The sequence below is a fragment of the Streptomyces sp. SID14515 genome, assembly GCF_010548505.1.
In the GTDB taxonomy this organism is placed as follows: Bacteria; Actinomycetota; Actinomycetes; order Streptomycetales; family Streptomycetaceae; genus Streptomyces; species Streptomyces caviscabies.
In genome coordinates this window covers 1-57354 of the sequence record NZ_JAAGMH010000143.1, presented here as the reverse complement: position 1 = coordinate 57354, position 57354 = coordinate 1, and the positions used below count along the sequence as shown (strand labels likewise).

The window sequence follows — 57354 nt, the reverse complement described above, 5'->3', positions numbered from 1 at the left end:
GGGCCAGCGGGCCCGCGCCCAGCTCGGCCAGCAGCTGGCGTTCGATCTGGCGGGCGGAGTAGCCGAGCCGGGAGGCGAGCCCGGGCACGCCCTCTCGGTCGACGACCCCGTCCCGGATCAGGCGCATGGCGCGGGCGACCGAGTCGGCGCGGGCGTTCCACTCGGGGGAACCGGGACTGGTGTCGGGGCGGCACCGCTTGCAGGCCCGGAAGCCCGCCTGCTGGCAGGCCGCGGCGCTCGGGTAGAAGGTCATGTTGGCGACCTTGGGCGGCACGACGGGGCAGCTGGGGCGACAGTAGATCCGGGTGGTCAGGACCGCGGTGAAGAACCAGCCGTCGAAGCGGGCGTCCTTGGACTGGACGGCCCGCACGCAGCGCTCGGTGTCGGTGTGCATGGTTCCAGGATGGGTCACCGGTCAGGGGCCTGGCTGGCGGAAATCCGACATGGGCCTCGCGACGCCGGAGCCGCCCCCGGGAACCACCCCGGGAGCCCGCTCAGCCGCGCATCGCGAGGACTTCCTCGAACTCCACGTACGCGTGCGCGTCGAAGAGCACGAAGCGCACCTCCTCGACCGGCTCCACGGTCTCCGCCAGCACCGTGCGCACCGCGATCCGGGCCCCGTCGTCCATCGGCCAGCCGTAGATACCGGTGGAGATCGCCGGGAACGCGATGGACTTGGCCCCCAACTCCGCTGCCAGGCGCAGGGATTCGCGGTAGCAGGAGGCGAGCAGGGCGGAGCGGTCCTGGGCGCCGGAGAAGACCGGGCCGACCGTGTGCACGATCCACTGCGCGTCGAGGCGTCCGGCGGTCGTGGCGACGGCCTGCCCGGTGGGCAGCCCCTTCCCGTAGTGCGAGGCGCGCAGTTCACGGCAGGCGGCGAGGATGTCGGGTCCGCCGCGCCGGTGGATGGCGCCGTCGACCCCGCCGCCGCCGAGGAGCGAGGAGTTCGCCGCGTTGACGATGACGTCCACGGACTGGTCGGTGATGTCGCCGCGGACCAGACGTACGGCGGGAGAGACAGAGGTGCTCATGCGGACATCATGCCGCGCGCCGGGGGCCTTCGCCGCCCGGTCCGGCGGACCGGCCCGCGCGAACCGCACCGGGTCGCCGCCGTGCGGTGACGCGCGGCGTTCCGCTGCCGCCCGGCCGACCGCCCAAGGGGCAGAATGTCCCGGTACATCACCACATCACCGTTCTCCGCGCTGTCGGCTCTCCGCGCTGTCGGCGGTGGCTACTCAGGGGAGGGGCGCACCCGTGTCCTCAGACGACGCGTCCGGCACCACGTTCCTGGCCAGACGGCGGGCGCGGCGCGAGCAGCTGGCCCGGTTGCGGGACAACGAGTCGACGCTGCTGGACCGGCTGTACGGAACGGAGTTCGAGGGGTACGCCTTCCCCGAACCGCACGACGTGGACGAGCGCACCGCCGTCGCCTGTATGCGGTTCGCGCTCCGCCACGGGCGGGAGTTGTTCCTCGCGGGGGCGGAGACCCGGGCCATCGAGTCGTCGATCGTCGCGGTCACCGCGCACTGGGGCATGGACCATATGACGGTCGACGTCACCGCACGGACCGTTCAGGCCCAGTACGCGCCGCCCGGAGCCCGGCCGCTGACGATGATGATGGAGACGGGTTCGGAGGACAGCCGCGATCTGCGCCAGCTGGACGATCTGAGCGCGCTGACCCACCGGGTGCTGGACGAGGACCTGAGGCCGCTGGACGCCGAGCGCGAACTGACCCGCATCATCTCGCTGAAGGGCTACTGGCCCTGGTGGACCAAGGTGCTGGGCGGCGCGCTGCTGGCCGCCATGCTCTGTGTGCTCGCCTCGGGGACGCCGAAGGCGGCGGCCGTCTCGACCGTGGTGTTCCTGGTGGGCAACCGCTTCGGCTGGGCGCTGGGCACCAACGGGCTGCCCTCGTTCTACGTCACCGGGCTCCAGACCGCCGCGGTCATCGGGCTGACGATGCTGCTGGCCGACGCGCATGTGCTGACCGGGGGCGAGGCGGCGAGCGTGGCCGCGGCCAACATGGTGCTGCTCCTGCCGATCCTGTCGGTGGTGAGCCTCGCGGAGGACGCCATCTCGGGGTTCCGGGCGATGGCCGCCGGACGGCTGATCAGTGTGGGCATGTTCCTGGCGTCGATGATCGGCGGGATCTCCCTGGTGGCGTTCCTGCTGCGGGACGCCGATGTGGACGCCCGCAACACGGCTTTCCGCGCGCTGCCGTTGGCGCTGTCCCTGGTGACCTCCGCCGTCGGGGCGCTGGGCAACGCGATCTTCATGGGCGGGCCGCCCCGGCTGCTGCCGTGGGCGATGGGCGCGGGCGTGGTGGCCGGTCTGGTCAACGGTGTCCTGCACCAGGAGCTGGGGCAGCCCACCCCGCTGGCGGTCCTGGGGGCGGCGGCGGTGCTGGGCGCGGCGGCGGGCGCCGTGGCGCCGCTCCTGCGGATCCCCTCGCGGTCCCTGGTGGTGCCCGGTATCGCGGGGGCCCTGCTGCCCGGTCCGGACGTCTACCGCAGCCTGCTCCAGTACGGGCTGCATGTTCCCGGGGCGGGCGGCTACGCGGTGCTGGCGTTCGTCACCACGGCCTCCATCGGCGTGGGCACCGTGCTCGGCGACCACATCGGCGGTGCCGCGCAACGGCGTTGGGCGCCCCGCTGACCGGAGGCGTTCAGGAGGCCCGCAGCCGTCGCCATACGGCCTTGGCGGCGTGGTGGCCGGACATGCCGTGCACGCCGGGTCCTGGCGGGGTGGCCGAGGAGCAGAGGAAGACCGCCGGGTGCGCGGTCGCGTACGGGACGCGGGCGAGCTTGGGGCGGATGAGGGTCTGCAGGCCCGAGAAGGCTCCGCAGGCGATGTCGCCGCCGATGTAGTTGGCGTTGCGCTCGGCGAGCTGCGGCGGTCCGGAGATCGCGCGGGCGAGCACCAGATCGCGGAACCCGGGGGCGAAGCGCTCCAGTCGGCGTTCGATGACGTCGGTGGCGTCGCCCTCCCAGCCGGCCGGGACATGCCCGTACACCCAGAAGACATGGCGTCCTTCGGGGGCCCGGGAGGGGTCGATGAGGCTCGGCTGGGCGGTGATGAGGAAGGGGACGTCGGGGTCGCGGCCCTCGACGGCGGCCCGCAGCGCCGTGTCGATGACTCCGGCGGTGGGGCCGATGTGGACGGTGCCCGCGCGGCGAGCCTCCTCGGCGGTCCAGGGGACGGGGCCGGACAGGGCGTAGTCGATCTTGAAGGCGGCGGCGCCGTAGCGGTAGTGGCTGTACGCCGAGCCGAGGTCCGCGATCCGGGCGAGCGCGGAGGGCGAGGTGTCGAAGATGTAGGCGCGGGCGGGCGGGAGTTCGTCCAGCCGCTTGACCTCGCTGCCGGTGCGGATGGTCCCGCCCTGTTCCCGGAGGTAGGAGGCGAGGGCGTCCGAGATGGCCTGGGAGCCGCCGCGCGGCACCGGCCAGCCGTTCTCGTGGGCGGCGAGCGCGAAGACGAGGGCGATCGCCGAGGTGGCGAAGCCGCTGGTGGGAGCTATGGCGTGGGCGGCGAGCCCGGCGAAGAGACCGCGCGCCTTCTCGCCCTGGAAGCGGCGGGAGACCCAGGTGGCGGGCTGGAGGCCGAGCAGGCCGAAGCGGGCCAGCCGGTACGGGTCGCGGGGCAGACCGTCCCAGGGGGTGCGCAGGAAGTCGGCGGCCAGGGTGTCCCAGCGGCCGAGGAAGGGGGCCAGGAGGCGGCGGTAGGCCCCGGCGTCGACGGGCCCCAGCGACATCGCGCTCTCGCCGACGGAGCGGGTGAGCGCGGCGGCGGTGCCGTCCGGGAAGGGGTGGGCGAGGTCGACCTCGGGGTGCAGCCACTCAAGTCCGTGCCGGGCCAGGGGCATCGCCCGGAACGCGGGCGAGCCGATCCCGAGCGGGTGCACGGCGGAGCAGGGGTCGTGCCGGAACCCCGGCAGCGTCAGCTCCTCGGTGCGGGCGCCACCGCCGACGGTGTCGTGCGCTTCGTGGAGCTCCACGGCGAAGCCCCTGCGGGCGAGTTCGGCGGCGGCGGTCAGCCCGTTGGGCCCGGCCCCCACGACGACCGCGTCAAGCATCGAGGGCACCTGGGGACTCCTTCGTCGGCCGGCGGGCGGAGACCCAGGATATTCCGGCGCGCCGACAGCGCGGACGCGGGTACCCCGGGGTCGGTGGGGCGGGTCAGCCGCCGGACCGCAGCGCGGCCAGGACGCGCCGGGCGGTGGCCTCGTCGCGGGCCGCCGTGAACGGCAGGTCGTTGCCGCCCGCGATCCGGAACGGGGCGCCGGACAGGGTCGACTGGACGCCGCCCGCCTCGGTGACCAGGAGCAGGCCCGCCGCGTGGTCCCAGGCCAGCTCCCAGTTGAAGGCGACGGCGTCCTGCGCGCCGCGGGCGACGGCGAGGTATTCAAGCCCGGCCGAGCCGCAGGGGCGGGGAGCGATGCCTTCGGTGCGCAGGCCGAGCAGGGCCCGCTTCTGCGCGTCGGTGGTGTAGTCGGGGTGCGACATCGCCACGTCGAGCACGGCGCCGGGGGCGGGCGACCCGGAGCGTATCGGCACGCCGTTCAGCGTGGCGCCCCGGCCGCGCACGGCGACGGCCATCTCGCCGAGGGCCGGTGCGTACGTCCACGAGGCGTGGACCTCGCCGTGCAGGGCCAGGGCGACCAGGGTGCAGAAGCCGGCCTCGCCGCGGACGAACTGGCGGGTGCCGTCGACCGGGTCGACGATCCAGACCGGGGCCTCGCCGCCGAGCGCGTCGTAGACGGCCGGGTCGGCGTGGACGGCCTCCTCGCCGACGACGACCGAGCCGGGCAGCAGCTTGGTGAGGGCGGCGGTGAGGTGTTCCTCGGCGAGCCGGTCGGCGGCGGTGACCAGATCGTGCGGGCCGCTCTTCTCGATGATCTCGTGGGCGGCGAGCTTCCGGTGGCGGGGCATGATCTCGGCCGCTGCCGCGGCGCGCACGGCCGCCTCGACGTCGGCCGGCGCTCCGGTGTGCCCCGCGGTCCCGTACAGGAAGTCATCGATCATGGCTCCACCCAATCACGATCGGCCGGCGAGGCGGCCACCCACCCAGCCCGTCCGGCGTTTGAGGACGGAAGCCTGTGCCTCGGGGCCCGCAGTCGGCAGGGCCCCGAGGCACAGGACCCCTACGGGCGCGCCGAACACCCCCGTAAAGGTTCCGTCCTCGAACGCCGGACGGGCTGCAGTGGCCCGACCTCAGCCTCCGGGGCCGTGGCCGGAGACCGAGACCAGGAGGACGCGGGTGCCGGGGCTGGTCGCGCGCCAGCGATGCCGCACGCCGCCGGTGAGGTAGAGCGTGTCGCCGCGCTCCAGCCGGTAGGTGCGGCCGTCCGCCTCGACCTCGGCCGTGCCGTCGGCCACGTACATCAACTCGTCGTTGCCGTGCAGGAATTCACGGTCGGCATGCTGGGCGCCGGTGAACTCCAGGGCGTGCATCTGGTGGTTGCCGCGGACGAGCGGGCGCACCCCCGTATCGGTGGCGAGACCCGAGTCGTCCTTGGCCCGGACGACGTCGACGGACCGGTCCGTGGCGCTGGAGGCGGCCAGGAGTTCGACGGCGGTGGTCCGCAGGCCGTCGGCGATGCGCTGGAGGGAACGCATGCTGGGCCGCGCGCGCTCGTTCTCGATCTGGCTGAGGAAGGGGACCGAGAGGCCGCTGCGCTCGGCGACCACGGCCAGCGTCAGATCGAGGGCCCGTCGGCGCTGGCGCACGGCGTTGCCGAGTCCGGCGCCCGGCTCACCGGGCGCCGTCCGCCCGTCGCCGTCCGGCCGCGTATCGCTCATGATCTTGTCTCCTCCCCGGGGCCAGCCACCTTACGCAGGGGCGCGGGAGGTTTCGTACGCCCGTCACACCGCTGACACACTCCGCCCCTAGCTTCAAAGGAGTTCGACTACATCAAAGAAAATTTGATCCTCTGAAGCGAGGTTGTTGTGTCCACCGTCGACCAGAATCAGCGCCGCCGCCGCGGCACCGGTCTCATCGCTCTCGACGCCGAGAAGGCCTTCGAGGGCTACACGCTCTTCGCCCCGCTCACCGGCGGCGGCGCGGTGCATCTGATCGATCTGCGCGGCGAGGACGCGCACACCTGGCGGCTGCCGTACCGGCCCGGCCGGCACGCCCGGATCCTGCCCGGCGGGAATCTCGCGTACAACGGCGTGCTGCCCGACGAGAAGGCGCTCTTCCCGATGTGGCACAAGTACCGCGGCGGCGTCCTCGGCGTGTACGCCCCCGACGGCACGGCCCTGCGCGAGTACCGCGATCCGCTCCAGCACCACGACGCGCACCACCTGGACGACGGCGGAATCCTCTACACCGCGCTGGAGCCCCTCACCGGCGCGGAGGCCGACGGGGTGCGCGGCGGGGTGCCCGGCTCGGAGGCGGCGGGCGGCGTCGTGTGGGCGGACACCATCAGGCAGGTGGACGCCGAGGGCCGGGAGGTGTGGACCTGGAGCGCCCGCGAGCATCTCGACCGCGAGACGTTCGCCCTGCATCCGGACTACGCGCGCGAGCACTGGCCGCTCATCAACTCGGTCACGCCGCTCGCGGACGGCAACATCCTGGCGAGCCTGCGCAGCGTCTCGGCGGTCGTCGTGATCAGCCGTACGACCGGGGAGATCCTGTGGCGCACCGCGCCCGGCACCGTATCGCAGCAGCACCATCCCACCGAGCTGCCGAACGGCAATCTGCTCGTCTTCGACAACGGCGTCTTCCGCCCGGGGCACGACGTGCCGTACTCGCGCGTGATCGAGATCGACCGGGCTGGGAACATCGCGTGGGAGTACCACGACCCCGCCCGCGAGTCCTTCTTCGCGCCGTTCATGGGATCGGCCCAACGCCTGCCGAACGGGAACACCTTGGTGACCGACTCCCCGGCGGGCCGACTGTTCGAGGTCACCGCCGAAGGGCTGCTGGTGTGGGAGTACGTCGTGCCGCACTTCGGCGGCTACGAGGAGGCCGAGGTGCGCGGGCTGTTCCCGGCCGAGCCGAACGCGGTCTTCCGGTCCTACCGTTACGCGGCCGACGAGCTGCCCTGGCTGGAGGCCGGACGGTGACGGCGACGATCGCGCCCGCCGACGAACGGGTCCCGCTCGCGAGGCTGGTTCCGCTGGCCCTCCAGCACGTCCTGGCGATGGCCGCCGCTCCCGTGTCGACCGTCTTCCTCACCGCCACCGCGCTGCGCCTGAGTCCGGCGGAGACGGCTTCGGTGCTCAGCGCGGTCCTCGTCCTGTGCGGCGTCGGATCGCTGCTCCAGTCGCTCGGCGTCGGGAACGTCGGCGCGCGGCTGCCGTTCATCATGCTGCCGGGCGGGGCCGCCACCGCGCTGTTCATCCAGATCTCCGCCGATCACGGCCCGGCCGTCGCCAGCGGCTCGGTGCTCCTCGCCGCCGTCCTGCTGCTGGCCGTGGTTCCGCTGTACGGCCGGGTCGTGCGGCTCTTCCCGCCGCTGGTGATGGGCGTGACGGTGCTGCTGATCGGGATCGCCATGGTGCGGGTGGCCGCGCAGCTGATCACCGGGCCGACCGGGGAGGCGGCGCGCGGGTCGGTCGTCCTGGCGGGCGTCACGGTGGCGGTCACGCTGACGGCGTACCTCTTCCTGCGCGGGGTGTGGCGGCAGAGCGCGGTGCTCATCGGCATGGCCGCGGGCACCGCCATCGCGGTGGTCAGCGGGCTCGGCGCGTTCAGCCCGGCCCCGGGCAGCGGCTTCTCGCTCCCGGCGCTCTTCCCGTACGGGACACCGCGGTTCGACGTCCTCGCCGCGCTGCCGCTGCTGGTCTTCAGCCTCAGCACGCTCGCCGAGATCACCGGCCAGACCGTCCTCAACAGCGAGACCTCGGGGCGCACCGCCGATCCCGGCCGTGATGTCCCGAAGGTCGCCCGCGCCGACGCGCTGATGTCGCTCTTCGCCGGAACGCTGGGGGCGTCGCTGATGGTGACCAGCTCCGAGAACATCGGCATCAGCCGGCTGACCGGGGTCCGCAGCCGCTTCGTGACGGCGGCGGCCGGCGGTCTCCTCGTCGCCGTGGGGCTCCTCTCCCCGCTCTCCCGCGCGGTCGCAGGACTGCCGCCCGCCGTGGTCGGGGGTTCCGCGCTCGTCGTGTACGCGGTCATCGCCGTCATGGGCGTCCAGATGCTCGCCCGGTCCGAGCTCGCCGAGCGGAACCACTCGATGATCGCGGCGTTGGCGCTGGCCGTAGGACTCCTGCCGATCGTCTCCCCGACCCTCTACGACGACTTCCCGGGCTGGATCCGTACGCTCCTGGGGTCCGGGGTCGTCGCGGGAACACTGGCGGCCGTCCTGCTGCACGCCCTCTTCGCCGTCGCCGACCGGCCGCGCGCCGCCACCGGCTCCCCGACGGGGACGGCCTCCGGTGTGACGGCGGCGCCGGAGGCCGGGAGCAGCTGACGCGGGTCGTACGGCGGACCGGGTCCGGGGCCGCGCCCGGTCCTGGCGTCAGCCGGTCCTGCGGGGCTGGGCGGCGATGACGGCGGCCTGGACGCGGCGCTCGACGCCGAGCTTCGCCAGGATCCGGGAGATGTTGTTCTTGACCGTCTTCTCCGCGAGGTAGAGCCTCAGTCCGATCTCCCGGTTGGTGAGTCCCTCGCCGATGAGCACGAGGATCTCCTGCTCCCGGGGGGTGAGCGCCCCGACGCCCGAGGGGCGTTCCTCCTGTGCCGCGCCGTCCCGGAGCCGGGCCATCACGCGGGCGGTGGCCCCGGGGTCGAGCATCGACCGGCCCGCGGCGACCGTGCGTACGGCCTGGACCAGGTCCGTGCCCGTGATCTGCTTCAGCACATAGCCGGACGCGCCCGCCACGATGGCGTCGAGCAACGCCTCCTCGTCGTCGAAGGAGGTGAGCATCAGACAGGCGAGGCCGGGCATCCGGGAGCGCAGTTCGCGGCAGACGCTGACGCCGTCCCCGTCGGGCAGCCGCACGTCCAGCACGGCGACCTGGGGCCGCAGAGCGGGGATGCGCGCGAGCGCCTGTTCCACGGTGCCCGCCTCGCCGACGACGGTCAGGTCCGGCTCGGCGTCCAGCAGATCGTGCACGCCGCGGCGCACCACTTCGTGGTCGTCGAGGAGGAACACCGTCACCGGCGTCTTCCCGGCCGGGTCCGCTGCGTTGTCCGTCATCTCACGCTCCATCATCGGTGAAGGGCATCCGCCGCGGCGGATGCCCCCGATGGTGCCGTACCGGCGGACCGCTCGAACAGGGCCGGTCGGCCCTCATCGAGGAGAGACGGGCCGGGTCGCCGCATGTCCTGCGGGTCCGTTCAACGGGGAGCGGGTCCGTCGAGCGGGGCGCGCCAGAGGAGCCGGCTGCCTCCACCGTCCGGAGTGGAGATCTCCAGGGAGCCGCCGGCCCGGCGGGCGCGTTCGGCCAGGTTGTCCAGCCCGCTGCGGCGGCCCTGCTCCGGGATGCCCCGCCCGTTGTCGGTGACCGTCAGACGCACGTCGTCCGCGGTGGCCTTCAGGCTGACCTCGACCCGGGTGGCGTGGGCGTGCCGGGCCGCGTTGCTGAGGAGCTCCCCGAGCGCCGCCACCACGTGTTCCGCCGTGTCGAGCGGTACGTCGGTGTCGAGCAGGCCCTCCATGCTCAGCCGGGGCGGAAAGCCCAGCGAGGTCACCGCGTCCCCCACGGCGCGGGAGGCGCGGGCCCGCAGGCCGGCCGCGGGACCCTCGCCCCGGGCCCGCAGGCCGAAGATGGTGGACCTGATGATCTTGATGGTCTCGTCCAGGTCGTCGACGGCCCGGCCCACCCGCTCGGCGGCCCCGGTGTGCTCGATCAGCCGGGCCGCGCTCTGCAGCGTCATGCCGGTCGCGAACAGCCGCTGGATCGCCAGGTCGTGGAGATCGCGGGCGATCCGGTCGCGGTCCTCCAGGAGGGCCACCTCCTCGGCGTCCCGCCGCCGTTCGCCCAGTTCCAGGGCGAGCGCCGCCTGCCCCGCGAAAGCGAGCAGCGGTTCCAGCTCGGCCTCCGAGAAGACGGGCTCGCCGGCGGCGCGGGCCAGCAGCAGGACCCCCTCACCGGCCGTCCCCAGCGGCACGGCGACCGTCGGCCCCGGACCGGCCGTGCGATGCGGATCGTCGCGGAAGCGGGGGTCCTTGCCCAGACAGGCGGACACCTCGGGCTTGCCGGATGCCGCGACCGCGCCGGGCAACGTCCCCTTGACCGGAATGACCAGCCCCTGGAGGGCCTCGTCGCCCGCGGACAGCTCCACGACCAGGTCGCCCGTGCCCTCGACGGCCACGGCCACGGTCACGAGGCAGGCCCCGGTGATCTCGCCCGCGCGCCGGGCGATCAGCTCCGTCACGTCCTGCGGGACGTCGCCCTGGAAGAGCCGGTGGGTGACCTCGGCCCCGGCCCGTAGCCAGTGCTGCTGGCGCTGCGAACTCTCGTACAGGCGGGCGTTGTCGATCGCCACGCCCGCGGCCACCGCCAGGGTGGTGATGACGGACTCGTCCTCCTCGTCGAAGTCCAGCCCGCCGCGTTTGTCCGTGAGGTAGAGGTTCCCGAACACCTCGTCCCGCACCCGGACGGGCACGCCGAGGAACGTGCGCATCGGCGGGTGATGCTCAGGAAACCCGAACGACGCCCGGTGCGAGCCCAGTTCGCTCAGGCGCAGCGGCTCCGGGTGCCGGATCAGTTCGCCCAGCAGCCCGTGGCCGGACGGCAGCGGGCCGATCCGCGCCCGCTGTTCCTCCGTCAGGCCCGAGGTGAGGAACTGCGACAGGCTCCGCCCGTCCGGACCGACCACGCCCAGCGCGCCGTACTCCGCGTCGACCAGCTGCGCCCCGGCCTCGACGATACGGCGCAGCACCTGGGACAGGTCGAGCTCCCGGCCCACGGAGACGACGGCCTCCAGCAGGCTGTGCACCCGGTCCCTGGTTCCCCTGGCCGTGTGGATCCTCGCCTGGAGTTCCTCCAGCAGTTCGTCCAGTCGCATCTGCGGCATCCGCGACAGCGGCGGCTCCACTCCCACAGCGCATTCCCCTCCGCTTCCCCCCGACGCCCCGGCGCCTTCTCGGCGCAACTCTAGAGGGTGCCCCCGCCCATCGCCCCGGGGCCGGGAAGGACCGGACCCGGCGCGAAGGACCGGACCCGGCGCGGAGGACCGGACCCGTACCGCCGGGAAGGGCGAGCAGGGACGTTCAGTCCCCGGGCCGGGACCCGGCCGGGCCTCGCGCGGCGGCGGGGACGGCGCGAGGCTGGGACCGACCAGGCGGACCGACCCCGGGGGCAGGACATGCGCGAGCACACAGTGGGCGAGGTGATGACCCGTACGGTCGTCACGGTCGCCCCCGGCACCCCGGCCCGGCAGGTGGCCCGGCTCCTCGACCGCCACCGGATCGGCGCGGTGCCCGTGCTGGACGCCGAGGACCGGGTCGTGGGCGTGGTCTCCCGCGGGGACGTGACGGGCGGCCCCCGGGGCGCGGCCGCCGACGGGCCGGGGGCCGTGGTCGCCGCCCGTCACCTGATGACGACTCCCGCGATCACGATCCACCCGGAGCAGCGGGTGAAGGACGCGGCACGGGTGATGGAACGGCGGCGCGTCGACCGGCTCCCCGTGGTGGACCCGGAGGACCGGCTGATCGGCATCACCACCCGCCGCGATCTCCTGCGGGTCTTCCTCCGTACGGACGAGGAGGTGCGGACCGACGCCATCGGGACGGTGCGTGCCACGCTCCCCGGGCCGGGCCCCGGCGGGGTGTGCGTGTCGGTACGCGACGGCCTGGTCACTCTCACCGGTTCGGCGGACCCGTCGCGGCTGCCCGCTCTCGTCGCCCGCCTCTGGCGCGTCGACGGTGTCACGGGGGTGCTCAACAAGCTGAGCCCGTCGACGGGTTGACCACTCCGGTGCCGGAGCGCCTCGAACGCCCACCACGCGCCGATGCCCGCCCCCGGTGTCGGGGGCGGGCATCGGCGGCGGGCCGTCAGGCGTGCGGCACGACGGCTACGGGGCAGCGCGCGTGGTGCAGCACCGCGTGGGCGGCCGAACCGATACGGGCGCCGATCGGCGACCGCCGGGCCCGTCGGCCGACCACCATCAGCCGCGCCTGCGGGGACGCCTCGACCAGTACCTGTCCCGCGCTGCCCAACTGGACGTCCTCCAGCACCTTCACATCGGGGTACCGCTCCCGCCAGGGGGCCAGGGCCGCGCGCAGCGCCTCACGCTCGAAGGGCTCCAGTCCGCCCGAGGCGTCGGCGAGGGCCAACGACGCGCTCCAGGTGTAGACGGGCGGCAGGCTCCAGGCCCGTACGGCCCGCAGCGGCGCTCCGCGCAGCGCCGCCGCCTCGAAGGCGAAGCCGAGCACGTCCGCGCTGTCCTCCGGGGAACCCTGCTGGCCGACGACCACCTCGGCGCTCTCCCGGGGCGCGCCCTCGCCGTCGTCGGCCCGTACGGAGACGACCGGCCCCTTGGCGGAGGCGAGCACCTGCTGACCGTAGGAGCCGAGCAGGAAGCCGAGCAGCGCGCCGTGGCCCCGGGTTCCCAGGCACAGGACGGCGGCGCGTTCGGCCTCGGCCGTCAGCGCCACGACGGGCGTCTCGGGCAGCACCTTCGTGGTGACGGTGAGCTGCGGATACCTGCTGGTCACGTGCTCCTCGGCCGCGCGCAGAACCGCACGGGCCGCCTGCTCCTCCGCGTCCCGATTCTGCACGAGCGGAACGTCCAGCGGCTGCCAGAGCCAGGCGTGCACGATGCGCAGCGGAAGCCCTCGCAGCGTCGCCTCGCGCGCCGCCCAGTCGGCCGCCGCCAGGCTCTCCGGCGAACCGTCCACTCCTGCGACTACGGGCCGGATCATGGTCTACCTCCGTGTGTGTGGGTGCGGTCCTGCGCTTCGGCCGGCCGCTGACATCAGCATCTCGGCGGAACACCGCCCCGGTGCAGGGCCGTTCGGCCCTGCACCGGGGCCCGATGGGCACGGGGGCGCGGCCGACCGGCCCACCGGCGGCGGGGCGGTCAGAGGAGCCAGCGCCGTCCGCGGACGAGGGGCAGGCGCTCCCAGGTCCGGCCCAGCCCCCAGGTGCGGCCCGCCGACGCGACGGCCAGCAGGACGAGGACAGCGGCATAGAGCACGTGATAGTCGATGAGCGGATTCGTCGACATGCTCGGGGCGCCGTCGGACAGGTGCCGGGCGGGCGGCCATTCCGCGGCCCACATCAGGGCCATCATCACGGTGCCCGCCACGGCCGTGAGGCGCAGGGCGACGCCCGCCGCCAGTGCGAGGCCGATGCCGAGCAGCCCGAGCATGAAGGCCCAGTCGGCCCAGGCCTGACCCGCCCAGGCATGGAACGTGGACTCCAGCGGGCCGACCGCCACTCCGCTCAGGAAGCCCTGGGTGGGCGATCCGCCCTCGACCCAGGCCCGCTCCGCCGGAGTGGCGTACCCCCAGCCGAAGGCCTTGTCGAAGAAGGCCCACAGGAAGGTGAACGCGGTCAGGAAGCGCAGCACGGCGGTGGCTCGCCCGAACGCCGTACCGTCTCCCCCGGCCGCGCGGGTCCCCCCGGAGCCACCGCTCTCGCCGGTCGTCACGCCCGTTCGTTCCGGCGTCTCGTGGTGCAGTGCCATCGCCCTCAACCCCTCAGCTCCGTCACGCCGTTGCGTGTACGACAACCACCGTGGCGGCGATGGAGGGCGTGGGCGGAGAGCCCCGAGGTCCCATGCCGGGGGCCGAACAGCCCTGATTCCGGGGGACGTTCGGCAAGAGACCCCGGTGGCGGCCCCCTCACCAGGCGCGGGCCGCCTCGACCAGCAGGTCGCGCACCCGCGCCACCTGAGGGTTGACGGCGGAGCCGGGGCGCTGCACCAGGTACGCGGTGTTGATCGGCGGGTCCTCGGGGGCGTACAGCTCGACCAGGGCGCCCGAGGCCAGTTCGTCCGCGCAGAGGTAGCGCGGCAGCACCGTGAAGCCCGCCCCCGCCACCACGGCGGCGAGCACCCCGCGCAGGTCGGGGACGGTGACGGCGGCCCGGCAGTCGAGGCGGCGGCCGAAGACGTGGCGCCAGTAGCGGCGGGCGATGGGCAGGTCCTCGGCGTACGTCACCAGCGGCAGGCCGTGCAGCACGCCCGGGCCCTCGGCCGCGATACGCTCCGGTCCCCCGGTCCGCGCGGCCCAGTGCGGGGCGGCCGTCAGGACGAACTCCTCGTCCATCAGCGGCACCGCGGACAGCGCCCGGCCGCGCGGCCGGGCGGTCGCGATGACCAGGTCGTGGCGGCCCGCGCGCAGCTCGTCCAGGAGCGGATCGGTGAGTCCGGTCGCGGCGCGCAGCAGCAGCCCGTCCGCGACCAGCGGGGCCAGCGCGGGCAGCACCCGCAGACACATCAGCTCGGCGGGGCCCGCCAGGTGGACGGGGGCGGCCGGGCGCTCACCGGCCGGGACCGTATCGCCCGTGACCTCGGCGAGGGCGTCCAGCGGGGCGACGATCCGGGCCGCCAGCTCGTCCGCGTACGGCGACGGGGCGACCCCGCGCGGCAGCCGCTCGAACAGCTCCCGGTCCACCTGCCGCTCCAGGGCGCGCATCTGGGCGGTGACCGTGGGCTGGGACAGGCCGAGCAGCCGGGCGGCGGCGGTGAAGGACCCCGACCGGTGCACCGCGAGGAAGGTCCGCAGCAGATTCAGATCGGCCGGGCCCGGCTGCTCGGCCCGACCCGGCGGCCCGCCCGGACCCGGACCCGGGGCCGCGTCCGCCGTCCGGCCCAGCCCCGGTGACCCATCAGGATCCTTATTTCTCATAGCTGCCAGCCTATTGGAAACCTATGGGTGATCCGTCCTACGGTCGCATGAGTCAGCCCTTACCGGGACTCCCCCGCACACGCTCGATCCCGCACACACTTCTCTCGACCTACGGAGACGTACGACATGGCAAAGATCCTTTTCGTGGTGACCGGCGCGGACCACTGGACCCTGGCGGACGGCACGAAGCACCCCACGGGCTTCTGGGCCGAAGAGGCCGTGACCCCGTACGAGACCCTCACCGCCGCCGGCCACGAAGTGGTCGTCGCCACCCCGGGCGGCGTCGTCCCGACCGTGGACCGAGGCAGCCTGGCTCCCGAGTTCAACGGCGGCCAGGAAGGGGCCGACCGGGTCGCCGCCGCGCTGGACGGGTTCGAGGAGCTGCGGCGGCCCGTCGCGCTGGAGGACGTGGACCTGGACGCGTACGACGCGGTCTTCTACCCCGGCGGCCACGGCCCGATGGAGGACCTCGCGGTGAACGAGGCCTCCGGCCGGCTGCTCGCCGAAGCACTGGCCTCGGGCAAGCCGCTCGGCGTGGTCTGCCACGGTCCGGCGGCGCTGCTGGCCGCGACCGGCCCCGACGGCGCCAACGCGTTCACCGGGTACCGGCTGACCGGCTTCACCAACACCGAGGAGACCCAGGCGGGCTTCGCGGAGAAGGCCAAGTGGCTGCTCCAGGACCGGCTGGTGGAGCTGGGCGCGGACTTCCAGGAGGGCGAGCCCTGGGCCCCGTTCATCATCACCGACCGGAACCTGATCACCGGTCAGAACCCGTCCTCCTCCGCGCCGTTGGCCGCCGAACTGCTCAACCGGCTCGGCTGACCGGCAGAACGAGGCTTCAGGCCCCGCCCGTTCAGACCCAGTCCCGCCGTGCGGGCGGCTCACAGAGTTCCAGCACGACCGCGCCCGTCTCCGGCTCGTCCCCGGAGACGGGCCGCACGCGCGCTCCGACCGTCACCAGATGCGGCGCCGCACCCACGATCTGGCAGCGGAAGACGAACCCTTCCGAGAACCGCACCAGGGACTCGTTGCGCGCGGCCTCGGTGTAGCGGTGGACCACGGCGGTGCGGACGACCACGCCGTGGCCGGTGGTGCGTTCAGGCTCCAGTTCGCTCGACGCGCACACCGGGCACAGCAACCGCCGGAACGAGGCGGTGCCGCACCAGCGGCAGCGGTGGTAGGAGAGGCCGCACTCCTCGTGCGCCTTCTGGACGGTGCCCATTCCTGTCTGGGACACGGCTCGACCCCCTGCGCTCGACTCGGACGCGCCGCACCTGCACTGCCGGCGCGTCCGCACCATATGGCACTCAGTGCCGGACAGTAAAGGCACTGAGTGCCCATTGGTACACGGTTCTCGCCGCCGCGGCGCTCAGTGCTCGCCGACGGCGGCCTCGATCTGCTGCACGACGCGCCACATCGGGGTGCCCTTCTGCGCCACCATCACGATCACCTCGCCATCGGCGGAGACGGGCAGCGAGCCGGCGCCCCCGGCCGCCTCCACCACCTCCCTCTCCCGCCCCGGGGCCGCCCGGCCGACGGGCCGCGCCCACACCTCGCGCACCAGGGCGAGTGCGTGATCGACGGCCTCCTCGGGGTCGCCCTCGCCGCCCGAACGCAGCCACAGCCGCAGCCCGTTGTTGTGCGCGGCGACCACGGACGCCGCGATCACCTCGGCCCGCAGCTCCCCGTCGCCGTCCCCGCCGAACCGGCCCCGCAGATGACCGGCGAGGGTCTGTTCGTAACGGCGCACCACGGACAGTTCGTACGTCCGCAGTCCCGGCACCTCCCGGGTGAGGCGGTAGCGCTGCACGGAGAACTCCGGGTTGGCCGCGTACATCCGCAGCACGATCCGCGCGGCGTCGCACACCGCGCCGACCGGGTCGCTGTCGTCGACGGTACCCAGGAACTCGGTCATCTCGGCGAGGCAGCGCTCATGGTCCGGGAAGACCGCGTCCTCCTTGGACGGGAAGTAGCGGAAGAACGAACGCCGCCCCACCCCGGCCCGGGCCACGATGTCGTCCACGGTCGTCCGCTCGAAGCCCCGCTCCAGGAACAGCTGGAAGGCCGCCTGGGCGAGCACCTCCCGCATGGGTGCCTTCTTCTCGGGTCCTCGCGCCTCGCTCATGCGGCGAAACGTAGCACCGCGACGGCACTTTTGGCACTGCGTACCTTTACAGAGGGTACTGAGTGCCATAGTGTCGTCACCACTACGAACGACACCCAGGTGGGACCACACCCAGGTAGGCAGGAGAGCCGGCGTGAGCTTGAGGATCGTTGTCTGTGTGAAGTACGTGCCCGACGCGACCGGTGACCGGCATTTCGCCGATGACCTGACGCTGGATCGTGAGGATGTCGACGGTCTGTTGTCGGAGCTGGACGAGTACGCGGTCGAGCAGGCGTTGCAGATCGCTGACGAGGCTGATGATGCGGAGATCACCGTGGTGACGGTGGGTCCGGAGGATGCCAAGGACGCGTTGCGCAAGGCGTTGTCGATGGGTGCGGACAAGGCGGTTCACGTCGAGGACGACGATCTGCACGGCACGGATGTGATGGGGACGTCGCTGGTGCTGGCGAAGGCGGTCGAGAAGACCGGGTATGACCTGGTGATCTGCGGGATGGCGTCCACGGACGGTGTGATGGGTGTGCTGCCGGCGCTGCTGGCGGAGCGTCTGGGTGTGCCGCAGGTGACGCTGCTGTCCGAGGTCACGGTCGCGGATGGTGTGGTGACCGGGCGTCGTGACGGTGACACCGCCTCGGAGCAGCTGGAGGCATCCCTTCCGGCGGTGGTGTCGGTGACCGACCAGTCGGGTGAGGCGCGTTACCCCTCGTTCAAGGGGATCATGGCGGCGAAGAAGAAGCCGGTCGAGTCGCTGGATCTGGATGATCTGGGTCTGGAGGCGGACGAGGTGGGTCTGGCGGGTGCGTGGACCGCGGTCGACTCCGCGACGGAGCGTCCGGCGCGGACGGCGGGCACGATCGTGAAGGACGAGGGCGAGGGCGGCAAGCAGCTGGCCGAGTTCCTCGCGGGCCAGAAGTTCATCTAGCCCGCACGCTCGGCCCATCCCCCTCTCTTCTCTCTCGTTTCTTCTCGTCTGGAGTGCGTTGTCATGGCTGAAGTTCTTGTTCTGGTCGATCATGTGGACGGTGCGGTGCGCAAGCCCACGCTGGAGCTGCTGACGCTGGCCCGCCGGATCGGTGATCCGGTCGCGGTGGCGTTGGGTGCGGGTGCGGAGGCGACCGCGGGGGTGCTGGGTGAGCACGGTGCGGTGAAGGTGCTGACCGCCGATGCCCCGGAGTTCGCGGACTATCTGGTGGTGCCGAAGGTGGACGCGCTGCAGGCGGCGTTCGACGCGGTGTCCCCGGTGGCGGTGCTGGTGGTGTCCTCCGCGGAGGGCAAGGAGATCGCGGCGCGTCTGGCGCTGCGCATCGGCTCGGGCATCATCACCGACGCCACTGATCTGGAGGCCGACGCGAAGGGCCCGGTCGCGACGCAGGCGGCGTTCGCCGCCTCGTACACGACGAAGTCCCGTGTCTCCAAGGGTGTCCCGGTCATCACGGTGAAGCCGAACTCCGCCCCGGTCGAGCCGGCCGCGGCCGCGGGCACGGTCGAGGCCCTCAGCGTGTCGTTCAGCGCGACGGCGACGGGCACGAAGGTGACCTCGCGTACGGCGCGTGAGTCGACGGGTCGCCCGGAGCTGACCGAGGCGGCGATCGTGGTCTCGGGTGGCCGTGGGGTCAACGGGGCGGAGAACTTCCCCGTGATCGAGGCGCTCGCGGACTCGCTGGGGGCTGCGGTGGGTGCGTCGCGTGCGGCGGTGGACGCGGGCTGGTATCCGCACACCTCGCAGGTCGGTCAGACCGGCAAGTCGGTCTCGCCGCAGCTGTACATCGCTTCGGGTATCTCGGGGGCGATCCAGCACCGGGCGGGTATGCAGACCTCGAAGACGATCGTCGCGATCAACAAGGACGCCGAGGCCCCGATCTTCGAACTCGTCGACTACGGCGTCGTCGGTGACCTCTTCGCCGTCGTTCCCCAGCTCACCGAAGAGATCAACACCCGCAAGGGCTGACCTCCGGTGAACGGAACCGCTCCGGGCCGCACGGTGAACCCACCGTGCGGCCCGTCCGCGTCGTCACCGGCATCGTCCTGACCGGCGTCACCTTCGTTCTTCGGCCGCATGTGACGGCGGGTCCAGGTCCTCGCGGTCCTGGACTCCGAGGCCGAACGTGGTGAAGGCCGTGCGCTCGGGCAGCGGGTAGAACTCCTTGCCCGTCAGCGCGTTGACGATGACGGCGGAGCGCCAGGCGGCCAGGCCCAGGTCCGGTGCGCCGACGCCGTGCGTGTGCCGTTCGGCGTTCTGCACGAAGACGGAACCGGCGATCTCCGGTGCGAGGACGAGCCGTTGGGCCGCGTCGACCTGCGGACGCCCGGCCTCGTCGCGGACGATGTACGGGTCGAGAGCGGCGAGCAGCGTGTCGACGGGGCGTTCCCGGTAGCCGGTGGCGAGGACGACGGCGTCGGTGACGAGCCGGCCCCGCGCCTCCTGCTGGCCGTGCTCCACGCTCAGTTCGATGCGCCCCTCCCCGGTGGTGGCCGCGCCGGTGACCTCGATGCCGGGGGTGAGCGTGACGTCGGGCCAGCCGCCGGCGAGGCTGCGCCGGTACAGCTCGTCGTGGATGTCCCCGAGCGTGTCCCCGCTGACGCCCTTGTACAGCTGCCACTGCCGGGGCAGGAGCCGGTCCCGGGTGGCCTGCGGAAGTCCGTGGAAGTAGCGGGTGTAGTCGGGGGTGAACTGCTCCAGGCCGATCTTGCTGTACTCCATGGGCGCGAACGCGGGCGTACGGGCCAGCCAGGTCAGCCCCTCCGCTCCTTCGGGCCGGGCCCGCAGCAGGTCCAGCAGGACTTCGGCGCCCGACTGGCCCGAGCCGACGACGGTGATGTGGCGGGCGGCCAGCAGCCGGTCCCGCTGGGAGAGGTAGTCCGCGGAGTGCAGCACCACGGCGGCCGGATCCTGGACCAACTCCCGCAGGGGCTCCGGGACATGGGGAGCAGTGCCGACTCCGAGGGCGAGGTTCCGGGCGTGGGTGAGCCCGGTCGACAGGGCCTCCCCGTCCGGGCCCAGCCGGGTGAACTCCACGGCGAACGCGTCCTGTCCACGGTCCCAGGCCACCGTGTCGACCCGGTGGCCGAAGCGGGTGGCGGGGAGTTCGGTGCTCACCCAGCGCAGATAGCTGTCGAACTCGGAGCGGTGGATGTGGAAGCGCTCGGCGAAGTAGAACGGGAAGAGCCTGCGGCGGATCTTGATGTAATTGAGGTAGGACCAGGGGCTGGTGGGCTCGACCAGGCTCACCAGGTCGGCCAGGAACGGCACTTGGAGGGTCGCCCCCTCGATGAGCAGCCCGGGGTGCCAGTGGAAGGCGGCGCGCTGCTCGTGGAAGACGGTGCGCAGGCCGGGTACGCCGTCGGCGAGGGCGGCGAGCGAGAGGTTGAAGGGCCCTGCGCCCACCCCCAGCAGGTCGAGGGGCGGCGTGCGCGGTCCGGGTGTCATCGGGTTCCTCCGGCGGGGGTCGCGGGGGCGGCGGTGGGTCGTCCCGGGCGAGTCGTGCGCATCGTCGACGTCATGGCGACAGCCTTTCCGCCACGGGGGCTTCGGTACCTTCGACCGCCGAGGCTTCACTCGCAGCACGGTCCGCCGCCGCCGTGACCAGGTCGAGCAGCGGAAGCAGGTCGGCCGTCGCGGCGTTCGGGTGCAGCAGGGTGGCCTTCAGCCACAGGCGGCGTCGGCCGTCGCCGTCCTCCGCCACCGCTCGGCCGAGGACGGCGCGCCCCTCGGCGAGCAGGATCCGGCGGACGGCGGCGACCACGGCGTCGCCCGCCTCCTCGGGCAGCGCGTCGGCCACTGTCGGCCGGAACAGCACGGTGCTGATGCCGATCCCGCCGGGCCGACGGCGCAGTGCGGGTCGCGCGTCGACGGCTTCGCCGAACTCGTGGGCCGCACGCACGCAGTGCTCCACCAGTTCGCCGAGTCCCCGGCGTCCGAGCGCCCGGAAGGTGACCGCCATCTTCAGCGCGTCGGGGCGTCGCGTGGTGCGGATCGAGCGGCCCAGCAGGTCCGGGAGCCCGGCCTCGGTGTCGTCGTCGGCGTTGAGGTAGTCGGCGCGCAGGGACAGCGGCGTGAGCATCCCGGCGTCCGCGACGGCCAGCACCCCGGCGGCGACCGGCTGCCAGCCGAGTTTGTGCAGGTCGAACGTTACGGAGGCGGCGTGCTCCAGGCCCGCGAGCAGCGGGGCCAGGCGCTCGCTGAACAGCAGCGGACCCCCGTACGCGGCGTCGACATGGAGCTGGGCCGTGTGCCGTTCGGCGATCCGGGCGATCTCCGGGAGCGGGTCGATGCGCCCCTCGTCGGTGGTTCCCGCGGTGGCGACGACCAGGAGCGGTGTTCCGGCGAGGCCGGTCAGGGCGCGGTCGAGGGCGGCCGGGTCGATCCGGCCGTCGCGGCAGGCGACGACCGTGGGGGCGGGCAGACCGAGCATCCAGGCGGCGCGGTGGACGCTGTGGTGGGCGTTGGCGCCGGTCACCACCCGCAGGGGGCCGGGCGTCGCCCGTTCCCGGGCGAGGAGCAGGGCGACCAGGTTGGACTCGGTGCCGCCGCTGGTGATGAGCGCGTCGGGGGCGGGGGCCGTCGGGTGGACGAGCCGGGCCAGGGCGGCCGTGGTCAGCTCCTCGATCACCCCGGCGGCGGGCGCCTGGTCCCAGGAGTCCATGGAGGGGTTGAGGGCCGCCCCCGCCAGCTCCGCAGCGGCGGCCACGGCGAGCGGCGGGCAGTGCAGATGGGCGACACAGGCGGGGTCGGCCGGGTCGGCGGCCCCTTCCGCGACCGCGCGGACCACGTCCGCGAGCGCCGACTCGGGGCCGACGCCCTCCTCCGGCAGCACCGGGGAGCAGAGGGCGCGGGTGCTCAGGGCCACGGCCTCGGGCCCTCCGGCGGGCAGCGGCCCGCCCCGGGCCGGGGCCGCGTCCTCCAGCGCGTCCAGGACGATCGCGGTGAGGTCCCGCAAGCGCCCCGGCCCGTCCGCGCCGCCCGCGAGAAGGCGCGCCGGGCCGCCGGGGGGCCCGGGAATCGGCGGCGTACCGGCGCTCACACCCCACGCTCCAGGGGCGGTTCACCGGACGGCGGGAGCTGAGCACGCGGCATGACGAAGCCCTTCGGTCAAAGTGCGCGGCGGGTCGGGCGGGAGCGGTGTCCGCACGCGGGGCGGCACCGGGGGCGAAAGATCCACCACCGGATATCCGCTGGTTAGGCTAACCTAACTTCGAGGGTGCGAACGACGTGCGGCCGCCGGGCCATGGAGGCTACTTCGCCTGTCAGGAACCCAGGTTGTTCGGTCCCGCCTCCGCCGCCCGGTGCATCGCATCGGCGGTTCCCAGCAGTTCGGGCGGCAAGTAGCCGGAGCGGACGCCGAGTTGCCATCCGTGCACCCGCACCGCGAGCGCGGCCAGGGCGAGGGCGTCGAGCGGCAGCAGGCTGCGGGGCGCGGGAGCGGGTCCCACGCTCTCCCGGTAGGTGTCGAGCCGGTCCGCCAACGCCTGCTCGAAGGCGTGCTGTTCGTCGTCGAGGAGTACGCGCAGCAGTCGCTGATCGGGGGTCGGTGCGCCTGCGGCGTCCAGTGCGGCGGCCGCCCGTGCCCGCTCGTCGGCGTCGGGCCGGCGCAGCGGCACGGTGGGCCAGTGCCGGGGCAGCTGGCCCTCCGCCTCCCGCAGGTAGAGGCACAGGGCGTCCATCGCCGCGAGGTCCGCCGGGTCCGATGCCGAGGTGAGCGGGGAGTACGGAACACCTTCGTGGATCGCGGGCGCGTAGTCGTTCCGCAGCAGCAGTCCGATCACCCGCCGCCAGTCCAGCACGAGGCCGCTGACCAGGCAGACGGCGAAGGCGTCGAGCCAGGTCCGGGCCGAGGGCGCCTCGGCTCCCGCGTGGCCGAAGGCGGCGCTGAAGGATATGTCCTCGGTGCTGAGCCGCTCGCCGATCAGCGGGAAGGGGATCTCCTGGTCGCCGTCGGGGAAGCAGCCGACGCTCAGCTCTCCCAGGCGGCACTCGGCCGCCGTGCGCAGCGCGGAGCGTGCCACATCGTCGAGCGCCGTCCCCTGCCCGGTGCGGGCGGCGACGTGGTCGAGCAGTTCGCCGGCCGCTTCGGCCATGCGCCGGGGGGCCGGGTCGTCGTAGCGCATCCCGTGCCACCGCCCCGCGGCGCGCCCGACGATGCCCTCCGACGCTTCGTCCAGCCGCCGGGCGTCCACCTCATGACACGTCACTTCCCGCACGTACCCCGCCCTTTCGTGATCTTCGATCCGGAAGCGGCACGCTATCAGTGGGCTCGGACATCGCCCGGGCCCGACGGGTACGGCCCGGTGCGGGAGCGGCGGTGGCCGCTCCCGCACCGGGCCGGTGTCACGCCGCGTCGGTGGGCAGCTCCGCGCGGATCTCCCGCGCGGCGGCGACCAGGTTCTCCAGGGAGGCCCGGGTCTCGGGCCAGCCACGGGTCTTCAGGCCGCAGTCGGGGTTCACCCACAGGCGCCCGGCCGGGATGGCTTCAAGTCCCTTGCGCAGAAGGGCCGCTGCCTCCTCGGCACTGGGGATGCGCGGGGAGTGGATGTCGTAGACGCCGGGTCCGGCCTCACGGGGGTAGCCGTGGGCGGCCAGTTCGCGGGCGACCTGCATGTGGGAGCGGGCCGCCTCCAGGCTGATGACGTCGGCGTCGAGGTCGTCGATGGCCTGGACGATGTCGCCGAACTCCGCGTAGCACATGTGGGTGTGGATCTGGGTGTCCGGCCGCACTCCGGCGGTGGCGAGCCGGAAGGACTCGGTCGCCCACTCCAGGTACGCGGCGTGCTCGGCGGCCCGCAGCGGAAGCGTCTCGCGCAGTGCGGGCTCGTCGACCTGGATGACCGAAGTGCCGTTCGCCTCCAGGTCGTTGACCTCGTCGCGCAGGGCGAGGGCCACCTGGCGGGCGGTGTCGCCGAGCGGCTGGTCGTCACGGACGAAGGACCAGGCGAGCATGGTGACCGGGCCGGTGAGCATGCCCTTGACGGGGCGCTCGGTCAGCGACTGCGCGTACGTGGTCCAGCGCACCGTCATCGGCTCGGGGCGCGAGATGTCGCCCGCGAGGACCGGCGGGCGGACGTAGCGGGTGCCGTAGGACTGCACCCAGCCGTGCTGGGTGGCGAGGTAGCCGGTGAGCTGCTCGGCGAAGTACTGCACCATGTCGTTGCGTTCGGGCTCGCCGTGCACCAGGACGTCGAGTCCTGCCTTCTCCTGGAAGGAGAGGACCTCGCGGATCTCGTCCTTGATCCGGTCCTCGTAACCGGCCTCGTCGATACGGCCGGCCCGCAGGTCGGCCCGCGCGGTGCGCAGTTCGGTGGTCTGCGGGAACGAGCCGATGGTGGTGGTCGGCAGCAGCGGCAGCCCGAGGTGGGCGCGCTGGGCGGCGGTCCGCTCGGTGTACGGCTGCGAGCGGCGACCGTCGGCGTCGGTGATGGCCGCCGTACGGGCCCGGACGGCCGGGTCGCGGGTGATGGCGGCGTCGGCGCGGGAGGCCAGGTCGGCCCGGTTGGCGGCGAGTTCGGCGGCGATGGCCTCGGTGCCGCCGGACAGGCCGCGGGCCAGAACTACGATCTCCTGGGTCTTCTGCTTGGCGAAGGCGAGCCAGCGGGCGATCTGCGGGTCGATGTCGCTCTCGGCCTCGGCGTCCAGCGGGACGTGGAGGAGGGAGCTGGAGGCGGAGACGTCGACGTGGTCCGCGAGGCCGAGGAGCGTGCCGAGGGTGGCGAGCGACTTCTCGTAGTCGTTGATCCAGATGTTGCGGCCGTTGACGACACCCGCGACCAGGCGCTTGCCGGGCAGTCCGCCGACCGCCGCGAGGTCGTCGAGGTTCCCGGCGCCGGACTCGGTGAAGTCGAGCGCGAGACCGTCGACGGGGGCCTTGGCCAGGACCGGCAGCGCCTCGCCGAGCCGCCCGAAGTAGGAGGCGACCAGCAGCTTCGGCCGGTCGGTGAGTCCGCCCAGCTCGCGGTAGGCGCGGGCGGCGGCGTTCAGCTCGGCCGGGGTGCGGTCCTGGACGAGGGCGGGCTCGTCGAGCTGCACCCATTCCGCTCCTGCCGCGCGCAGGTCGGCGAGGACCTCGGCGTACACGGGAAGCAGCCGGTCCAGCAGGGTCAGCGGCTCGAAGTCCGCGGCCACACCGGGGGCCGCCTTGGCGAGCAGGAGGTAGGTGACGGGGCCGACGAGCACCGGGCGCGGGGTGTGGCCGAGCGCGAGGGCTTCCTTCAACTCCGCGACCTGCTTGGCGGAGTCGGCGGTGAACACCGTCTCCGGCCCCAACTCGGGCACCAGGTAGTGGTAGTTGGTGTCGAACCACTTCGTCATCTCCAGCGGCGCGACATCCTGCGTGCCGCGGGCCATGGCGAAGTAGCCGTCGAGGGCGTCGGCGCGGACCGCTTCGCGGTGCCGCTCGGGGACAGCGCCGACCATGACGCTGGTGTCCAGGACATGGTCGTAGTACGAGAAATCACCGGTCGGCACGTCGTGGACGCCGGCCTCGGCGAGCTGCTGCCAGGTCCCGCGGCGCAGTTCGGCGGCGGTCTGCCGGAGGGTGTCCGCGGTGACGCGGCCCTTCCAGTAGCCCTCGATGGCCTTCTTCAGTTCACGGTTCTGACCCTGGCGGGGGTAGCCGTACACGGTGGCCCGTGCTGCCGCGGCTGCGGGCTTCGCTGTCACGTGACTCTCCTTCGCGAGCGTGTCTGCTGTGCAGATCCCGGGACGGGACGCGGACGCGAAGGGATGACGCATCGGGCGGATGCCGGGACACGTCGAACCGTGTCCGTCCACCTGATGGTTACGCCGACCCGCCCACGAGGTCACCGAGATCTCCGCACGCGAACGGTCGCGTGCGGGCAGCGGGCAGGTCTTCGGACTCGCGGGCACGTCTGCCGGAGGCAGACACCTACTGGCCGTCGCTTCCCAGACCCGGCCGGGCCCAGTGCGTATGACGGCGGTCGTTCCCACTCACCGCTGCGGGGCAGTCCCGGATTCCCACCGGGTTCCCTCTTACGACACCCCATCTGGCGGACAGGGCGAACCAGCTGCACCGGTCAGCCTAAGGGGGCGACCGCCGGGCGCACACCGTTGTTCACACTTCGGACGGTGATGTGAGACACGAGGCGGCCCTTTCCGGCCGCCCCCGGCCCGCGTCGCCCGGCGGTGGTCCGGTGCGCCGGCGCGCGCCCGGCAGCAGCGCCGCGGGGACCAGCGCGAGCGCGGCCGTCGCGGCGAGCACCAGGAGCGCCGCCCCCATCGCCCCCTCCCACCGCTCCGCCTGTCCGGCTCCGGCGGCGGGCAGCAGACCGGCGGCGACCGCGATGCCGAGAACGGGTCCGATGTTCACGGCGGTCTGTTTGAGGCCGCCCACCACTCCGGCGTATCCGGGCGGCGCGTCGCCCACCACCGTGCCGGTGGCGGTGACCATCACCGTGGCGTACCCGGCGCCCAGCACGGCGAAGGCCGCGCCCATCGCCACCGGTCCGGTGCCGCTGTCGGTTCCGGCCAGCCATCCGATGCCGAGGACGACCAGCAGGGTGCCGCCGAGCGCGGTGGTCCGCGCGCCGAATACGCGCAGCACGCGCCCGGCGATCGGCGCGCCGACGATCATCAACGCCGTCATGGGCAGGGCGCGCAGGGCGCTGTCGAGCGGGGCGAGGCCCAGCGCGTACTGCAGGAAGTACGTGCTGACGAACAGGGCGCCGAACATGCCGCTCGCGGTGAACAGCAGCAGCACCATGGAGGCGGTGACCGGCACCGACCGTGCGACCGCCGCGGGTACCAGCGGATTGCGGCTGCGGCGTTCGTGGCGGACGAGGACGGCCGCGACGGCGGCCGAGCAGAGCAGTCCCCCCACCGTGCGGCGGTCGGCCCAGCCGTGGAGTTCCACCTCGGCGAGCGCGTTCACCAGGAGGGCGAGCGCGGCCGCGAGGAGGAGTGCTCCGCCGATCTCCGGGCGGCGGCTCGATGTCCGTACGGCGGTGTCCTCCGGGACGCGGGCCGCCAGGCAGAGCAGGCCGATCAGGAGCGCGATGGGCACGTTGACGACGAAGACGGACCGCCAGCCGAACTGCGCCACCAGGAAACCGCCGAGCAGCGGACCGGCGCCGGCCGCCACCCCGATGGCGCTGGTCCGCAGGGCGACCGGCAGGCCGAGCCGGTCCGGCGGGTAGACCTGGCGCAGCAGCGCCAGTGTCGCCGGCTGCAACAGGGCGCCGAACACTCCTTGTACGGCGCGCAGCGCGACGACCCAGCCGACCGAGGGCGCCACGGCGATGCCCGCGGACGCGGCGCCGAAGCCGAGCGATCCGATCAGGAGCAGGCGGGTGTGGCCGTACCGGTCCCCCAGCCGTCCGGCGAGGACGAGAAGACTCGCCACCGCGAGGAGGTACGCCGTACTCGTCCACTGCACCTGGGCGAGGGACGCGGAGAGATCGCGCTGAAGGCTGGGCTGGGCCACGAAGAGGACGGAGCCGTCGAGCGCGACGATCATCGCCCCGGCGACACTGCCCGCGAGGGCGAGGCGGGGCCGGACGGGGGCGGTCGCGGAGCCGGTCGACGGAGGTACGGACGGGGGCACGGGTACGGTCACGGTTTCGCCGGTCCGAGGTGGGCGTCGACGGTCCGGGCGATCAGCGCCGCGAGGCTCTCCTGGGCGTGCGGGTCGCCCGGCGAGGGGGCGTCGAGGGTGAGGGAGAGGCTTCCCCAGCTCCACAGTTGAGCGATGCCGTGGACGTTCGCCCAGAGGGCGGCGGCCACGACGTCCGGGGCGGGCTCCGGCCCGGGGGACGACGGCCGGGCGGTGTCCTGCCGGTGCCGGGCGACCAGGGCTACGAGCGAGGAGAACAGCGGGAGGGTCTTCTCCCGCAGCCTGGGCCCTCCGTCGGCCTCACCGCCGCCGTCCAGCAGATCGTGACGGAACATCAGCTCGAACATCGGGCGGTGCTCGACGGCGAATCCGACGTAGACGTCGACCAGGAGACACAGCTGGGCGCGCGGGTCGCCGTCCGGCCGGAGCGAGGTGTCGAGCCGGTCCTTCAAAGCGTCGAATCCGCGCCCCGCGATGGCGGAGAGCAGCGAGCGGTGCGTCGGGAAGTGGCGGCGCGGCGCGCCGTGCGAGACACCGGCGCGACGGGCGATCTCCCGCAGCCCCAGCGCCGCGATCCCCTCGGTCACCACCATCTCGACGCCGATGTCCACCAGTCGTTCCCGCAGCGGGACTTCGTCTTCCATGAGGAACTTCTAGCATCACGGAGTAGACAGTGTCTACTCCGTGGGCGGAGAGCGCCACGGGCGTTCCGCGCCCGTTCCGCTGTTCGTCACGCGCTTCCTGATCGCCGGTCAGGTCGTTGACCTCGACTGTGCGGAGGCAGTGACCCAGATGTAACCGAATGGCGTAGAGAACGCGGAACCACGGAGCGTCACAAGCCGTTCTTCTTCCCACTACACGGCCGCCGGACCCCGGCGATGCCGACCGAGGAAAGGAAAACGCCCTATGAAGAAGACAGTCGGGTGGGCCCAGGACGGCGACGACTGGACGATCACCGTGAACGGCACGCTGTATCGCGCGATCGAACGGCCGGCGGACGGCCGGGTGCACGACTATCTGGTGCGGGGCGACGACCTGACCGCCGAGTGCCCGAGCCTGGGGCACGGGCTCGGCGTGATCCGGGCGCACGAGACCCGGCGCTGACACCCCGCAGGTCCGACGACGAGGTGCGGAGGCCGCCGCCGCCCGCGCCTCGACGTGGACCCGTAAGCCACACAGGCCGTAGGCCCCCGCCCGTGCCGCCGCCCGTCCGTGCCGTCAGCCGTCCGTGGCGTCCGGTGCCGGGCGCAGCAGATAGGTGTCCATGATCCAGCCGTGCCGCTCGCGGGCCTCCGCGCGCAGCCGGCTGATCCGCTCGGCCACCTCGTCGAGCGGGCCGGAGACCAGGATCTCGTCCGGGGTGCCGATGTACGCGCCCCAGTGGATCCACAGGCCCCTGCCCGTCAGATGGGTGAAGGTCTCATGGCCGTCGAGCATCACGACGATATCGACGTCGTCCCCGGGAAAGCCCTGGGCCAGACGCCTGCCGGGGGTGATGTGGATGGGGCGGCCGACCCCGTTCAGGGTGACGCGGTGCCGGGCGGCGAGGGCGGAGACGCTGCTGATGCCGGGGATCACCTCATGGCCGAATTCCACCGTGCCGCGGCCCCGGATGTCGTCGAGGATCGCGAGGGTGCTGTCGTACAGCGACGGGTCGCCCCACACCAGGAAGGCGCCGCACTGCCCCGGCGCGAGCTCCTCGGTGATCAGGCGTTCGCAGATGTCGGCCCGGCGCTGACGCCAGTCGCGCACCGCCGAGGCGTAGCGCCCGCCGTCCTGCTGGGTGCGGTCCCGCCACGGGTCCTCGGCCTCCACGACGCGGTAGGGGCCGGTGAGGTGTTCATCCAGGATGTCCCGCCGCAGCCGGGTCAGGGACTCCTTCTCCTTGCCCTTGCCGAGCACGAAGAAGACGTCGGCCCGGCGCATGGCCTTCACCGCGGCGAGGGTCAGATGGTCGGGGTCTCCGGCGCCCATGCCGATGACGAGGACGTGGCGCGGTGCGTAGCTCATGTCGGCCGATCATGCCAGGGGCGAGCCGGGGTGGACTTACTAGGACGTCCAACTATATCTTCGGGGCAGCGGGGTGGCCGGTGCGCAGCCGGACGCCCTCAAGGCCCGTGGTGTCAGGGAAGCCGGTGCGATTCCGGCGCGGTCCCGCCACTGTGACCGGGGAGTTCGTCCTCGCAGGACACGCCACTGACGGCGAAGCAGCCGTCGGGAAGGCATGAGGACGGGCGTCGATCCGGGAGTCAGGATACCGGCCACGGGATGTTCCGTGTTTCCACGAGGATGGAGCAGACACGCATGGCACAGGTCCGCATTCACGGCCCCGCAGGTCCGTCCCCGCGAGCGGTTCTTCCCGCCCCCTGACGGGCCCCGCCCTTCGCGTCCCACCACGGCAGGCCCCTCCGCGCCCGCGCACCGACGGTGCGCCGTGCGCCGGTGCCGCCGCGTGCCATCCCCGGATCTCACCTGACGATCTCACCGACGAGAGCAGGCTTCCATGGTCCGCGAACTCACCCATTTCATCGGCGGCAAGCACACGTCCGGCACCTCGGGCGCCTACGGCGATGTGTACGACCCCAACACCGGCCGGGTCCAGGCCCGGGTACCGCTGGCCGACCGCTCCGAGACCGAGGCGGCCATCGCCGACGCGGCCGAGGCCCAGCGCGAGTGGGGCGAGTGGAACCCGCAGCGCCGCGCCCGGGTGCTGCTGCGCTTCCTCCAGCTCGTCGAGAAGGAGAAGGACGCGCTGGCCCGGCTGCTGTCCTCGGAGCACGGCAAGACCGTGGCGGACGCGCACGGCGACCTCGCGCGCGGACTGGACGTGGTGGAGTTCGCCGCCGGTGTCCCGCATCTGCTGAAGGGCGAGTTCAGCGACAACGCGGGGTCCGGCATCGACGTCCACTCGCTGCGCCGGCCGCTCGGCGTCGTCGCGGGCATCACCCCGTTCAACTTCCCCGCGATGATTCCGCTGTGGAAGGCGGCACCTGCTCTGGCCTGCGGGAACGCCTTCATTCTGAAGCCCTCCGAGCGGGACCCGTCGGTGCCGCTGCGGCTGGCCGAACTGTTCCTGGAGGCGGGGCTGCCGCCCGGGGTGCTGAACGTCGTCAACGGCGGCAAGGAGGCGGTGGACACCCTCCTGGAGGACCCGCGCGTCAAGGCGCTCGGCTTCGTCGGCTCGACGCCGATCGCCGCGCACATCTACGCCACGGCCGCCGCCCACGGCAAGCGCGCGCAGTGCTTCGGCGGGGCGAAGAACCACATGATCGTGATGCCGGACGCCGACCTGGACCAGGCGGTGGACGCGCTGATCGGCGCCGGTTACGGCTCGGCGGGCGAGCGGTGCATGGCGATCTCGGTGGCCGTGCCCGTGGGCGAGGCCACCGCCGACGCGCTGGTCGCCAGGCTCACCGAGCGGATCGCCGAGCTGCGGATCGGCCGCTCGGACGACCCGGACGCCGACTTCGGGCCCCTGGTGGGCCGCGACGCGGTGGACCGGGTCCGCGGCTATGTCGACCTCGGCGTCGAGGAGGGCGCCGAACTGGTCGTCGACGGACGCGACTTCACCCTGGAGGGCCACGAGGACGGCTTCTTCGCGGGCGCCTCGCTCTTCGACCGGGTCACGCCGGACATGCGGATCTACCAGGAGGAGATCTTCGGCCCGGTGGTGTCCGTGGTCCGCGCGGCCGACTACGAGGAGGCGCTGCGGCTGCCTTCGGCGCACCCGTACGGCAACGGCGTCGCGCTCTTCACCCGCGACGGCGACACCGCACGCGACTTCACCCGCCGCGTGGACACCGGCATGGTCGGCGTCAACGTGCCGATCCCGGTGCCGGTCGCGTACCACACGTTCGGCGGCTGGAAGCGGTCCGGCTTCGGCGATCTGAACCAGCACGGCCCGGACGCCATCCGCTTCTACACCCGTACGAAGACCGTCACTTCGCGCTGGCCCGCCTCGGGAATCCGGGACGGCGCGAGCTTCACGATTCCGACCATGGGATGAGTGCCGTGACCACGCTCCTCACCGACGACCAGCTCGCGGTCGTCGAGACGACCCTGGACTTCGCCCAGGAACACCTGGCCCCGCACGCCGTGGCCTGGGACCAGGACAAGCACTTCCCCGTCGATGTCCTGCGCAAGGCGGCGGAACTCGGCCTCGGCGGCGTCTACGTACGCGACGAACTCGGCGGCTCCGGGCTCTCCCGCTCCGACGGGGTCCTGGTCTTCGAGGCCCTGGCCACCGGCTGCCCGTCCATCGCGGGCTATCTCTCCATCCACAACATGGTCGGCTGGATGATCGACCGGTACGGCGGCGAGGACCAGCGCGGCCGCTATCTGCCCGCGCTCTGCACCATGGAGCAGCTCGGCAGCTACTGCCTGACCGAACCGGGCGCCGGGTCCGACGCCGCCGCGCTGCGCACCCGCGCGGTCCGCGACGGCGACCACTGGGTGCTGACGGGGACGAAGCAGTTCATCTCCGGGGCGGGCGCCTCGCACCTCTACATCGTGCTGGCCCGCACCGGCGACGACGGACCCCGGGGCATCTCCGCGTTCCTCGTCGAACGCGACGATCCCGGGCTGTCGTTCGGGGTCAACGAGAAGAAGATGGGGTGGAACGCACAGCCCACCCGGCAGGTCCTGCTGGACGAGGTGCGGATCCCGGCCGACCGGCTGCTCGGCGAGGAGGGCGGCGGCTTCCGCATCGCGATGAACGGCCTCAACGGCGGCCGACTGGGCATCGCCGCCTGCTCGTTGGGGGGTGCGCAGAGCGCGCTGGACCGGAGCCTCGCCCATCTCGCGGACCGGGAGGCGTTCGGCGCCCGGCTGCTGGACTCGCAGGCGCTGCAGTTCCGGCTGGCCGACATGGCGACCGAACTGGCGGCGGCCCGCGCCCTGGTACGGCAGGCGGCCGAGGCGCTCGACCGGAACGCGGCCGGGGCCCCGCAACTGTGCGCGATGGCCAAGCACTTCGCGACCGACACGGGTTACTCGGTGGCCGACCGGGCGCTCCAACTGCACGGCGGATACGGCTATCTGGCCGAGTACGGCATCGAGAAGATCGTCCGGGACCTTCGGGTCCACCAGATCCTGGAAGGGACCAACGAGATCATGCGCGTCATGGTGGCCCGGAGCCTGACGGGAGCCCTGCGATGACCGAGGAACTCGTGCTCGCCCGCACCGAGGGGCGTACGGGGGTGCTGACGCTGAACCGGCCGAAGGCGCTCAACGCCCTCACCCACGCGATGGTGGAGACGATCGCGGCGGCCCTGGACCGGTGGGAACACGACCCCGAGGTGGGGGCCGTCGTCATCACCGGGGCCGGGGAGCGCGGCCTGTGCGCGGGCGGCGACATCCGGTCCATCTACGAGGACGCCCGGGTGGGCGGCAAGGCCTCGGCCGCGTTCTGGCGCGACGAGTACCGGCTCAACGCCCGGATCGCCCGCTACCCGAAGCCGTATGTGGCGGTCATGGACGGCATCGTGATGGGCGGCGGGGTCGGCGTCTCGGCGCACGGCAGCGTCCGGATCGTCACCGAGCGGTCCAAGGTGGCCATGCCGGAGACCGGGATCGGCTTCGTGCCGGACGTCGGCGGCACCTATCTGCTGGCGCTGGCCCCCGGCGAGCTGGGCACCCATCTCGCCCTGACCGGTGCGGTGGTGGGCGCCCGGGACGCCCTGCTGTGCGGGCTCGCGGACCACTTCGTACCGCAGGAGGGCCTGCCCGCGTTCCTCGCCGAGTTGCGGACCGAGGCCCCGGCCCAGGTGCTCCACAGTCACGTCCGGGACGCCCCCGCCGGCGTCCTGGACGCCGACCGCTCCTGGATCGACCACTGTTACGCCGCCGACACGGTCGAGGAGATCGTGGAGCGGCTGCTCGCCTCCGACGCCCCGGAGGCGGGCGAGGCGGCCGCCACGATCCTCGGCCGGTCGCCCACCGCGCTGAAGGTCACCCTGGCCGCGCTGCGCAGGGCACGCGAACTCGGGCCGCTGGAAAGGGTGCTGGAGCAGGAGTACCGCGTCTCGTGCGCGGCCCTCGCCTCCCCCGACCTGGTGGAGGGCATCCGGGCCCAGGTGATCGACAAGGACCGGAACCCTCGCTGGTCGCCCGGCACGCTCGTGGAGGTAACAGACGCGGACGTGGCCCGGTACTTCGCTCCGACCGGCGGCGAGGAACTGTCCCTCGCCGCATCCGACTCACCGCAGGAGGTGCCCTGGTGACCACCACCGTCGCGTTCATCGGCCTCGGCCACATGGGCGGCCCGATGGCCGCCAACCTCGTCAGGGCCGGACACCGGGTGCTCGGCCACGATCTCGTCGAGTCCTGTCTGTCGGCCGCCGTGGCGGACGGGGTCGAGGCGGCCCGGTCCGCCGCCGATGCGGCGGCCGTCGCGGACGTGGTGATCACCATGCTGCCCGCCGGACGCCATGTCCTCTCCCTGTACGGGCAGGAGGGCCTGCTCGCCGCCGCCCGCCCCGGCACCCTGTTCGTCGACTGCTCGACCATCGACGTGGCGGACTCCCGCGCCGCCCACGCGGCGGCGGAGGCGGCCGGTCACCGGTCGCTGGACGCGCCGGTCTCCGGCGGGGTGGTGGGGGCCGAGGCGGGCACGCTCACCTTCATGGCCGGCGGCGAGGAGAGCGCGTTCGCACAGGCCGAGCCGCTGCTGGCCGTGATGGGCAAGAAGGCGGTGCACTGCGGTGGGGCCGGTGCCGGGCAGGCCGCGAAGATCTGCAACAACATGATCCTCGGCGTCTCGATGATCGCCGTCAGCGAGGCGTTCGTGCTCGCCGAGAGCCTCGGTCTCTCCGATCAGGCGCTGTACGACGTGGCGTCGGCGGCCTCCGGCCAGTGCTGGGCGCTCACCGTCAACTGCCCGGTCCCCGGCCCGGTTCCGGCCAGTCCGGCCAACCGCGACTACCGCCCCGGGTTCGCCGCTCCTCTCATGGCGAAGGACCTCGGGCTGGCCGCCAACGCCCTGCGCGCGGGCGGCATCGACGCCGAACTGGGGCTTCGAGCAGCGGAGTTGTACGCACGGTTCGCCGAGGGTCCAGGGGCGGACCAGGACTTCTCCGGGATCGTCCGGGCCATCCGGGCCGCCTCGTCGAACCCCACCGATGCGCAGAAAGGCAGCACCACATGAGCGAGCACAGCGAGACCGCGTCCACCCCGGGCCCGTACGGCACCATCCTGGTCGAGCGCCGGGGCCGTACCGCCCTGCTCACCCTGAACCGCCCCAAGGCGCTCAACGCGCTGAGCCTGGACGTCATGCGGGAGACCGTCGAGGCCACGGAGGCGCTCGACCGCGACCCGGACGTCGGCTGCATCGTGATCACCGGCAGCGGGGAGAAGGCGTTCGCGGCCGGGGCGGACATCAAGGAGATGCAGCCGCAAAGCTACACGGATATGTATCTCAGCGACTGGTTCACCGCCTGGGACCGGCTCGGGCAGCTCCGCACGCCCACGATCGCCGCCGTACGGGGCTACGCCCTGGGCGGCGGGTGCGAGCTGGCCATGATGTGCGACCTGGTCATCGCCTCGGAGTCGGCGGTCTTCGGGCAGCCGGAGATCCGGCTCGGGGTGATCCCGGGCATCGGCGGCTCCCAGCGGCTGACCCGGGCGATCGGCAAGGCCAAGGCGATGGACCTGTGTCTGACCGGCCGGAACATGGGGGCCGAGGAGGCGGAGCGGGCCGGACTGGTATCCCGGATCGTCCCGGACGCGGATCTGCTCCAGGAGGCGCTGGCGGTCGCGGACACGGTCTCCGGAATGTCGGCGCCCGTGGCGATGATGGCGAAGGAGGCGGTGAACCGGTCCTTCGAGACGACCCTCGCCGAGGGCGTCCGCTTCGAACGCCGCCTGTTCCACGCGGTGTTCGCGACGGCCGACCAGAAGGAGGGCATGAAGGCGTTCACCGAGAAGCGGCCCGCGGAGTTCACCCACCACTGACGTCCAGGGTCACCGCTCGCCCGCTCGGGATCACCGCGCACGCGCCCGGGGTCACCGCGCACGCGCCCGGGCCGGCGTCCGGGCGCGGCCCTCCGTGCTTGCGTGTGAGCGCACGTACGCACATATTCGGCCATCGGCGGCCTACGATGTGCGGCATGAGCGCAAGCACGCATCAAGCAGGTGCACATGGTGCGCAGGAGCGGGCCGAGCGGCTGGCGACGGCCGTCTCGGTCCTCACTCTGCTCGCGGACGGCACCCGGCTGGCGCTGCTGGAGCAGCTCGGGCGCGGGGAGGCCGACGTCAGCACCCTCACCGAGGCGTGCGGCGCGGCGCGGCCCTCGGTCAGCCAGCATCTGGCCAAGCTCCGCCTGGCCGGCCTGGTGACCACCCGCAAGGACGGCCGCCGCGTCGTGTACAGCCTGCGCCACGGGCATCTGCGCCGACTGGTGGAGGAAGCACTGAACGTCGCCGACCACCAGATCGGCGCCCTGCCCCCGCACGACTGAGCCCCGGCCGCCCGCCGAGAGCGGCGCGGTGACGAAAACATGTGCATAGGTACGCACGCATTGTCTACGATGGTTCGGTCGCACCATGCCGCCGGCCGGGACGGGACCGATGCTGTCCGTACTGCGCAACCGCACCTACCGACGCCTGTTCACCGCCCAGGTCGTGGCCCTGACGGGGACCGGGCTCGCCACCGTGGCGCTGAGTCTGCTCGCGTACGACATCGCCGGTACGGGCGCCTCGGCGGTCCTGGGCACGGCGCTGGCGATCAAGATGATCGCCTATGTCGGCATCGCCCCGGTGATCGGCGCGGTAGCGGACCGCCTGCCCCGCCGGGCGCTGCTGATCTCGATGGACCTCGTCCGCGCGGGCGTCGCCCTGGCGCTGCCGTTCGTCACCGAGGTCTGGCAGATCTACGCACTGATCTTCCTGCTCCAGTCGGCATCGGCGGCCTTCACGCCCACCTTCCAGGCCACCGTGCCCGAGGTGCTGCCCGCCGAGCGCGACTACACCCGGGCCCTGTCGCTCTCGCGGCTCGCCTACGACCTGGAGAGCCTGTTCAGTCCCGTACTGGCCGCGGGCCTGCTGACCCTGGTCTCCTACAACTGGCTGTTCGCCGGAACCACCATCGGCTTCCTGGCCTCCGCCGCCCTCGTGCTCGCCGTCGTCCTCCCCGGGCCCGCCCTCGTGGAGCGCACCGGCGGCGTCCACGCCAAGGCGGTCTTCGGCACCCGGCTGTTCTGGATCACCCCCCGGCTGCGGGCGCTGCTGGCCCTCGACCTCGCGGTCGCCTCCGCCGGGGCCATCGTCTTCGTCAACACCGTCGTCGTGGTCCGCGAGCACTTCGACCGCCCCGCCGGCGCCGTCTCCCTCGCGCTGGCCGCGTACGGCGCGGGATCCGTGCTGAGCGCGCTGTTCCTGCCGCGCCTGCTGCGCCGCTTCGACGACCGCACCGTCATGCTCCCCGCCGCCTTCGCCCTCCCTCCGGTCCTGGCCGGCGTCGCCGCACTGACCGCCCGCGCTCCGAGCGACGGGGCCTGGGCCGCGACGCTGACGGCCTGGGCCGCTGTCGGCGCGGCCTCCTCCGCCGTCCTCACCCCGGCCGGCCGGGTCATCCGGCGCTCCGCCACCGACGCGGACCTGCCGGCCGCCTTCGCCGCGCAGTTCTCCCTCTCGCACGGCTGCTGGCTGCTGACCTACCCGCTCGCCGGGCTGCTCGCCGCCGGAGCCGGGCTCCCGGTCACCGCCGTGGTCCTCGGCGCCATCGCCCTGGCCGCGGCGGCGGCCGCCACCACGAGCTGGCCCGCGCACGACCCCACCCGGCTCGACCACGTCCACCGGGACCTGCCCGCCGGGCACCCGCACCTCGCCGAGGCCCTCCGCCGCCCGTACGGCTGGCAGCACCGCCACCACTACGTCATCGACCGGCACCACCACCGCTGGCCCGGAAAGACGGGCGCCGCGCGGCGGGGATGATCCACCCCCTGACGCGCGTTACCTCCAGGTGTGTCCGGTCTCATCGTCGAACCGGGCCACGGAACTGGAGCTGGAGGCGGCGCTGTGCACGGTGAGTACAAGGTTCCCGGCGGCAAGCTGGTCGTGGTGGACCTGGAGGTGGCGGGCGGGGCGTTGCGGAACGTCCGGGTCGCCGGGGACTTCTTCCTCGAACCGGACGAGGCGATCCTCGCGATCGACGCGGCGCTGGAGGGCGCCCCGGCCAACACCGACACGGCCGGGCTCGCGGCCCGGATCGAGGCGGCGCTGCCCGAATCCACGGTGATGCTCGGGCTGAGCGCGGAGGGCGTCGCCGTCGCCGTACGCCGGGCGCTCACGCAGGCCACGGAGTGGAGCGACTACGACTGGCAGCTGATCCACGAGGCCCCGCAGTCGCCGGCGCTGCACATGGCGCTGGACGAGGTGATCACCGCCGAGGTCGCGGCGGGGCTGCGGCCGCCGACGCTGCGGGTCTGGGAGTGGGACTCCCCCGCTGTGATCATCGGCAGCTTCCAGTCGCTGCGCAACGAGGTCGACCCGGCGGGCGTCGAGCGGCACGGCGTGAACGTCGTACGCCGGATCTCCGGCGGCGGCGCGATGTTCGCCGAGCCGAGCTCCACCATCACCTACTCGCTGGCCGTTCCGCAGTCCCTCGTCTCGGGCCTCTCCTTCGCCGACAGTTACGCCTATCTGGACGACTGGGTCCTCGAAGCCCTCGCCGACATGGGCATCAAGGCCTGGTACCAGCCGCTCAACGACATCGCCACCGAGGTCGGCAAGATCGCCGGGGCCGCGCAGAAGCGGATGGTCGGGCCGGACGGCGGGCCGGGCGCCGTGCTGCACCACGTGACGATGGCGTACGACATCGACGCCGACAAGATGCTGGAGGTCCTGCGGATCGGGAAGGAGAAGATGTCCGACAAGGGCACCCGGTCCGCGAAGAAGCGCGTCGACCCGCTGCGGCGGCAGACGGGGCTGCCCCGGCAGATCGTGATCGAGCGGATGATCGACTCCTTCCGCAAGCGCCACGGCCTCGCCCCGGGAAGCGTGACGGAGGCGGAGCTGGCGCGCGCCGAGGAGCTCGTACGCACCAAGTTCGGCACCCAGGAGTGGACGGCCCGGGTGCCGTAGCCGGGTCTCCGCCCGGGTGCCGTACGCCACGGTGTTCGGCGAGGATCTCGTCGGACGGACCGGCCGGTTCAGTCGACGGTCACCACGACCGAGTGCCAGCCGCTGGCCCCGTCGGGAACGGTCTTGGTGCGCTGCTCGGTCTGGATCTCGCCGGTGCGGTCGGTGGCGCGGACGGTCAGGGTGTGGCCGCCGGGGGTCGCCCGCCAGGGGTAGGACCACTGGCGCCAGGTGTCCACGGTGTCCTGTTCGGCGAGTTGCGCCGGCCGCCAGGGGCCCTCGTCCACCCGGATCTCGACCTTCTCGATGCCCCGGTGCTGGGCCCAGGCCACACCGGCCACCATGACCGTGCCGGCCTCGGGGCGTCCGAAGGGCTTGGGGGTGTCGATCCGGGACTGGGTCTTGATCGGGGCCTTGCGGGCCCACTTGCGCTTCACCCAGTACGGGTCGTAGTCGTCGAACGTGGTGAGCTCGATGTCCTCGATCCACTTGCAGGCGGAGACGTATCCGTACAGTCCGGGGACGAGCATGCGCACGGGGAATCCGTGGACGAAGGGCAGCGGTTCGCCGTTCATCCCGACCGCGAGCATCGCGTCCCGGCCGTCCATGACGTCCTCGACGGGGGTGCCGAGCGTCATCCCGTCCACGGACCGGGCGATGAGCTGGTCGGCCGGGCCGCGCCGGGACGGCGGCTTCACTCCGGCCTCCTTGAGCAGGTCGGAGAGCCGGACCCCGATCCACCGGGCGTGGCCGACGTAGGGGCCGCCGACCTCGTTGGAGACGCAGGTGAGAGTGATCTCCCGTTCGATCAACGGGCGGTTCAGCAGGTCCTGGTAGGTGAGTTCCAGGTCCCGTCGTACGCCCTTGCCGTGGATGCGGAGCCGCCAGGAGTTCGCGTCGACCTTCGGGATCACCAGGGCGGTGTCCACCCGGTAGAACGTGTCGTTCGGGGTGGTGAACGAGCTGATGCCGGGGACCCGCAACCGTGCGCCGGCCGGGGTCGGCTTCGCGGGCGAGGCAGGGGCGGGCAGCTTCACGGACTCACGGGAGGCGACGGCGTTCCGGCTGCTGCGGCCGTTCAGCGTCCGGCCGATCGCGCCCGCCGCCGTGGAAGCGGCGGCCGCGGCGGTGGCGGCGACCAGGAAGCCGCGCCGGTCCCAACCGGCCTCGTCCGCCGGCTCGTTGTCCTGCCCGGGCTCCTGCTCGCGCTGTTCCTCCTGACCGGCGATCCGGTGCGGGACGGTGAGGCGGCCGATGAGGACGTACAGCAGGACGGCCCCGACGACCGCGCCCAGCAGGGACGGCAGACCGTCCACGAGACCCGTGGAGTCCGGCCTGCTGACGGCGGCCGCCGTGCCGACCACGCCGAAGAGCAGGACGGCTGCGGCGCCCGTCCGCCGGTGCCGCAGCGCCAACAGGCCGACGGCCAGGGCGAGAAGGGCGAGCGTGCCGACGATGCCGAGCTGCAGGACGAGCTTGTCGTCCTCGCCGAAGTTCCGGATCGCCCAGTCCTTCACACCGGCGGGCGTCCGGTCGATGGCCGCTCCGCCGACCGCTGTCACGGGACTCGCCTCGGGTCTGACGGCCGCCGATACGAGCTCGGCGAAGGCCAGCGAGGCGAACCCCGCCAGCAGTCCGCTCAGGGCGGCGAGCGTGCCGCGGGTCAGTGCTGTCCGGGTGATCCTCACGGTCGTCATTCGGAGCGGTGGGACCGGCGGATTGGTCCTTCACCCGTACGGCCGCCGGAACGCGGACCGCCCCGGCGGGCACGGGGCCTGCCGGGGCGGAACGGTGGGGCGGACGGGTTCGCCCCACATCAGGTCAGCCGAGGGTCGCGATGGCCTGGTTGAACGTGGCGGACGGGCGCATGACCGCCTCGGCCTTGGCCGGGTCGGGCTGGAAGTAGCCGCCGATCTCGGCCGGGGAGCCCTGCACCGCGATCAGCTCGGCGACGATGGTCTCCTCCTGCTCGGCCAGCGTCTTGGCGAGCGGCGCGAACGCCTCGGCGAGCTTGGCGTCGTCGGTCTGCTGCGCCAGCTCCTGGGCCCAGTAGAGGGCCAGGTAGAAGTGGCTGCCGCGGTTGTCGATACCGCCGAGGCGACGGCTCGGGGACTTGTCCTCGTTGAGGAAGGTGCCCGTCGCCCGGTCCAGGGTGTCGGCGAGGACCTGGGCCCGCGCGTTGTCCGTGGTGGTGGCCAGGTGCTCGAAGCTGACCGCGAGGGCCAGGAACTCGCCCAGGCTGTCCCAGCGCAGGTAGTTCTCCTTGACGAGCTGCTGGACGTGCTTGGGGGCCGAGCCGCCCGCGCCCGTCTCGAACAGACCGCCGCCGTTCATCAGCGGAACGACGGAGAGCATCTTCGCGCTGGTGCCGAGCTCCAGGATCGGGAAGAGGTCGGTGAGGTAGTCGCGGAGCACGTTGCCGGTGACGGAGATGGTGTCCTCGCCGCGGCGGATGCGCTCCAGGGAGAAGGCGGTGGCCTCCTCCGGGGTCTTGATGGAGATGTCCAGGCCGTCGGTGTCGTGGTCGGCGAGGTACGTGGTGACCTTGGCGATCAGGTTGGCGTCGTGCGCGCGGCTCTCGTCCAGCCAGAACACGGCCGGGTTGCCGGTGGCGCGGGCGCGGGTGACGGCGAGCTTGACCCAGTCCTGGATGGGCAGGTCCTTGGTCTGGCACATCCGGAAGATGTCGCCGGCGCCCACGGCCTGCTCCAGCACGACGGCGCCGTTCGTGTCGACGACGCGCACGATGCCGGTGGCGGGGATCTCGAAGGTCTTGTCGTGGCTGCCGTACTCCTCGGCCTTCTGCGCCATCAGACCGACGTTGGGCACCGAGCCCATGGTGGCCGGGTCGAAGGCGCCGTTGGCGCGGCAGTCGTCGATGACGACCTGGTAGACACCGGCGTAGCTGCTGTCCGGGAGGACGGCGATGGTGTCGGCCTCGTCGCCGTCGGGGCCCCACATGTGACCCGAGGTGCGGATCATGGCGGGCATGGAGGCGTCGACGATGACGTCGCTGGGGACGTGCAGGTTGGTGATGCCCTTGTCGGAGTCGACCATCGCGAGGGCGGGGCCCTCGGCGAGCTCGGCCTCGAAGGACGCCTGGATCTCGGCGCCGACGCCCGGCAGCGAGTCCAGGCCCTTGAGGATGCCGCCCAGACCGTCGTTCGGGGTGAGGCCGGCCGCGGCGAGCTGCTCGCCGTACTTGGCGAAGGTGTTCGGGAAGAAGGCGCGGACCGCGTGGCCGAAGATGATCGGGTCGGAGACCTTCATCATGGTGGCCTTGAGGTGCACGGAGAACAGCACGCCCTCGGCCTTGGCGCGGGCGACCTGCGCGGTGAAGAACTCGCGCAGCGCGGCGACGCGCATGACGGCCGCGTCGACGACCTCGCCCTTCAGCACGGGTACGGACTCGCGGAGCACGGTGGTGGCGCCGTCGTCGCCGTGCAGCTCGATGCGGAGCGAGCCGTCCTCGGCGATGACCGCGGACTTCTCGGTGGAGCGGAAGTCATCGACGCCCATCGTGGCGACGTTCGTCTTCGAGTCGGCGCTCCAGGCGCCCATGCGGTGCGGGTGCGCCTTGGCGTAGTTCTTGACGGAGGCGGGGGCGCGGCGGTCGGAGTTGCCCTCGCGCAGGACCGGGTTCACGGCGCTGCCCTTGACCTTGTCGTACCGGGCGCGGACGTCCTTGTCGGCGTCGGTCTGCGGGTCGTCCGGGTAGTCCGGAAGCGCGTAGCCCTGCTCCTGGAGCTCGGCGATGGCGGCCTTGAGCTGCGGGATCGACGCCGAGATGTTGGGCAGCTTGATGATGTTCGCGCCGGGCGTCCTGGCCAGCTCGCCGAGCTCGGCGAGCGCGTCATCGATACGCTGCTCGGCCTTGAGGTGCTCCGGGAAACTGGCGATGATCCGGCCCGCGAGGGAGATGTCACGGCGCTCGACCGTGACGCCTGCGGTCGAGGCGTAGGCCTCGACGACGGGCAGGAACGAGTAGGTCGCCAGGGCAGGGGCCTCGTCGGTGTGCGTATAGATGATGGTCGAGTCAGTCACCGGGTGCTCCGCTCCACGTCTGCAACATTGCTTGACATCAAGATATCTCCTCACCGTGCCGGGCTCCACAAGGCCCCCGCACGGCTTTACGCACCGTGGGCGCGTCGGCGTTCCGGGGCCGGGCCCTCGTCGCCCCGCGACCGGGGCTCGACCAGCCCGGACTCGTAGGCGAAGACGACGAGCTGGGCCCGGTCGCGGGCGCCGAGCTTGATCATCGCGCGGCTCACATGGGTCTTGGCGGTGAAGGGGCTGACCACCATGTGGACGGCGATCTCCTCGTTGCTGAGACCGCGCGCGGCCAGTGCGGTGACCTCGCGCTCACGGCGGGTGAGTGCCTGATGCGGGTGCCGGGCGGGCAGGGGCCCTCGTCGAGCACCGCGACGGTGAGGTCCAGCAGATACGCCCGTCGTGCGCTGTCCCCCTGCATGTGCGGCAGCCTAACGTCCGGGCCACGACGCCCGCGTCCTCCTCGATGAGGGCCTCCGCGCTACTCCCCGGGGAGTAGCCGCGTGTCCGGGCGGTCTCCGTGGAACAGTCTCGACCGCCTTCTCCCGTACGACGCCCCGGGGCGGTCGCACCCGCCAGGATCCGGGGCATGACCTCACCTTTCCGCTTCACCTCGCCCGACCCCGTCGACAGCGGCGCCGGGACCGTTGCCGCCGTCCACGCGCAGATCACCCGGGACTTCGGCATCGAGGGCGCCCTGCCCTTCGTCGCCCTGTCCGCCGCCCCCGATCTGATGGCGGGAGCCTGGGCGCTGATGCGGGAGTCCCTGCTGTCGGGCCACGCCTCTCGTACGGAGAAGGAGTTGGTGACCTACGGGGTGTCGCTGGCCAACCGCTGCCCGTTCTGCGTGGGCGCGCACACCCTGCTGCTGTACGCGGGCGGCACCACGGAGTTGGCCGGGGAACTGGCCCGGGGCGAACGCCCGAAGGACCCGGAGCACGGACAACTGCTCGCCTGGGGGCAGGACATGCGGGGGCCGGGGCCCTTCGCCGCCGACGAGGCGCCGGAGTTCGTGGGCTCCGCGCTGGCCTTCCACTTCATCAACCGGATCGTCTCCGCCCTGATCGACGAGGAGGCGGTGTCCGGCGGGGCGGACCCGGCCGAGCTGCTGGACAGTACGGCCGGGCAGGCCCTGGTCCGGGCGGTGCGCGCCCGGCCGGAGCCGGGGCTGAGCCTTCCCCTGCTGGGGACCCGGGGGCCCGTCGCCGTCCTGGGCGGCGGGCACCCCGGTGGGCACGGCCTTCGGCGCGCTGCGGTCGGCGGCCCACGCGGGGGCCGGGCTGCCGGCGGAGCGGGACGCCGAGCTCGTACGGGAAGCGGTGGCGGCCTGGGACGGGTTCACGCCGCTGCCGCCGACCGGTGACGGGCTGCCGGACCGGGCGGAGCGGCCGGGGGCCCGGCTGGCGCTGCTCGCGGCCCGGGCTCCGTACCGGATCACGGCCGAGGACGTCCGGGCCTGGCGGGTGCCTCCGTTCACCGATCGCTGTCTGGTGCACCTGGTGGCGTTCGGCGCGATGCTGGCGGTGGAGCGGGTGGAGGCGGGGCTGCTGGGGGCCGCCCGGGGGTGAGCCCTGCCCGTCAGACCGGCGGCCGGTGCTCGTACCAGCGCAGGTCGTCCTCCAGCTGGGCGGCGAGCGCGATCAGCCGCTCCTCGCTGCGGGAGGGGCCCAGGAGTTGGGCCCCGACCGGGAGGCCGGAGCGGGTGAAGCCGGCCGGGACGTTCACGCCGGGCCAGCCGAGGACGTTCCACGGCCAGGCGTACGGGCAGGCGGCCGCCATCGTGACGTCGGTGCGCCAGGCGCTGAGCCGGTCGAAGGTGCCGATACGGGGCGGAGGCGCGGCGGTCGTCGGGGTGAGGAGGACGTCGTACGAGTCGAAGAGGGCGCCGATCCTGCGGTGCTGGCGTACCTCGCGGGCCCTGGCCGCCCGCACCACCCGCCCGCCCAACCGCGTCCCGGTCCGCAGGGCGCTGCGGGTGCGCGGGTCGAGGAGGGCCGGTTCGGGGTGGCGGGCGGCGAATTCGGCGATGCCCGCGGTGGCGCGGGGCACGAAGGCGAGGCCGATCAGCCCGTACCGGGGGCGGGCCTCCTCGACGTGGTGGCCGAGCCGGGCGAGGGTCTCGGCGAGCGCGGCGACGGCCCGGCGCACCTCGGGGTCCGGTCCGGCGCCGGTGAGGGTGAGCGGGGGACGCCAGGCCAGGGCGATGCGGAGGCGGCCCGGGTCGCGGCGGGCGGCGTCGGCGGCGCGCACGGCGGGCGGGCGGTGGAAGTCCTCGGGGTGGGCTCCGGCGACGGCGTCCAGCAGCAGCGCGGCGTCGGCGACCGTACGGGCGAGGGGGCCGTTCACGGTGAGCCCCTGGAAGGCGTCGCTGTGCGGGTGGACGGAGATCCGGCCGCGCTGCGGTTTGATGCCGACGAGGTGCGTCCAGGCGGCGGGGATGCGCACGGATCCGGCGCCGTCCGAGCCGAGGGCGGCGGGGACGAGTCCGGCGGCGACGGCCGCGGCGGAGCCGCCGGAGGAGCCGCCCGGGGTGTGCGCGGTGTTCCACGGGTTGCGGGTGGCGCCGAAGGCGGGTCCTTCGGTGAAGGGCCACTGGCCCAGTTCGCAGGAGTTGGTCTTGCCGACGACGACGGCTCCGGCGGCGCGCAGCCGGCGGACCGCCTCGCTGTCGGACACGGCCGGGGGCAGTTCGCCGTCGCAGCCGAAGTGGGTGGGCAGGCCCGCCACATCGGTGTCGTCCTTGACGGCGACCGGCACGCCCAGCAGAGGCAGCCGCTCCCCCGCCGCGAGCCTGCGGTCGGCCTCCGCCGCCTCGGCGAGGGCGGCTTCGGTCCGCAGGTGGCGGAAGGCGTTGAGGGTGGGCTGGGTGGCCTCGATGCGGGCGAGGGCGTCGGCCACCAGTGCGGTGGAGGTGGTGGTGGCGTCGGCGAGCCGGCGGACGCTCTCCGCGAGTCCGGGCAGCGGCGGCGCGGCGGGGCCGGTCGTGCGGGGTGCGCGACCGGGATTCCGTACGGCCGGGCCGGTCTGCTCGGTGGGCTCCGCTGAGGACATGGGCGTGCCGCCTCCCTCGTGTCGCGGGGCCGGCCGGTCGTCCCGGCTGCGCCCACGGCTACTTACTGGAGGGTAACGAGAGGAGGCGGCACGCTCAACCGGTGCGGCCGTTCCGGCCGTTCGGGCTGCGGCGGCCGTGGGACGCTACGGCGCTACGGCCCCGGTGTCACGGGCGGACGTGGATCTCGCCGATTCCGGTGCCGATCTTCCCGCAGTGGGCGGTGGACTGGCCGGACTCGCCGGGCCTCAGGGTGACGTGGTTGCCGTCGACGTCCGGGGCCCAGCCGCAGACCAGATGGACCCAGAAGGTCTGCGTCTGGCTGCCGTTGTTGCGACAGAGCGCGAAGCCGGTGTACTCGTCGATGGCGTGCTTGCCGGTGTCGCAGGAGAGGCCGGGCGGAATCGCGGCCGGGGCAGCGGTCGCGGTCACGGCGGTGACCGGGACCGCCAGCGCGGCCGCCATGGTGGCGGCGGCGACGGTCCGCCGGGCCGACCGGAACCGCTCGCTCCGCGTGACCGGCCTCTTCCCCGTGAACAGCTTCATGGTTCTCCTTCGTGGTGTGTTCCTGCGGTGACCCCGGTCGGGATCACCGCAGCTCTGCCCACCCTCCGTAACGAGAAACGCCTTCACTCCTGACGCTCCGTGTGCGCGCCGGGCGGCTCCCCCGCTCTCGGCGTACGCTCGAATGTGCCGGTTCTCATGGAGCGCACCCCCTGACCGGGGCGTTTTCGAGGAGGCGATGTGAGCGGACACCGTTGGGCCGCGCGTGCGGCGACCGGGGCCGCGGCCATAGCCCTCACCCTGACGAGTGGTGTGGTCGCGCAGGCCGATGACGACATCGACTCACTGAGCGCCGAGGAGATCGTCGAACGCTCACGCGACGCCCTGCTCGACGTGAAGTCCCTGCACCTGAGCGCGCGCGGCAGTATCGACGGAGCCGACGCGGACCAGAGCCTGGACCTCACCCTGGACCGCGAGGGGAACTGCGCCGGCGGGGTCGACATGGGCGACGACGGTTCGGTGGAGATCGTGAAGCGCGGCGGCGACGTCTGGCTGAAGCCGGACGCCGCCTTCTGGAAGAACCATGTGCCGATCGGCGGCTCCACCTTCGACGCGATCCTCGATGGCCGCTACATGAAGGCGAAGGCCGACGATCCCCGGCTGCTCAGCGTCACCGAGGTCTGCGATCTCGACACCTTCCGCGAGCTGATCACGGACAACGCCGCCACCGCCGACCGGGGCGCCCTGACCAAGGGCGCGAAAACCGAGGTGAACGGCGCGCCCGCCGTTCCGGTGACCTTCGCCTCGGGCGACGAGCGGCTGACGGCCTACGTGGCCGCCGAGGGCACGCCGTACCCGGTGCGGATCACCGTGCGCAACGCCGACGAGGAAGGGACCGTGGACTTCTCCGGCTTCGACCGGCCGGTGCCCACGGCCACTCCCTCGGCGGACGAGACGGTGGACGTCACGGCCCTGCTGGGCCGCAGCATCAAGCCCGTATGACCCGCCGCCCGGAGCTCTCGTACCGCTACGGATAGGCCACCAGGTTGGCCACGTTGCTGCCGGAGTTGGACGGTCCTCCCGTGTTGTTGATGACGTGGTTGATCGTGCCGGTCCCGCCGAGCGAGACGGTGACCATGTTGTGGAACCGCACCCCCGCCGTGTTCGGCGCCTCGAAGGCGCGCTCCGCCACCACGGACGGGTTGACGTTGAAGAAGCAGTAGCTTCCCAGGCCCCACGCCTCGTGGCGGGTGACGGACGGGGAGACCTTGTAGGCGTCGTAGCCGCGCGTCGAACCGTTCATCCAGGCGGCCTGGTCGGGCGGGTCGTAGGGCATCTCGTTCTGGAAGAAGTACGTGCGGCCGCCGTTGCCGTTCCAGATGACCTGGTGCTGCTGGTAGTGCTCGACGAACAGCCCGTACATCGTGACGTCCGTGCCGTTGACGACGAGACCGGTGGCCGCGGTGTTGGTGTTCCAGCCGATGCCGCTGCCGTGGTCGCCGCGCCACAGCCACAGATGGTCGCCGATGACGTCGGAGCTGTTGACGACCAGGCTCTGGGTGGCCTTGCCGACGGCGGCCCCGCCGATGCGGAAGAAGACATCGTGCAGCGAGGTGGGGTTGGCGGTGTGCCGGGCGGTGGCTCCCGGCTGTCCGACCTGCATCAGCGTCGGGGAGTTGACGGTGCCCGCGTCGATCAGCAGCCCGGCGATCTTGACGCCGTCGACGTCGGCGACGTTCATGGCGGTGATGCCGTTCTCGGGGACGATCGTGGCGAGTCCGAGGCCGAGGACGACGGTGTCGGCGCGGGTGACGTCGATCGTCCGGTCGAGGCGGTGGACGCCCGGGGTGAAGAGCAGGTTCTTGCCCTCCGCGAGCGCCGCGTTGATCTGGGTCGCGGTGGCGCCCGGCTTCACGATGAAGAACCGGCCGATGGGCAGCGACTGTCCGGCGGGCGTTCCCGAAGCCCAGGTGGTGCCTTGAGAGTTGGTGCGCAGGGCCGGTACGAAGACCTGGTAGGCGCCGGCCCCGTCGACGTACAGGAAGGGCTTCTCGCGGCTGACGGGCGTCCGGTCGACGGTGGTGTAGGGCGGGTTGGGGAAGCTGTTGGCCGGGGCGTTGACGTCGCCGACGAAGACCATGTTCCAGTTGGAGCCGGTCCAGCTGTTCCACTGGCTGTTGCGGGAGAGCCACTGCTGCTGAGTGCCGGAGCGGACCTGGCCGTCGATCTTGGAGTCGGCCATGAAGCCGCCGCTGGACCAACCACCGTCGTCCAGCTGGAGGTTGCCGCGCACATGCATGCGGCGGTACGGGGCGGCCTGCGAGACGGCCCAACGGTCGGTGCCGCTCGGCGGGTTGACCGAGAGGTTCTCGGCGGAGCGCCAGAAGTTGTGGGTGGCGTTGCCCTGGAACCAGTCGGCCTCGGCGTGCACGCCGCCGTTGATGGTGACGTCGTCGGGCGACAGGCCGAGACCGGCGACCTGGGTGTAGAAGCCGACGTTCGCGTCCACGTCGTAGCTGCCGGGCTTGAAGAGGAGGGCCTGGCGCTGGGAGCCGAACTGGTTGGTCTCCTGCTGGGCGAAGACCTGGTTCAGCTTGTTCTGGATGACGGCCCGAGGCGTGGTGGGGTCGAAGACGGTGACGTTGGGGCCGAAGTCGGGGGTGCCGGGCGGGTTCGGTACGTCGGTGGCGCCCACGGTGAAGGACTGCGCGGCCGATCCGTTGCAGGTGTACTGCTGGATGCGGGCGCTGTCGGCAGTGGAGGCGGACGGCACGTCCAGGCACTTGCCGCTGTTGCGGTTCACGAAGTGGAAGGAGCCGCCGGGCTCCTCCACGGGCAGCCACTGCTGGTTGCCGCCGCCGGAGTACGACCAGAGCTGCACGGGCGCGGCGTCGGCCGTGGAGACGTCGGTCACGTCCCAGCTCTTCGTCGCGTCGTTGCGGTTGTCGACCCGGACGTATCCCCCGCCGACGGACCGGAACTGCCACTGCTGGGCGGTGCTGCCGTTGCAGGTGTACTGCTGCACCGCGGTGCCGTCGGCGGTTCCGGCGGCGGCCGCGTCCACGCACTTGCCGCTGTGGCCTGCCGTCACGGTGGCCCAACCGGTGGGGAGTTCGGCGGCCTGGGCGGAGGGGGCGCCGACGACGGCGGTGAGCATGGAGGCCACCAGTCCGCCGAGGGCCAGCAGCGGCACGGATCGGCGCCGGGGTCTGTGTCCGTCGCGGCGCGAGCCGCGGGCCGTGGGGGTGGCCGGCATTCTCATATGTGTCTCCTGCGGGCGCGGGGGGCTTACTTCAGGCCGTGAAGTTAGGCCCGTTCCGTGGACACGTCAAGACCGCGCGTACGGAAGGTGAATCCACCTACGCCCGCGATGATCGGCATCAACTCCCGCTCCCCAGGCGCGCATCGGCGAATCACCACCACTTCCGGGCTGGTCCGGACCAAAGCCTTGACACGTTGTTCCGTTCACTTCTTAATCACATGGTGGAACGGTCGCCACATGGACGAACAAAGGACCCCACCCATGCCCCAGGCCCCCCACGGCCGCTCGCGCGCCGGCCTGTCACTCCTCGCCCTCCTCGCCCTGCTGCTGGGACTTCTCGTGTCACCGGCCGGCGCGGCTCCTCGATCGTCCTCCGCCGCAGCGCCGTTCAAGGTCGTCGCGTTCTACAACGGCACCTGGGACGCGGCCCACATCAGCTTCGTCAAGGAAGCCAACGAGTGGTTCCCGAGGCAGGGCGCGGAGCACGGATTCACCTACACCGCGACGAACAACTGGAACCTGCTCACCGACAGCGCGGCGCTGAAGCAGTACCAGGTGGTGCTCTTCCTCGACGACGCCCCGCAGTCAGCGGCCCAACGCGCGGGCTTCGAGGCGTACATGCGCGGCGGCGGGGCCTGGATGGGCTTCCATGTCGCGGCGTTCACCACCGACGCCCGGAACTGGCCCTGGTACTACGAGCAGTTCCTGGGCAGCGGCGACTTCGCCACCAACACCTGGGGCCCCACCACCGCGACGCTGCACACGGACCACCGCACCCACCCGTCGACGGAACACCTGCCGGGCACGTTCACCTCGTCGGTGAGCGAGTGGTACAGCTGGAGCCGCGATCTGCGCGCCGACCCCGCCATCGACGTGCTGGCCTCGGTCGACCCGGTGAGCTTCCCGCTGGGCACGGACCCCGATCAGAGCTGGTACAGCGGCGACTACCCGATCGTGTGGACCAACCACGACTACCGCATGCTGTACGCCAACTTCGGCCACAACGCGATGGACTACGCCACCGATACGCCGCTGTCGTCGACCTTCGACTCCGCCGCCCAGAACACCTTCCTCCTGGACGGGCTGAAGTGGCTCGGCACCGGCGCGACGTCCGCTCAGCCCGTCGCCGCCCCGCTCCCCCGGCGGGTCAGCGCCACGTACAGCACCAGCGAGGAAGCGAGCCCGACCGCCCAGCCGTAGTCGGCGAGCGGCTTCAGGAACGGGATCAGGCCGTCGGCGGGGAACGGGCCCTTGCCGGGAGCCGAGTGCGAACCGCCCACCGCGAGGACACCGCCGACCACGAAGGCCGCCACCGCCCGCCAGTTCCAGCCGCTCCGGTACCAGTAGCGGCCGCCGGGCCGGTAGAGGTCGGCCAGGTCCAGGACCGTGCGGCGGACGATCCAGTAGTCGGCGATCAGAATGCCCGCGACGGTGCCGAGCAGCCCGCCCACCAGCCCCAGCCAGGTGAAGATGTACAGCTCCGGGGTCTCGGTGAGCTTCCACGGCATGATCACCACCCCGATCACGCCCGTGATCAGCGCCCCGGTGCGGAAGCTGATGAACTTCGGCGCGAGGTTCGCCAGGTCGTACGCCGGTGAGACCACGTTCGCCGCGATGTTCACCGAGATCGTCGCGATCAGCACGGTGACCAGACCGAAGACCAGCCCGAAGACGTTGTCGGTACGGGCCACGAGCTGGACCGGGTCCCAGATGGCCATCCCGTACACCGCCTGCGAGCCGGAGGTGACGAAGACCGAGAGCAGGGCGAAGAACGTCATCGTGGTCGGCAGGCCGAGCGACTGCCCCCGGATCTGGGCGCGTTGGCCCGCGCCGAAGCGGGTGAAGTCGGGGATGTTGAGGGAGAGCGTCGACCAGAAGGCGATCATGCCCATCAGGGACGGGAAGAAGACCGGCCAGAAGTCGGCGCCCCAGCCGAGCGCGGACGGCTGGTCCAGCAGCGGGCCGAAACCGCCCGCCTTGACCGCGACCCAGACGAGCAGGACGACCGCCCCGACCAGGACGAAGGGCGCCGCCCAGTTCTCGAAGCGGCGCAGGGTGTCCATCCCCCGGTAGATGATGGCCAGTTCGAGCGCCCAGAAGAGGGCGAAGCAGAGCCAGAGCGTCCAGGGCTGCCCGCCGATCTCCCCGGCCCCGGCCCAGCCGCCGAAGATCTTGCCGAGCAGCGTGAAGATGCCGACGCCGCCGATCCAGGTCTGGATGCCGAACCACGCGCAGGCGACGGCGGCCCGGATCAGGGCGGGGAGGTTGGCGCCGCGCAGCCCGAAGGAGGCGCGGGCCAGGACCGGGAAGGGGATGCCGTACTTCGGCCCGGCGTGCCCGGTGAGCAGCATCGGGGCCAGCACGATCACATTGGCGAGCGCGATGGTGAACACGGCCTGTTTCCAGTCCATGCCGAGCGCCACCAGACCGGAGGCGAGCAGCCAGGACGGGATGTTGTGGGCCATGCCGATCCACAGGGCCGCGAAGTTGTACGTCGTCCAGGTGCGCCGCTCGACGGGAACGGGCAGCAGGTCCTCGTTGGCGAAGCGGGGGTCGTCGGGGACGTAGCCCTGGGCGAGTTCGACCCGGTCGGAGGCGGCCGGGCCGGGTATCGCGTCGTTCGGAGAGTTCGGAGAGTTCGGGGACGGGGGTGGGGTGGGTGGGACGGTGGCGGTCATGGTGGTCGGGCCCTTCGCTCGGGAGCGGTGCCGTGCGGGGCGGTGCGGGGGCAGTGCGGGCTGGTGCGGGCGGGTGCGTGCGAACAGCGGGGAGGGAAGGCCGGTCGGCTGCTCGATCAGCCGGGTCGTTCAGGCGGTCAGCCGGCCAGGCGGTCAGGCGGTCAGGCGGTCAGCGCCGGGATGATCTCGGCCCCGTACGCGTCGATGGTCGTCTCGCGGGCGTCGTGCATGTTGTACAGCGCGAACTGGTCGACACCCATGTCCCGCAGTGCCTGGAGCTTCTCGATGTGCGCCTCGGCGGGGCCCAGCAGGCAGAACCGGTCGACGATCTCGTCCGGGACGAAGGCGGTGTCCGGGTTGCCGGTGCGGCCGTGGTGGCTGTAGTCGTAGCCGGAGCGTCCGGCGATGTACGCGGTCAGCGCCTCGGGGACCAGACCGGAGTGCTCGCCGTAGCGGGCGACCAGGTCCGCGACATGGTTGCCGACCATCCCGCCGAACCAACGGCACTGCTCCCGGGCGTGGTCGAGGTCGTCGCCGACGTAGGCGGGGGCCGCGACGCAGATGGTGACGGAGTCCGGGTCCCGTCCGGCGTCGGCCGCCGCGTCCCGTACCGCCTTGATCATCCACTCGGTGAGGAACGGGTCGGCGAGCTGGAGGATGAAGCCGTCGGCCTTCTGCCCGGCCAGGGCGAGGGCCTTGGGTCCGTACGCCGCCATCCACACGGGCAGCCGCCCGTCCTTCACCCAGGGAATCTGCACCGGCTGCCCGTCGACCGTCGCCTCCCGGCCCTCGGCGAGGTCCCGGATGACGTCGATGGCCTCGCCGAGGCGGGCCAGGGTGTTGGGCCTGCGGCCCGCGACGCGCATCGCGGAGTCGCCGCGTCCGATGCCGCAGACGGTGCGGTTGCCGTACATGTCGTTGAGGGTGGCGAAGGTGGAGGCGGTGACCTCCCAGGTGCGGGTGCCCGGGTTGGTGACCATCGGGCCAACGATCAGCCGGTCGGTGTGCTCGAGGATGCGGCTGTAGATGACGAACGGTTCCTGCCAGAGCACCGCCGAGTCGAAGGTCCAGCCGTAGCGGAAGCCGTTGCGCTCGGCACGGCGCATCAGGCCGACGACCTGCGAGGCGGGCGGGTCGGTCTGGAGGACGAGTCCGAAGTCCATGGCGGGATCTCCTAGCCCAGGTACTGACAGGTGGCGCGGGGGGTGTACATGCCGTGCCCGGCGCGGCCGGCGAACTTCCGCCCGTCGATGACGAGTTCGCCGCGCGAGAGCACGGTCTCGACCTGGCCGGTGATGCGTTTGCCCTCGTACGCCGAGTAGTCGACGTTCATGTGGTGGGTCTCGGCGGAGAGGGTCTGTTCGGCGGCCGGGTCGTAGATGACGATGTCGGCGTCCGCGCCCGGGGCGATGGTGCCCTTCTTCGGGTAGAGGCCGAACATCCGGGCCGGGGAGGCGCAGGCGATCTCGATCCAGCGGCGGCGGGTGATGTGGCCGTCCACGACGGCCTGGTGCAGCAGGTCCATGCGGTGCTCGACGCCGGGCATACCGTTGGGGATCTTGGAGAAGTCGCCGCGGCCCATCTCCTTCTGGCCCGAGAAGCAGAAGGGGCAGTGGTCGGTGGAGACGACCTGGAGTTCGTTGTTCCGCAGGCCCCGCCACAGGGCTTCCTGGTGCTCCTTGGGCCGCAGCGGGGTGGAACAGACGTACTTCGCGCCTTCGAAGTCCGGCTCGGCGAGGTTGTCGGTGGAGAGGAAGAGGTACTGGGGGCAGGTCTCGCCGAAAACCGGGAGGCCCTTGTGGCGGGCGGCGGCGATCTCCGCCACGGCCTCGTCGGCGGAGACATGGACGACGTAGAGGGGGGATCCGGCGACCCGGGCGAGCTGGACGGCGCGGTGGGTGGCCTCGGCTTCCAGGGCGACCTTGCGGACGTCCCCGTGGTAGCGGGGGTCGGTGTGCCCGGCGGCGAGCGCCTGTTCGACCAGGACGTCGATGGCGATGCCGTTCTCGGCGTGCATCATGATCAGCCCGCCGTTGCCGGCGGCCTTCTGCATGGCGCGCAGGATCTGGCCGTCGTCGCTGTAGAAGACGCCGGGGTAGGCCATGAACAGCTTGAAGGAGGTGACGCCCTCGGAGACGAGGTGGTCCATCTCCTTGAGCGAGGACGGGTTCACGTCCGCGAGGATCATGTGGAAGGCGTAGTCGATCGCGCAGTTGCCGTCGGCCTTGGCGTACCAGGCGTCGAGCCCTTCGCGCAGGGAGCGGCCCACGCTCTGGATGGCGAAGTCGACGATGGTGGTGGTGCCGCCCCAGGCGGCGGCCCGGGTGCCGGTCTCGAAGGTGTCGGCGGCGTACGTCCCGCCGAACGGCATCTCCATGTGGGTGTGCCCGTCGACCCCGCCCGGGATGACGTACTTTCCCGTCGCGTCGATCCTCCGGTCGGCGTTCCAGCTCTCGGCGGCGTCGGTTCCGTGGGCGGCGAGGGCGACGATCCGGCCGCCCTCGACGAGCACGTCGGCGTGGATCTCGTCGGACGCGGTGATGACCAGACCACCGTGGATGACGGTACGGCTCATGGGTACCTCCTCAACTCGGGGCGGCTCAACGGCCCTTGGCCGTACGGCCGGGGCGGCCCCGCGCGGTTCGTATACGTACGGGGTCCGCCGGGCGCGGGTCAGCCCGCCGCGTTCAGGGCGTCCGCGAGGATCGCCGCGCCCTCCTCGGCCTCGGCGACGGTCAGGGTCAGCGGCGGGGCGATGCGGAGCACGCTGGTGTTGTGGCCGCCGCCCTTGCCGATGAGCAGCCCGCCGGCGCGGGCCGCTTCGAGGACGGCCGCGGCGGCGTCCGGGTCGGCCTCGTCGGTGCCGGGTTTCACCAGCTCGATGCCGATCATCAGGCCCCGGCCGCGCACCTCGCGTACGGCGGGCGAACCGGCGGCGACGGAGCGCAGCCGTTCGATGAGGAGCCCGCCGACGCGCCGCGCGTTGCCCTGGAGATCGTGCTCCAGGACGTAGGAGAGGTTGGCGAGCGAGGCGGCCATGGTGATCGGCGAACCGCCGAACGTGGAGATGGAGTTGGCGTCGAGGCAGTTCATCACCTCGGCGCGGGCCACCACTCCCCCGACCGACATGCCGTTGCCGATGCCCTTGGCAAAGGTGAGGATGTCCGGCGGCCCGTTCTCGGCGTGCGCCTGCCAGCCCCAGAAGTGCTCGCCGGTACGGCCCCAGCCGGTCTGCACCTCGTCCGAGATCCACAACACCCCGTGCCGGTCCAGGACTTCGCGAAACGCGGCGAACAGCCCGTCGGGCGGGGAGGTGAAGCCGCCGACGCCCTGGATGGGTTCGGCGATCAGGGCCGCGGGGTTGCGCGTGTGCCCGAGGAGGTCCTCCAGGTCGGCGACGCATGCCCGGATGAACGCCTCGTCGCTCAGCTCGGCGTACGGGCCCCGGGTGCGGACGCCGCCATGGACGTACAGGGTCTGGAGCGGCGACAGACTCGTGGGCGACCAGGCCTGGTTGCCGGTGATCGAGACCGTCGAGAAGGACCGGCCGTGGTAGCTGTTACGCATCGCGAGGATCTGGTTGGACCTGCGGTACGCGGTGGCGAGCAGCAGCGCGGTGTCGTTGGCCTCGGTGCCGGAGGTGGTGAAGAAGACCCGGGCGTCGGGGATGCCGGAGAGGGTGGCGATCCGCTCGGCCATCTCCACCATGGGGCGGTTGAGGTAGAGGGTGGAGGAGTGGATGATCCGCCCGGCCTGTTCGGCGACCGCCTTGGTGACCTCGGGCAGCGCGTGAGCGGTCATGGTGGTGAGGATGCCGCCGAAGAAGTCCAGGTAGCGGTTGCCGTCCGCGTCCCAGACGTGGCGGCCCTCGCCGTGGGTGAGTTCCAGGGGGTGGCGGTAGTAGAGGGCCAGCCACTCGGGGCTGACGGCGAGGTGGCGCTCGTGCAGTCCGGTCACGGCTCCACCAGCCCGTCGTAGGCGTCGGGCCGTCGGTCCCGGTAGAACGCCCACTGCTGCCGGACCTCCTCGATCAGGTCGAAGTCCAGGTCGCGTACGACGAGTTCCTCCTCCTTGTCGCTGGCGACCTCTCCGACGAACTGGCCGCGCGGGTCGACGAAGTAGCTGGTGCCGTAGAAGTCGTTGTCGCCGTACTCCTCGCGGCCGACCCGGTTGATCGCGGCGACGAAGTACTCGTTGGCGACGGCGGAGGCCGGCTGTTCCAGCTGCCAGAGGTGGCTGGAGAGCCCACGGGAGGTGGCCGACGGGTTGTACACCAACTGGGCGCCGCCCAGTCCGAGTTGACGCCAGCCTTCGGGGAAGTGCCGGTCGTAGCAGATGTATACGCCGACCTTGCCGACGGCGGTGTCGAAGACCGGCCAGCCGGCGTTGCCGGGCTTGAAGTAGTACTTCTCCCAGAATCCCTTGACCTGCGGGATGTGGTGCTTGCGGTACTTGCCGAGATACGAGCCGTCGGCGTCGATCACGGCCGCGGTGTTGTAGTAGAACCCGGACTGCTCGATCTCGAAGACCGGGACGACGATCACCATGCCGGTCTCGCGGGCCAGGCCCTGCATCCGCTTCACGGTCGGCCCGTCGGGGACGGGCTCGGCCCAGCGGTAGTGCTCGGGCTCCTGGACCTGGCAGAAGTAGGGGGCGTTGAACACCTCCTGGAAGCCGATGATCTTCGCCCCCTGCCGGGCGGCCTCGCGCGCGTGTTCCTCGTGCTTGGCAATCATGGATTCGGTGTCGCCGGTCCAGGTCGCCTGGACGAGTGCGGCGCGTACGACGTGGGACATGAGCTGCTCCTTCGACGCGGCGTCAGAGAGCCTGCACGCGTTCTCTACGCACGTAGATCGGTGCATGGATGGAGAACGTAAGCCCCTCCGTCCGGCGGGGCAAGACCATCGCCGTGAACCGGCGGAGTCGATCATGTTTCGCACCCGAGCGGTCCACAACGGACACCGTACCGATCCGACCGGGCCGCGCGCGGAAGCTCAGACCCCCGGCACGCCCGCCACCCGCAGCGCGTGCACCAGGTCCCACTCCTGCTCGACCGAGACCTCGCGGGCCGCCGCGAGCAGGAGCGGCAGCAGCCGGGTGCCGCCGGTTCCGGCCAGTGCGGCGGCCTCCTGCGGTGTGCGTACGCGGACGAACGCGCCGAGCAGGTCGCGCGCCTCCCGTTCCCGGCCCGCGTCGTCCAGGGCGAGCACGGATGCGGCCACCTCGGCGGCGGGCCGGGCCACGCCCTGGCGCAGCAGCAGCCCGCAGTCCGCCTCGCGCCCGGCGGCGGCCAGCGCGCCCG

At 72.4% G+C, this 57354-nt stretch carries 46 protein-coding genes, 4 pseudogenes and 2 riboswitches (1 of these 52 only partly in view); of the genes and pseudogenes, 19 read left to right on the top strand and 31 right to left on the bottom strand.

The window, feature by feature from the left end; translation table 11 throughout:
* Positions 1-394 carry the start of an AlkA N-terminal domain-containing protein gene (locus G3I54_RS34450; RefSeq protein ID WP_164620707.1) on the bottom strand. Its footprint begins 1079 nt before the window's first position, so the window shows 394 of its 1473 coding nt (coding positions 1-394); its start codon is at positions 392-394; its stop codon lies beyond the left edge, outside the window.
* A 100-nt stretch (positions 395-494) separates the two neighbouring features.
* Positions 495-1031, bottom strand: a complete 537-nt coding sequence (locus G3I54_RS34445; RefSeq protein ID WP_164620706.1) for an O-acetyl-ADP-ribose deacetylase — start codon at positions 1029-1031, stop codon at positions 495-497.
* 223 nt (positions 1032-1254) lie between these two features.
* Here G3I54_RS34445 and G3I54_RS34440 point away from each other — a divergent pair, with 223 nt between their 5' ends.
* Positions 1255-2655 (top strand): threonine/serine exporter family protein, encoded by a 1401-nt coding sequence (locus G3I54_RS34440; protein ID WP_343240500.1) that lies wholly within the window; start codon positions 1255-1257, stop codon positions 2653-2655.
* A gap of 10 nt (positions 2656-2665) precedes the next feature.
* Here G3I54_RS34440 and G3I54_RS34435 read toward each other — a convergent pair whose 3' ends face one another.
* From G3I54_RS34435 to G3I54_RS34425, 3 genes are all read right to left on the bottom strand, one after another.
* On the bottom strand, positions 2666-4081 hold the full coding sequence (locus G3I54_RS34435) for an NAD(P)/FAD-dependent oxidoreductase (RefSeq protein WP_164620702.1): 1416 nt from the start codon (positions 4079-4081) through the stop codon (positions 2666-2668).
* A 94-nt stretch (positions 4082-4175) separates the two neighbouring features.
* Positions 4176-5021: an inositol monophosphatase family protein gene (locus G3I54_RS34430; RefSeq protein ID WP_164620700.1), complete on the bottom strand. Its 846-nt coding sequence runs from the start codon at positions 5019-5021 to the stop codon at positions 4176-4178.
* Positions 5022-5210: 189 nt separating this feature from the next.
* Positions 5211-5798 carry an XRE family transcriptional regulator gene (locus tag G3I54_RS34425; RefSeq protein ID WP_164620698.1) on the bottom strand — a complete coding sequence of 196 codons (588 nt, stop codon included), beginning with the start codon at positions 5796-5798 and terminating at the stop codon, positions 5211-5213.
* A gap of 147 nt (positions 5799-5945) precedes the next feature.
* Here G3I54_RS34425 and G3I54_RS34420 point away from each other — a divergent pair, with 147 nt between their 5' ends.
* Together G3I54_RS34420 and G3I54_RS34415 are read left to right on the top strand one after the other, a co-directional pair.
* Positions 5946-7067, top strand: coding sequence for an arylsulfotransferase family protein (locus tag G3I54_RS34420; protein WP_164620696.1), 1122 nt, complete (start codon positions 5946-5948; stop codon positions 7065-7067).
* Entirely contained in the window at positions 7064-8419 is a 1356-nt protein-coding gene (locus G3I54_RS34415) for a solute carrier family 23 protein (protein WP_343240499.1), read from the top strand. The genes G3I54_RS34420 and G3I54_RS34415 overlap by 4 nt, the downstream gene beginning before the upstream one ends.
* 48 nt (positions 8420-8467) lie before the next feature.
* On the opposite strand, the gene G3I54_RS34410 is transcribed toward G3I54_RS34415, so the two are convergent.
* Together G3I54_RS34410 and G3I54_RS34405 are read right to left on the bottom strand one after the other, a co-directional pair.
* Positions 8468-9148, bottom strand: a complete 681-nt coding sequence (locus G3I54_RS34410) for a response regulator transcription factor (protein ID WP_203687635.1) — start codon at positions 9146-9148, stop codon at positions 8468-8470.
* Positions 9149-9288: 140 nt separating this feature from the next.
* Positions 9289-10962, bottom strand: coding sequence for a GAF domain-containing sensor histidine kinase (locus tag G3I54_RS34405; protein WP_164620918.1), 1674 nt, complete (start codon positions 10960-10962; stop codon positions 9289-9291).
* Positions 10963-11262: 300 nt separating this feature from the next.
* Between G3I54_RS34405 and G3I54_RS34400 the strand changes: the two genes are divergently transcribed.
* Positions 11263-11865: a CBS domain-containing protein gene (locus G3I54_RS34400; protein ID WP_164620691.1), complete on the top strand. Its 603-nt coding sequence runs from the start codon at positions 11263-11265 to the stop codon at positions 11863-11865.
* A gap of 85 nt (positions 11866-11950) precedes the next feature.
* Here the strand turns inward: G3I54_RS34400 and G3I54_RS34395 are convergent, their stop codons facing one another.
* The 3 genes from G3I54_RS34395 to G3I54_RS34385 form a co-directional block, all read right to left on the bottom strand.
* A complete protein-coding gene (locus G3I54_RS34395; RefSeq protein WP_164620689.1) occupies positions 11951-12820 on the bottom strand; it encodes a universal stress protein in 870 nt (289 codons plus the stop codon).
* A gap of 158 nt (positions 12821-12978) precedes the next feature.
* The gene (locus G3I54_RS34390; RefSeq protein WP_164620687.1) at positions 12979-13587 is read right to left on the bottom strand and encodes a DoxX family membrane protein; all 609 of its coding nucleotides are present in this window, start codon (positions 13585-13587) and stop codon (positions 12979-12981) included.
* A gap of 157 nt (positions 13588-13744) precedes the next feature.
* Positions 13745-14752, bottom strand: coding sequence for a LysR family transcriptional regulator (locus G3I54_RS34385; protein ID WP_203687633.1), 1008 nt, complete (start codon positions 14750-14752; stop codon positions 13745-13747).
* 126 nt (positions 14753-14878) lie between these two features.
* Between G3I54_RS34385 and G3I54_RS34380 the strand changes: the two genes are divergently transcribed.
* Positions 14879-15574, top strand: a complete 696-nt coding sequence (locus G3I54_RS34380; protein ID WP_164620685.1) for a type 1 glutamine amidotransferase domain-containing protein — start codon at positions 14879-14881, stop codon at positions 15572-15574.
* Between the two features lie 31 nt (positions 15575-15605).
* Here G3I54_RS34380 and G3I54_RS34375 read toward each other — a convergent pair whose 3' ends face one another.
* Both G3I54_RS34375 and G3I54_RS34370 read right to left on the bottom strand, forming a co-directional pair.
* Positions 15606-15974: a hypothetical protein gene (locus G3I54_RS34375; protein WP_097915682.1), complete on the bottom strand. Its 369-nt coding sequence runs from the start codon at positions 15972-15974 to the stop codon at positions 15606-15608.
* 147 nt (positions 15975-16121) lie between these two features.
* Positions 16122-16841 carry a TetR family transcriptional regulator gene (locus G3I54_RS34370; protein ID WP_164620914.1) on the bottom strand — a complete coding sequence of 240 codons (720 nt, stop codon included), beginning with the start codon at positions 16839-16841 and terminating at the stop codon, positions 16122-16124.
* Positions 16842-17010: 169 nt separating this feature from the next.
* Here G3I54_RS34370 and G3I54_RS34365 point away from each other — a divergent pair, with 169 nt between their 5' ends.
* Positions 17011-17796, top strand: coding sequence for an electron transfer flavoprotein subunit beta/FixA family protein (locus G3I54_RS34365; protein ID WP_164620683.1), 786 nt, complete (start codon positions 17011-17013; stop codon positions 17794-17796).
* A 63-nt stretch (positions 17797-17859) separates the two neighbouring features.
* A complete protein-coding gene (locus G3I54_RS34360) occupies positions 17860-18822 on the top strand; it encodes an electron transfer flavoprotein subunit alpha/FixB family protein (RefSeq protein WP_164620681.1) in 963 nt (320 codons plus the stop codon).
* Positions 18823-18909: 87 nt separating this feature from the next.
* On the opposite strand, the gene G3I54_RS34355 is transcribed toward G3I54_RS34360, so the two are convergent.
* From G3I54_RS34355 to G3I54_RS34330, 6 genes are all read right to left on the bottom strand, one after another.
* On the bottom strand, positions 18910-20301 hold the full coding sequence (locus tag G3I54_RS34355; RefSeq protein ID WP_164620678.1) for a SidA/IucD/PvdA family monooxygenase: 1392 nt from the start codon (positions 20299-20301) through the stop codon (positions 18910-18912).
* A 70-nt stretch (positions 20302-20371) separates the two neighbouring features.
* On the bottom strand, positions 20372-21895 hold the full coding sequence (locus G3I54_RS34350; RefSeq protein WP_164620676.1) for an aminotransferase class V-fold PLP-dependent enzyme: 1524 nt from the start codon (positions 21893-21895) through the stop codon (positions 20372-20374).
* A gap of 223 nt (positions 21896-22118) precedes the next feature.
* On the bottom strand, positions 22119-23072 hold the full coding sequence (locus tag G3I54_RS34345) for an immunity 49 family protein (RefSeq protein WP_164620674.1): 954 nt from the start codon (positions 23070-23072) through the stop codon (positions 22119-22121).
* A gap of 127 nt (positions 23073-23199) precedes the next feature.
* A complete protein-coding gene (gene metE / locus G3I54_RS34340; RefSeq protein WP_164620672.1) occupies positions 23200-25524 on the bottom strand; it encodes a 5-methyltetrahydropteroyltriglutamate--homocysteine S-methyltransferase in 2325 nt (774 codons plus the stop codon).
* A gap of 164 nt (positions 25525-25688) precedes the next feature.
* Positions 25689-25905, bottom strand: a riboswitch (cobalamin riboswitch).
* Positions 25906-25936: 31 nt separating this feature from the next.
* Positions 25937-27337 carry an MFS transporter gene (locus G3I54_RS34335; RefSeq protein WP_164620912.1) on the bottom strand — a complete coding sequence of 467 codons (1401 nt, stop codon included), beginning with the start codon at positions 27335-27337 and terminating at the stop codon, positions 25937-25939.
* A 95-nt stretch (positions 27338-27432) separates the two neighbouring features.
* On the bottom strand, positions 27433-28077 hold the full coding sequence (locus G3I54_RS34330) for a TetR/AcrR family transcriptional regulator (protein ID WP_164620669.1): 645 nt from the start codon (positions 28075-28077) through the stop codon (positions 27433-27435).
* Positions 28078-28339: 262 nt separating this feature from the next.
* Here G3I54_RS34330 and G3I54_RS34325 point away from each other — a divergent pair, with 262 nt between their 5' ends.
* A complete protein-coding gene (locus G3I54_RS34325) occupies positions 28340-28537 on the top strand; it encodes a hypothetical protein (RefSeq protein WP_018961481.1) in 198 nt (65 codons plus the stop codon).
* A 114-nt stretch (positions 28538-28651) separates the two neighbouring features.
* Here the strand turns inward: G3I54_RS34325 and cobF are convergent, their stop codons facing one another.
* Entirely contained in the window at positions 28652-29443 is a 792-nt protein-coding gene (gene cobF / locus G3I54_RS34320) for a precorrin-6A synthase (deacetylating) (protein WP_164620667.1), read from the bottom strand.
* 91 nt (positions 29444-29534) lie between these two features.
* A riboswitch (cobalamin riboswitch) is annotated at positions 29535-29714 on the top strand.
* A 222-nt stretch (positions 29715-29936) separates the two neighbouring features.
* Between cobF and G3I54_RS34315 the strand changes: the two genes are divergently transcribed.
* From G3I54_RS34315 to G3I54_RS34280, 8 genes are all read left to right on the top strand, one after another.
* Complete coding sequence (locus G3I54_RS34315) at positions 29937-31439, top strand: CoA-acylating methylmalonate-semialdehyde dehydrogenase (protein WP_164620664.1); 1503 nt, start codon at positions 29937-29939, stop codon at positions 31437-31439.
* The gene (locus tag G3I54_RS34310; protein WP_164620662.1) at positions 31436-32590 is read left to right on the top strand and encodes an acyl-CoA dehydrogenase family protein; all 1155 of its coding nucleotides are present in this window, start codon (positions 31436-31438) and stop codon (positions 32588-32590) included. The genes G3I54_RS34315 and G3I54_RS34310 overlap by 4 nt, the downstream gene beginning before the upstream one ends.
* Complete coding sequence (locus tag G3I54_RS34305) at positions 32587-33654, top strand: enoyl-CoA hydratase/isomerase family protein (protein WP_164620660.1); 1068 nt, start codon at positions 32587-32589, stop codon at positions 33652-33654. The genes G3I54_RS34310 and G3I54_RS34305 overlap by 4 nt, the downstream gene beginning before the upstream one ends.
* The gene (gene mmsB, locus G3I54_RS34300) at positions 33651-34577 is read left to right on the top strand and encodes a 3-hydroxyisobutyrate dehydrogenase (protein ID WP_164620658.1); all 927 of its coding nucleotides are present in this window, start codon (positions 33651-33653) and stop codon (positions 34575-34577) included. The genes G3I54_RS34305 and mmsB overlap by 4 nt, the downstream gene beginning before the upstream one ends.
* Positions 34574-35383, top strand: coding sequence for an enoyl-CoA hydratase (locus tag G3I54_RS34295; RefSeq protein WP_164620656.1), 810 nt, complete (start codon positions 34574-34576; stop codon positions 35381-35383). The genes mmsB and G3I54_RS34295 overlap by 4 nt, the downstream gene beginning before the upstream one ends.
* A gap of 155 nt (positions 35384-35538) precedes the next feature.
* Positions 35539-35889, top strand: a complete 351-nt coding sequence (locus tag G3I54_RS34290; RefSeq protein WP_164620653.1) for a metalloregulator ArsR/SmtB family transcription factor — start codon at positions 35539-35541, stop codon at positions 35887-35889.
* A gap of 109 nt (positions 35890-35998) precedes the next feature.
* Complete coding sequence (locus tag G3I54_RS34285) at positions 35999-37363, top strand: MFS transporter (protein ID WP_164620651.1); 1365 nt, start codon at positions 35999-36001, stop codon at positions 37361-37363.
* A gap of 84 nt (positions 37364-37447) precedes the next feature.
* Entirely contained in the window at positions 37448-38512 is a 1065-nt protein-coding gene (locus tag G3I54_RS34280) for a biotin/lipoate A/B protein ligase family protein (protein WP_164620649.1), read from the top strand.
* A gap of 68 nt (positions 38513-38580) precedes the next feature.
* Here the strand turns inward: G3I54_RS34280 and G3I54_RS34275 are convergent, their stop codons facing one another.
* From G3I54_RS34275 to G3I54_RS34265, 3 genes and pseudogenes are all read right to left on the bottom strand, one after another.
* Positions 38581-40206 (bottom strand): molybdopterin-dependent oxidoreductase, encoded by a 1626-nt coding sequence (locus G3I54_RS34275; protein WP_164620647.1) that lies wholly within the window; start codon positions 40204-40206, stop codon positions 38581-38583.
* 124 nt (positions 40207-40330) lie between these two features.
* Positions 40331-42553 (bottom strand): NADP-dependent isocitrate dehydrogenase, encoded by a 2223-nt coding sequence (locus tag G3I54_RS34270; RefSeq protein WP_164620645.1) that lies wholly within the window; start codon positions 42551-42553, stop codon positions 40331-40333.
* A gap of 86 nt (positions 42554-42639) precedes the next feature.
* Positions 42640-42885: pseudogene (locus G3I54_RS34265) on the bottom strand (helix-turn-helix transcriptional regulator); the annotation flags it as partial.
* A 263-nt stretch (positions 42886-43148) separates the two neighbouring features.
* Between G3I54_RS34265 and G3I54_RS34260 the strand changes: the two are divergent.
* Positions 43149-44127 (top strand): annotated as a pseudogene (locus tag G3I54_RS34260) (carboxymuconolactone decarboxylase family protein).
* Between the two features lie 10 nt (positions 44128-44137).
* On the opposite strand, the gene G3I54_RS34255 reads toward G3I54_RS34260, so the two are convergent.
* A complete protein-coding gene (locus G3I54_RS34255; protein WP_164620643.1) occupies positions 44138-45610 on the bottom strand; it encodes an amidase in 1473 nt (490 codons plus the stop codon).
* Between the two features lie 166 nt (positions 45611-45776).
* Positions 45777-46073, bottom strand: coding sequence for a hypothetical protein (locus G3I54_RS34250; protein WP_239144723.1), 297 nt, complete (start codon positions 46071-46073; stop codon positions 45777-45779).
* Between the two features lie 279 nt (positions 46074-46352).
* Here G3I54_RS34250 and G3I54_RS34245 point away from each other — a divergent pair, with 279 nt between their 5' ends.
* Complete coding sequence (locus tag G3I54_RS34245; RefSeq protein ID WP_164620639.1) at positions 46353-47114, top strand: hypothetical protein; 762 nt, start codon at positions 46353-46355, stop codon at positions 47112-47114.
* A gap of 25 nt (positions 47115-47139) precedes the next feature.
* Here G3I54_RS34245 and G3I54_RS34240 read toward each other — a convergent pair whose 3' ends face one another.
* Positions 47140-49374, bottom strand: a complete 2235-nt coding sequence (locus tag G3I54_RS34240) for an RICIN domain-containing protein (protein ID WP_203687629.1) — start codon at positions 49372-49374, stop codon at positions 47140-47142.
* 261 nt (positions 49375-49635) lie between these two features.
* On the opposite strand from G3I54_RS34240, the pseudogene G3I54_RS34235 reads away from it, so the two are divergent.
* Positions 49636-50484, top strand: a pseudogene (locus G3I54_RS34235) (ThuA domain-containing protein); the annotation flags it as partial.
* 5 nt (positions 50485-50489) lie between these two features.
* Here the strand turns inward: G3I54_RS34235 and G3I54_RS34230 are convergent.
* The 6 genes and pseudogenes from G3I54_RS34230 to G3I54_RS34205 form a co-directional block, all read right to left on the bottom strand.
* Positions 50490-52052, bottom strand: a complete 1563-nt coding sequence (locus G3I54_RS34230; RefSeq protein WP_164620635.1) for an NCS1 family nucleobase:cation symporter-1 — start codon at positions 52050-52052, stop codon at positions 50490-50492.
* Positions 52053-52213: 161 nt separating this feature from the next.
* Entirely contained in the window at positions 52214-53215 is a 1002-nt protein-coding gene (locus G3I54_RS34225; protein ID WP_164620633.1) for a TIGR03842 family LLM class F420-dependent oxidoreductase, read from the bottom strand.
* 11 nt (positions 53216-53226) lie between these two features.
* Positions 53227-54627 carry a dihydropyrimidinase gene (hydA, locus tag G3I54_RS34220; protein WP_164620632.1) on the bottom strand — a complete coding sequence of 467 codons (1401 nt, stop codon included), beginning with the start codon at positions 54625-54627 and terminating at the stop codon, positions 53227-53229.
* A gap of 98 nt (positions 54628-54725) precedes the next feature.
* The gene (locus G3I54_RS34215; RefSeq protein ID WP_164620630.1) at positions 54726-56009 is read right to left on the bottom strand and encodes an aspartate aminotransferase family protein; all 1284 of its coding nucleotides are present in this window, start codon (positions 56007-56009) and stop codon (positions 54726-54728) included.
* The gene (locus tag G3I54_RS34210) at positions 56006-56848 is read right to left on the bottom strand and encodes a nitrilase-related carbon-nitrogen hydrolase (protein WP_164620628.1); all 843 of its coding nucleotides are present in this window, start codon (positions 56846-56848) and stop codon (positions 56006-56008) included. The genes G3I54_RS34215 and G3I54_RS34210 overlap by 4 nt, the downstream gene beginning before the upstream one ends.
* Before the next feature lie 198 nt (positions 56849-57046).
* A pseudogene (locus tag G3I54_RS34205) lies at positions 57047-57354 on the bottom strand (hypothetical protein); the annotation flags it as partial.

Bases quoted from the DNA above. Each gene is read 5' to 3' on its own strand.
- G3I54_RS34445 (WP_164620706.1), bottom strand. From the start codon at position 1,031: ATGAGCACCTCTGTCTCTCCCGCCGTACGTCTGGTCCGCGGCGACATC.
- G3I54_RS34430 (WP_164620700.1), bottom strand. From the start codon at position 5,021: ATGATCGATGACTTCCTGTACGGGACCGCGGGGCACACCGGAGCGCCG.
- G3I54_RS34425 (WP_164620698.1), bottom strand. From the start codon at position 5,798: ATGAGCGATACGCGGCCGGACGGCGACGGGCGGACGGCGCCCGGTGAG.
- G3I54_RS34410 (WP_203687635.1), bottom strand. From the start codon at position 9,148: ATGACGGACAACGCAGCGGACCCGGCCGGGAAGACGCCGGTGACGGTG.
- G3I54_RS34405 (WP_164620918.1), bottom strand. From the start codon at position 10,962: ATGCGACTGGACGAACTGCTGGAGGAACTCCAGGCGAGGATCCACACG.
- G3I54_RS34400 (WP_164620691.1), top strand. From the start codon at position 11,263: ATGCGCGAGCACACAGTGGGCGAGGTGATGACCCGTACGGTCGTCACG.
- G3I54_RS34395 (WP_164620689.1), bottom strand. From the start codon at position 12,820: ATGATCCGGCCCGTAGTCGCAGGAGTGGACGGTTCGCCGGAGAGCCTG.
- G3I54_RS34390 (WP_164620687.1), bottom strand. From the start codon at position 13,587: ATGGCACTGCACCACGAGACGCCGGAACGAACGGGCGTGACGACCGGC.
- G3I54_RS34385 (WP_203687633.1), bottom strand. From the start codon at position 14,752: ATGAGAAATAAGGATCCTGATGGGTCACCGGGGCTGGGCCGGACGGCG.
- G3I54_RS34380 (WP_164620685.1), top strand. From the start codon at position 14,879: ATGGCAAAGATCCTTTTCGTGGTGACCGGCGCGGACCACTGGACCCTG.
- G3I54_RS34375 (WP_097915682.1), bottom strand. From the start codon at position 15,974: ATGGGCACCGTCCAGAAGGCGCACGAGGAGTGCGGCCTCTCCTACCAC.
- G3I54_RS34370 (WP_164620914.1), bottom strand. From the start codon at position 16,841: ATGCGGGAGGTGCTCGCCCAGGCGGCCTTCCAGCTGTTCCTGGAGCGG.
- G3I54_RS34360 (WP_164620681.1), top strand. From the start codon at position 17,860: ATGGCTGAAGTTCTTGTTCTGGTCGATCATGTGGACGGTGCGGTGCGC.
- G3I54_RS34355 (WP_164620678.1), bottom strand. From the start codon at position 20,301: ATGACACCCGGACCGCGCACGCCGCCCCTCGACCTGCTGGGGGTGGGC.
- G3I54_RS34335 (WP_164620912.1), bottom strand. From the start codon at position 27,337: ATGATCGTCGCGCTCGACGGCTCCGTCCTCTTCGTGGCCCAGCCCAGC.
- G3I54_RS34330 (WP_164620669.1), bottom strand. From the start codon at position 28,077: ATGGAAGACGAAGTCCCGCTGCGGGAACGACTGGTGGACATCGGCGTC.
- G3I54_RS34325 (WP_018961481.1), top strand. From the start codon at position 28,340: ATGAAGAAGACAGTCGGGTGGGCCCAGGACGGCGACGACTGGACGATC.
- cobF (WP_164620667.1), bottom strand. From the start codon at position 29,443: ATGAGCTACGCACCGCGCCACGTCCTCGTCATCGGCATGGGCGCCGGA.
- G3I54_RS34315 (WP_164620664.1), top strand. From the start codon at position 29,937: ATGGTCCGCGAACTCACCCATTTCATCGGCGGCAAGCACACGTCCGGC.
- G3I54_RS34310 (WP_164620662.1), top strand. From the start codon at position 31,436: ATGAGTGCCGTGACCACGCTCCTCACCGACGACCAGCTCGCGGTCGTC.
- G3I54_RS34305 (WP_164620660.1), top strand. From the start codon at position 32,587: ATGACCGAGGAACTCGTGCTCGCCCGCACCGAGGGGCGTACGGGGGTG.
- G3I54_RS34295 (WP_164620656.1), top strand. From the start codon at position 34,574: ATGAGCGAGCACAGCGAGACCGCGTCCACCCCGGGCCCGTACGGCACC.
- G3I54_RS34290 (WP_164620653.1), top strand. From the start codon at position 35,539: ATGAGCGCAAGCACGCATCAAGCAGGTGCACATGGTGCGCAGGAGCGG.
- G3I54_RS34285 (WP_164620651.1), top strand. From the start codon at position 35,999: ATGCTGTCCGTACTGCGCAACCGCACCTACCGACGCCTGTTCACCGCC.
- G3I54_RS34275 (WP_164620647.1), bottom strand. From the start codon at position 40,206: ATGACGACCGTGAGGATCACCCGGACAGCACTGACCCGCGGCACGCTC.
- G3I54_RS34255 (WP_164620643.1), bottom strand. From the start codon at position 45,610: ATGTCCTCAGCGGAGCCCACCGAGCAGACCGGCCCGGCCGTACGGAAT.
- G3I54_RS34250 (WP_239144723.1), bottom strand. From the start codon at position 46,073: ATGGCGGCCGCGCTGGCGGTCCCGGTCACCGCCGTGACCGCGACCGCT.
- G3I54_RS34240 (WP_203687629.1), bottom strand. From the start codon at position 49,374: ATGAGAATGCCGGCCACCCCCACGGCCCGCGGCTCGCGCCGCGACGGA.
- G3I54_RS34230 (WP_164620635.1), bottom strand. From the start codon at position 52,052: ATGACCGCCACCGTCCCACCCACCCCACCCCCGTCCCCGAACTCTCCG.
- G3I54_RS34225 (WP_164620633.1), bottom strand. From the start codon at position 53,215: ATGGACTTCGGACTCGTCCTCCAGACCGACCCGCCCGCCTCGCAGGTC.
- hydA (WP_164620632.1), bottom strand. From the start codon at position 54,627: ATGAGCCGTACCGTCATCCACGGTGGTCTGGTCATCACCGCGTCCGAC.
- G3I54_RS34210 (WP_164620628.1), bottom strand. From the start codon at position 56,848: ATGTCCCACGTCGTACGCGCCGCACTCGTCCAGGCGACCTGGACCGGC.